Below are 57,671 nucleotides of genomic sequence, written 5' to 3' on the forward strand. Positions count from 1 at the left end.
TCTTATACTTGATCTTCATAGCAAACCTCCCCGTAAGCCATTAGCTTTTTTCTAAACTTATCTGAATACATACCCAGCTTTTGGATATCTGATTCAATTATATTTCTACTACTTGACATTATAGAGTAGTAGGTGTATGATATAACCAAAGACTACTCTATATTGTTTAGTAGTGGAGGTGATAGGATGGCTAGTCGCTCGCAGATGTTGAAGGGCTTGCTTGAAGGATGTATTCTCGAGATCATTTCACATGGTGAGACCTATGGCTATGAGATTACGGAAAATCTCAATAGGTCCGGGTTTGCAGATTTGAACGAAGGTAGCGTATATCCTGTACTGATAAGGCTTCAAAACAAAGATTTGGTGACAAGTAAGTCTAAAGAGTCCCCTTTGGGACCAAGAAGAAAATATTTTTATATCACTGACAAGGGATTAGGATTTCTAGACAGTTTCAAAAGAGAATGGCAGGAGATCTCTGGTGTTGTGACTACGATACTAAAAGGTGGTGCTTAAGATGATGAGAACTGGAAGATATAAACTATTCATGACTGTGGGACTGGCAGTCCTATTGATTGCTCAGGCGGTCGTTTTTATCGCAATCGGCCCTGAAATGACATCCGGGCTCTGGTTTCTGATGAGCGTGGTCATCATGCTCGCCATTCTTGCTGTCGGAATCGCTTTTGTAACGATAAAGAAAATCGAGCGTAGGATCGACAGCCTGCCCGATGGCTTTTCAAACGCTTTCATGGACGCAAATGAACTGATCGGTCTCAGTTCGATGACCAGAACCATGAAACAGGAAACCACTGCGATGATTCTTGAGATTTTCGAACATGCGGCTTTACAGAACCGTACGGTTGAAGAGGTTACAGGCGGCGACCTTGAATCCTTTATGGAAGATTTCATCACGGCAGCCGGCGGCGATCCCATACCCCTATACTGGTTTTCCTATAGCTCACTACTATTTGTCGGTTACCTTCTGATGATAAAAATCTACAAGGTCGTACGCGTAGGCAACTTCAGTATGGACCATTTTAAAACTGAAACTCTCGATGTCGGAATCACACTCACGTACGCTCTTATCGCCTATCTGTTTTTCCCATGGCTGATGATCGTGATGAAAAAGGCTGCAAGAGAGCAGTGGCAAGGTCTAAAAAGACTGTACATCCTGTTTCCATTCATCGTGCCGATTGGGCTGCTGAGCCTGTTGATCGGAGTGAACAACGAACCCCTAAGAAGTTTTCTGGATCAGCCTCTCGATGTCTTTGGCAGTCCATATGGTTTTGTCATGGGTATCCTTGTCTTCATGGCTTGCATCCTTCTCATGAACTATTCCCGAAGAAAGCAACTCAAATAGCAATAGCGCCTAATGTTTAGGCGCTATTTTCATGTTTGACCGCTATTCTATTTGACCATCTTGTAACCCACACCCCAGACAGTGTGGATGTATTCTGGATTTGAAGCATCGAACTCCAGCTTTTCTCTTATTTTTCGGATATGTACGGTGATTGTCGGAATATCATGGTCGGAATCGAGGCCCCAGACTTTCTGAAAGATTTCTTCTTTTGCAAAAACCTTATTTGGCGCACTTGCAAGCAAGGTAAGCAGATCATACTCCTTTGGAGTAAGTTCTATTGTTTCCCCGTTCATAAAGACCTGCCTGTGATCGAGGTTGATCAGAAGTCCTCTAATTTCAATACGATCATGATCATCCTCTTTCGAAATTCTTTTAAGCGTCTCGTATCTTTGGATATGCGCCTTGGTCCTTGCGACAAGCTCGGCAGGACTGAAGGGTTTTGTCACATAGTCGTCGATTCCAATCGAAAATCCTCGAATGGTATCCGACTCCTTCGACTTTGCCGTGACCATGATGATCGGTGTATCCTTGCTTTCACGTATTTTTTTTGCGATGGTGATTCCATCGATTTCCGGAAGCATCACATCCAGAATATACAGATCGAACTTTTCCGCAAGCGCGATCGTCAGACCCACTTTTCCATTAGGAGCGAGTGTCACTTCAAAACCAGCCATTTCCAGATAGTCGCGTTCAACCTCTCCAATTGTCTGATCATCTTCAATGATTAATATTTTCTTCACTCGTATCTCCTTCTATGGGTAACTCGATAGCTATCATGAAATACTTGCCATATTCACTCTCAGCCCAGATGCTTCCCTGATGCTTGAGTACGATCGATTGGGCGATGGCAAGCCCTAGTCCCGATCCGCCTTGGTTGGGATTTCTAGATTTGTCACCCCGTTTAAAGGATTTGAAAAGACTGCCGATCTCAGGTTCATCGCTTCCGAATCCGTTATCCCTAAACATCATTCTGACCCTGTCGCCTACCCTTTCAATCGAGACTGCGACATGGGTACGCTCCCTACCGGAGTACTTCACGCTATTTTTTATCACATTGACGACCACACGGTTGAAACGTTCCACATCCAGATTCACATAGATACGTTTCACCATCGGTCGCATGTACTCGATATCAAGCTGCTCCTTGCTGTAGTCGAAAGTGAGCTCCTCTAATATGTCCAGAAGATAATAGTCCAGATCGACTTTTGAGAACGCATATTGGTCGATCCCGATTTCTAGGTCGGAATACAAGCTGAGTTCATTGATCATATTGTCGATGGAGTGAACTTTCTTTAGGATGTTGTCGCCATATTTCGTTCTTTTCTCATCGGTATCAAGCAGGTTGTCCCTAATCGCTTCGGCATGCGCCCTAATCGAAGCAAGAGGGGTTTTCGTATCATGTGTGATCTGGGCGAGAAACTCTTTTCGCATCTCCTCGATCTTTATCTCATTTTCCTGATTCGCTTGAAGCGAACCTGCCATGTCGTTGATCGCCGAATTGATCAGCATGAAGATCGGCTCTTTCACCTCTTCACTCAATCTTGGTTTGAAATCATGGTCGCTATAGCTCCCGACAGTATCCAATATCTCATTGATCGGCTTTGTCATCCTTTTGATAAAAATAAAAGACATCACCGCATGAAGTATCAGAAGCGTGAAAATGATACGAATGAGATTCTCCCTGATAAAGGTCATCAGGGCGGCAGGCAGATCTGTATATTTCAAAAAGAAGTAGATCGATCCCTCTTCACCGTCCTCATAATAAAAATCAAGTTGCTTGTACATCACATAACCTGTTTTTTCAAGCAAAAGCTCATTGGTCAGGATATTCCTTTCCATAAAACCCGGTAGCGAATCCGCATTGATTCCTGCAAACTTCGTTTCGATGTCTTCCTGTATTTCTGCACTAAGCGGTAAAAAAGGTGCAAATTGATCACCTTTTCGTTCGACAAAAAACATGTAGAAGGGGTTTTTCTGTCTCATATAGGAAGAAAGGAGCTCGTTGAGCTGATCATGCTCCTGATAAATAGGAGAATCGAGACTCCAGATGTTGATGTCCCTTGCTATTTGCTCCGTCGTCATATACCCTCGCATCTGCCAGATATCGATATCTCCTGTAAATATTTTAAAAATCCCATCGCCATAATGAGCAAAAGTCACAAAAAACAGAACTACGATCGGAATGAATAGCGATAGTATCCATCCCAATAGTAGTTTGATTCCAAAATTGCTTTTAAGCGGTATCTTTCTTTCGTTTTTAACGCGCATGCTATCCCCTTTGAAGGACGCTAGTCGTTCACTATTACAGGCGCCCCGTCCATCACAAATTCTTTTCCAAATGTAATCAGTCGGTCATTTGTGTCAAGTTCTCCCCTTACCGCCATATCATCCCCACGGAGTGATACGACCTCAACAAGTACTTTTTTTGCAAAATCATCCTTTAGCACATAAACAAAGCTTTCGCCGTTCGCTTGTAAAAGCGCCTGACTTGGAATCCAGATTCCCTGTGGCTCGCTGCTTTTGATTATCCAGATGTCCGCAAACATTCCCGGCTTTATCAGCTTTGATGTGTTGTCTAAGGTGATCTCCACAGGGTATGTTCCATTGCTTGCCGAAAGTGAAACAGAAGATACTTGCCCTTTGATCAGTTCATCCAGCGTCGATACATAGACTTCAACCGACTGCCCCACATGAACTTGGTTGATATATTTTGATGCGACCTGTGTTTTGACTTCATAGTCTTCTGTCACATCGATGGTAAATCCATTTTGAGTCGTCGCAAACATCCCCTGCGCGACATTTTTATCGGTAATCACCCCAGAAACCGGTGCTGTCACCGTATAGTTGTCGCTGAGTGAATCATAGTTGTGTGAGACAGACTCATAAGACTGATAAGCGCTATTGTAGGACAACTTTGCGTTATCCATCTGACTCTTCACATTGTCAAGCTCGGTCTTTGAGGCTGCTCCGCTTTCAAATAGGGACTTGTACTTCACAAAATTCTCACTGGCCGTGTCAAAGCTTAGTCGTGCTTGTGTAAGGGCGTTGGAGGCTTGAGTCACTTTTGTGCTTTTATCCACTTCAAAATCGGTAGTTTCAATCGTAAAGAGTACTTGTCCTTTTTCGACGTATTCCCCTGTATTGAAGAAGACCTCCAGGACATCGCCACTGGTCATCGCATTGGCCTGATACTGCTGCTTCGATTTGATTTCGCCTATGGTGAAGATCGCATCGTAAACTTCATCGCTTACAACCTCTTGTGTCTTCACTGCAGTCGGCTGAAATTCATAGGACTGATTCACAGACGAGTCATCCTTTTTTACCATACACCCTGTCATCATCGACAGAGAGAGTGCCAGTACGCCGATTAATTTTATGACCTTCAATCTATTATAACCCATTGACAGTTACCTCCTGATTCTTTTTTGATTGTTTTTTCGATTCTCTCCTGACAGTCCGGTCCTCCATCATATAATACAGAAGTGGAATAATCAGCAGCGTCAGAACCGTGGATGCCAAGAGTCCGAAGACAATCGCATAACCGAGTTGTGAGAAATACGCATTGTAAAGGGCAAGTGGCAATACCCCACCCATCGTCGTAAGCGAAGTGGCGATTACCGGTAAGAATCTTACTCTTACAGCATCAAGCGTCGCCTCTTTCACAGATTTGCCTATGCTTCTTTGGTAATTTGCAAAGTCGACAAGTACGATGGCGTCATTGACTGCAATGCCAACAAGTGCGACAATTCCCATCATCGCGAACACTCCAAGGTTGTTTCCTGTAACGATCAGGCCGAAGATGATGCCTATGAGCGCGAAAGGTACGGACATCAAAATCACAAAAGGCTGCTGGAACGAATTGAACTGGATGACAAGCGCCATATAGACTAGAAAAATAGCCACTAGAAAACTCATCAGCATCGTTTCTGTTTGTTCATCCGTACTCTGCATCTGACCACCGGATGTCTGAACCATGCCTTCCGGAAGCGGAACCGCTTTGATGACCTCTTCAAAAGTCTTTCCTACTACAGTAGCATTATAGCCATTCTTCACGTTAGCAGAAACCGTAACCACCTTATCCCCGTCTTCGTGGTCGATTCTTGCCATTCCCTCAGAAAACTCCAAGGTCGCGACCTCTTCAAATGGTATCAGCTGACCCATAGGTGTCTGAAAATGGACTTTTTCAAAATCAGAAACCGATTCGATCGGTCTCTCGTCGAAGTAAAGCGTGATATCGTAAGCATCACCTGCTTCTTTGTAGGCACCAACGTTAACACCGCTGATTCTTTGCCTTAAGTCATTCGCCATGCTTCCAGGATTCAAACCGTAATAGGAAGCCCTGTTCTTATCTATCTCTATTGTGATTTCTTTCACGCCGTCCTGTGACGAGATTGTAGGATGATCGACGCCATCGATCTGTTCGAGCAGTTTTAAATACTCCGAACCGATCGCGTTGAGCTCATTGAGGTCGTCGCCTTTTATTCCAACAGATATATCAGATCCTGCGCCCATGGGTCCTAAATCAGAGACGGGTTTGACATCGAACTCTGCTCCAGGAATGGTTTTGACCAGTTCCCTAAGTTCATCTACAAGCACGTAACCTGAAATCTTGCGGCTGTCCGATTCGACAAAGTTCACTGTAATTTTCGCTTCGTTTTTCTTATTTCCTCCCACAACGATATCAAAGGATTCAAGGTCTTCCATCAAGTAGAGTTTCTGCTCGATGAACCCCGTCACTTCGTAGGTATCCTCAAGCAGATAGCCTTCGGGAGCTGTGATATCGATAGTGGCAGAATTCGGCTCCTCTGTCGGAAGCAGTTCAAGCTCGAGTATTCCCATTGGGATGGTTGCGATCGATACAGCAAGCACCACTAGTGCGACTGCGAATATCGACCATCTCTTTAGTTTGGATTCTAAGAACTGGGTAAGCCAAGCTAAATAGTTGTCGATATAGCCATGCTTCTTATCCACCGGCTTATGCTGGTTTCGGTTTCTAAGGACAATCTTAATGACCATGATTCCAGAAAACGCAATCGCAAGAGCGACAGCCCAGGGCGTGATTTTCCATTTGTCTAAAAAAGCGACAAAGGTCAGACCGAACACGAAGAGGATGGAGATCACATCTTTTAAAGGTGTGTGCCTGATGTCTGTCTTCTTATATTTCGAAAGCAGTCTGCTGCTCAAATTCGGTGTGATCGCAATCGATACGACAAAGGATGCCAGTATGGTGATGATCAGAGTTTTCGGCAGAATCGAAATGAATTGGGCCATCATTCCCTTTTGAAGAGCGAGAGGAACAAAGGCGCCGACCGTGGTGATGGTTGCTGCGAATACCGCCGGGGCGACCTGATTGGTTCCAACCTTTGACGCACTTACCCTATCAAGTCCCTCATCCCTCAACCTATCGATATTTTCCATTACTACAATCGCATTATCTACAAGCAGTCCTAGAGCGATGACAAAACCCACAAGGCTTGTCATATTTATCGTGATACCGACAAGGTTCATTGTCACCAGACTGATAAAGAGTGAAAGTGGAATCACAAGGGCGACGATAATCGATTCGTTTAGTCCGATAAAGATAAACAAAACTGCGATGACGACCAGTAAGCCGCCAAGTGCGCTGTTTAAGACCGTATCAAGGCTCTCAGCAACGTTTTCACTTTCATCGGAGGTGATGATCACACTCAAGTTTTTGGGATAGGACAAACCTTTTTCATCTTTCAACAGTGTTTTTATCGTATCGGATATTCCTATGATGTCAGCGCCGGTCTCTCTATATAGAGCCATTTTGATGACAGGCGTCGCCTTTTCTTCCTCGCTGAACTCCGTCGTATAGGTGTACGCCATCGAATTCTGCTTTTTATATCCGTCGCTTACAGTAGCTACGTCTTTTAAGAAGATGGTTCCGCTAGAACCGCTGACAATAACCAGGTTTTCAATTTCCTCGATTGTTTTAAACGCTTCATCCACCCTAAGCGAGTAGTTGACATGGTCAAGTCCCTTGTCACCAAGCGGTAACTGGATATTGGAACCTGCGAGCGCGCTTGAAATCGAGTTAGAGGTCAAGCCGTGTTCAAGCAAGGCGTTCTGATCGACAGAAACCTTGATTTCACGTTCCTTGCCGCCAGATATGTCAACATTCTTCACCCCGTCTATTGCTTCAAACTTTGCGGCGAGATCCTGGGCGTACTCATTGATTTCAACCAGATCGTACTCACCGGTCAAGGTCAGGTTCATGATAGGAATCTCTCCCGATTCCATCTGAATGACCATGGGGTCCATGACCCCGTCAGGAAACCTCAGTGCATTCACCGCGGTCTGCACATCCAGCTCCGCCTGTTTCATTTCGGTGTCCTCGTCGAATTCAAGTACCACCTGGGCATAACCCGCAACCGTTGTTGAGGTGATTCCGTCGAGGTTTTCTATTCCATCGACCGCGTTCTCCACTTCCTCGGTTACAAGTGTTTCGACATCCTGTACTGATGCGCCAGGGTAAGGAACCGTCACAAAGATATAATTGATTTCTATATCAGGAAACGATTCTTTAGGCATATCGTAGTAAGAGTAAAGTCCTGTTGCGACAATCAAAACGATCAGCAGATAGATCACGCGGTACCTATCGATCAGCCAACTGGACACTTTACCCAAGAAATTCTGTTTTAACTTCAACTCAGGTATATCTTTCATATTTTATCCTCCTAATGATCTTCTTCTATGAGTATAGGTGAAAGATGTTATTAGCCACCTAAGAAATTCTAAAGAATTTCTAAATTATCATCAATAAAAAACCGAGCCTTTCCGGCTCGGTTCAGATTGCATCTAGTCAATCAGTCCATTTTTCACTCGCTCGATCAGATCGAGGCATCTGGCCTTTACAAGGTCTCTGGTCTCCCTAAACCCCTCGATCGGTCCACCGGACGGGTCCTCAAGACCCCAGTCTTCGGCGAACTTGTTGGGCACAAAGGGGCAGACTACATTGCAGCCCATGGTGATCAGTAGGTCAAGCTCGCTTGGAATATCCGACAGTAGTTTCGGACGGTGACCGCTCATATCGATCCCCGCTTCTTCCATCACCTCTACGGCAAGTGGTTTTACTTCTTTGTAGTCCTCAGTGCCTGCTGAATAGACTTCGAAGATATCTGAACCTAAAGCCTTCATCCAGCCTTCGGCCATTTGGCTTCTGCATGAGTTGTGCACACAGACAAATGCGATTTTATATTTCATGATTTCTCTCCTTATCTACTAGTTCTGCGCGGTTTCAGGTAAAAACCAATGCGTCGTATTGTTTGCAAATCTCACTAAAAGCAGCATCACCGGCACTTCGACAAGCACGCCGACAATCGTTGCTAGAGCAACGGGACTATCCGCACCGAACAGAGCGATGGCAACAGCGACAGCCAGTTCGAAAAAGTTTGAGGCTCCAATCATCCCAGCAGGCGCTGCGATATTGTGAGGAAGCTTGAGCGCCTTGCTCGCGCCATATGCGATAGTGAAGATCAAGACCGTCTGAATGATCAGAGGTACAGATATCAAGACGATATGCATAGGGTTGTTGAGAATCACTTGCCCCTGGAAGGAGAAGATGATCACAAGTGTAAGCAGTAAGCCCGAAATGGTGACGCCGTTAAACTTAGGTAAGAATCCATTTTTAAAGTATTCCAGTCCGCGTTTTCTGATGACTCTGTTTCGAGTGTAGACGCCTGCTGTAAGTGGAATCACTACAAACAGCACTACAGATAGGATCAGTGTATCCCACGGAATCGCCACACCGCTTATTCCAAGCAGGAAAGCGACGATCGGAGTAAAGGCGACCAAGATGATCAGATCATTTGTAGCAACCTGCACGACCGTATAGGCAGGGTTTCCCTTGGTCAAGTGACTCCAGACAAATACCATCGCTGTACAAGGTGCGGCACCAAGAAGAACAGCGCCGGTCAGATAATCCCTTGCAAGATCTGCAGGAATGAACTGTTTGAAGATGACATAGAAAAACAACGACGCGATACCATACATCGTGAAGGGCTTTATCAGCCAGTTGGTGATCCATGTCACGTATAATCCCTTAGGGTTCTTACCAATATGCTTGACGCTTTTAAAATCGACTTTCATCATCATCGGATAAATCATCAGCCAAATCAGAAGTGCGATCGGTATCGACACATTGGCATATTCAAACTTACTTAAAAATTCAGGAACTTGAGGTATGAATTTACCGATCATCACTCCAAGCACCATGCAAAGCGCAACCCATACGGTCAGGTAGTGCTCAAAAAAACTGATTCCTTCAAGTTTTTGCTTACTCATTTAAAGACTCCTTATTCTACACATTCACAGGCGCCATATTCGCCGTCACTTTTTATCGTCAATTGGTTCAATATGCGTTTCGCATTCTCACAGCCGTCAAACGAAAGTGAATAATAGACCCACTTCATATCTTTTCTTGATTCTACGATTCCACTCTCTATCAGAATCTTCATATGATGCGAAAGCGTGGACTGGCTGATGGTCAAAACATCCAAGAGGTTACACGCGCACATTTCACGTTCTTGAAGTTTTTCGATAATCCTTAGTCTGCTTTCATCACAAAAAGCCTTGAACACAAGCGCGTTATATTTATAATCCATCCCTTATCCTTTCAGTCATATCGACATCTATCGATATAACTATATTCCATATGCTATTGCCTGTCAATATGAGTAGTGTTAAATTCACGTAAATAAAAAAACAGCTTCACATGAGTCTGTTCGGCTGTTTTCCATTGGCTATCATTTATACATGATTTTCTTTACTAGCTTAGAGCTTCTTTTATTGAAAGGTGGATACTTCATCTTTAAATCGAAATGTGTCGCACTCACAAGAATGGACTTCTTATGGGTGAACGCATCAAAGCTATGCCTTCCGTGATAATTGCCTACACCGCTCGTGCCTCTCCCACCAAAGGGTAAATGCTCATTTGTCAGATGCATGATCGTATCATTGACACACCCTCCGCCGAAGTGGACACGGTCAAGCAGTTCCTCTACAAATCGGTTATTCTTGCTGAAAACATACATGGCAAGAGGATCGGGATTACGTTTGACGATAGCGATAATATCATCTGTAGTGTCATAGGTAAGCACTGGCAGCACCGGTCCAAAAATCTCATCCTTCATGATGGGCTTATCAAGATCGCCTACTTCGATAAGGGTAAGGTCTATATGAAGCTCCTCCCTACTGTGACCGCCGCCATAAATGACCTTCCCGTCACTTAAATAGCCGACGACCCGTTCGTAATTCCTCTCGTTGATCATTTTTCCGAAGTCCCGGCTGTCTTGATGGGAGTGCCCGTAAAACTTATCGGCTACGGCTTTGAACTTGTCGTAAAATGCATCCTTGATGTCCCCGTGCACGATGACATAGTCAGGTGCCACACAGGTTTGCCCCGCGTTGACCCCTTTACCAAAGACGATCCTGTTGACAGCCAGATCCAGATTGCACTCCCTATCGATGACACACGGACTTTTACCACCTAGCTCGAGTATCACGGGGGTGAGATATTTTGCTGCTTTTTCCATAATGATTCGCCCTACCCCGGTGCTTCCTGTAAAGAAAATCTTATCAAAACGGTTGTCGAGTAGTTCTGTCGTCTCGCTCACAGCGCCCTGAACCACCTTGATGTACTCGGGATCAAAGAATTCACAGATCATGTCCTCTAGCACCTGAGCTGTATGAATAGAAATCTCAGACGGCTTCAGCAAAACGGTGTTTCCTCCTGCAATAGCACCTACAAGAGGCGAAATAGCAAGCTGAAAGGGATAGTTCCATGGTCCGATGATCAGCGTAGTCCCATATGGCTCGCTTATGGTGTACGACTTCGCCCCCACATTGATAAGGTTGGTTCGGACCCTTCTTTTTTTGCTCCACTTTTTCAGGTTTTTCCGGACACCGGCGATTTCAGATAAGGTGAATCCGATTTCTGTTGTGATAATTTCCTGTTCTGACTTTCCAAGGTCCCTATGAAGGGCTTCTGCGATTCTATCTTCGTAAGTATGAATCGCATTTCTAAGCTTATCCAGCTGTTCCATTCTAAACTGGACACTTCTCGTCACTCCTGTTTCGTAAAGCTGGCGCTGCGCTTCAAGTGCGTCGGCATATTTGTTGTTTTTCATCTCATTCTCCAATCCACTGATTGATACTCTTAAGCCAATTATATAATAAAAATAGGTTTCTCACTCTTCTTTAAATAAATATTCTCCTCATGTATCATGAAGAGCCCTAAATAGTTATAGAAGAAATTTACTTTTTATACTTCTGTCCCGCACAAATTATTACATTCATGTTATAATTAATATCCGATTCAACAGCAAAGACTACTGACAACTACTCAACCACATGTAAAATCAGTGAAGGAATAACATGAAAAACAACAGACTACACAACCTATTGCTAATTGCCACAACGATCTCCATCATACTTATCATCGCTATCGCCCCTCTGTTCAAAAGCGGCATGTCATTGCCTAATTACTACAATCAGCTGTTTGAAGAAGCAGTCGTTGTCGAAATCATCTCTGAAGACCTGAAGACGGATGCAGTCATTCATGGCTTGATCGTTGGACGGCAAGAAGCAGTTGTAAAGGTAACCACCGGCAAATACAAAGGTGGAATTTATGAAACCGTAAACATCCTCGACCAGGCACATAACGTACTTCTTCAAAACAAGCTTAAGGTCATTGTTGGAATCAGGGAAACGGATGAGGGCCCCAATGTATGGGTCTACAACCATAAACGAGTAAACTACCTCTACGCTCTTGCCGGCATTTTCTTCTTGTTACTACTCTACTTCGGGCGTAAAAAAGGCATTGATTCTATCGTTGCCCTATTGTTTACCGGGTCCGTATTCATCTTTATCCTTATTCCTCTTATTTTCAGAGGTTACAACACCGTTCTCTTGGCCATCATCTGCGCCATCGTTTCACTTGTTGTTTCCTTTTTACTGATAGGTGGTTTTGAAAAGAAAACCTTTGTGGCAATTTTAGGTACTTTTTGCGGAATCATCGTAGCAGGACTTATCTCGCTCATCTTCAGCAAGCTCACGCATATCACAGGGATCAATCTGGACAAAGGAACACAGCTTGTCTATGTCGCCCTTGATTATGGAATAAAGGTTAAAGGCATCATGTTCGCTTCAATTCTGATCGCCTCGCTAGGCGCTGTTATGGATGTCGCAATGTCGATTTCCTCAGCCATGTATGAACTTTATCTGATGAATACTAAAATAACCTTTAAGAGTTTGTTTACTACAGGAATGAATATCGGTAAAGACATCATGGGAACCATGGCAAACACCTTGATCCTTGCCTTTATGGGCGGCTCATTCAGCCTAATGCTGCTACTATACGGATACAACATGTCCTACACGCAGATATCCAATCTTCCCTTCATCGCCGTTGAAGTGGTCCAAGGACTGGCAGGAAGTATCGGCATCGTACTTACCGTTCCTTTCACAGCATTCATGGCGGCGCTGATCTATCTTAAGTCTGACAGGCGCCCCGTAAAGTCTTCAAGACATAAAACCAGATAGATCGTCACATATGTTTAAAAGTCATAAAAAATCACAGATTTTTTTTGAAATTTTCTTAATATATATGTAATTTCAACATATAAAAAATCATTAAATGAGTATATAATATTATACAGACATAAGAATTTATTTTTATGGTGGATTTACAATAATAATTGATACTTAGCTACATAATTGTGTATATATAGAAAGTGGCTAAGTAACAATAGTAATCTACATCAACCGCTTCGATGGAATTACTTCATTTGGTATCTAAGGAAATCGTTTACGAGATCCTTTTGATATATTGGCAATTACATAATTTAGGGAGGAACAGTTCATGAAGAACAGAAAACTGCTAAGTTTATTCCTAGCACTTGTGATGATTCTATCATCGCTATCCATCGGCGTATTCGCTGATTCGTATTTAGTTAAGAAAGGTGACGTACTTTGGAAGATAGCCGAACAGTACGGAACAGACTACAAGACGCTTGCTGAATACAACAACATCAAAGATCCTAATATGATCTATGAAGGCACGACACTTCAAATTCCTGAGACTTCCAAGAAGATCACTCTTCTTGGAACAGCTGACTTACACGGCAGAATCTACGCATACGAATATGCGATTGATTCTGTAGATGCGGATGCCGGTCTTGCTAAGATCCAAACGATCGTGAAAAGAGAGAGAGAACTAAATCCCGATGCGATCCTTATGGATGTAGGCGACACGATCCAAGACAACAGTGCTGAACTATTCAACGACCTTCCGGTTCATCCGATGGTTCAAGTCATGAACGAAATGGACTTTGACATCTGGGCTATAGGAAACCACGAGTTCAACTTTGAAAAGTCTCTACTAGACAGAAACATCGCCGCTTTTGAAGGCACAGCGATTTCTGCAAACATCTACAAGACTGGTACTAACGAAAGATTCATCGACGGTTACAAGATTCTAAATGTCGATGGCGTCAGAGTTGCTATCGTAGGTATGATTCCTCCATATGTACCAGTATGGGAAGCAAGTTCTCCAAGTCACTTCAGTGGTTTAGAATTTAAAAGTATCGCTGACGAGACTGCTAAGGTAGTTGCAGAACTTGAAGGTAAGTACGACGTATTGGTCGGCGCTTACCACTTAGGTCCAGATGACGATCATGGCTTTGAAGGTCTTAATGCGATTGCGGAAGCATTCCCTCAATTTGACGTTATGTTCGGCGGACACGCTCACTCAAGATACGTAACTGAAGTCAACGGTGTTACGCTTATCGAGCCAGGCGCTTACGGCTGGGCACTTGCAAAAGCGGATATCGAAGTAGTTCCAACTGCTGACGGATATGAAGTCAAGCAAGTTGTAGCACAAAATATCGAAACATACAAAGAAGTTGAAGATCAAGGTATCCTTGATAAGTTCGCATTTGTACACGAGCAATCAGTAGCTGACGCCAACACAGTTGTCGGTAAGGTTACTGCAGATTACATCGAAGACGTGGATTACATCACAGGTGATGCGGTTGTTACTACAATGCCGACAGCACAAATCATCGATACTCCACTAATCGACTTGATCAACGACGTGCAAATGTTCTACACTAAAGCTCAAATCAGTTCTGCTGCAGCGTTCAAGAACGACATGAACCTAGTTGCAGGCGACTTTAAGAAAAAAGACGTAGCAAACATCTACAAATATGCAAACACACTAGTCGGTGTCAACATCACTGGCGCAAACCTTAAAGGTTACATGGAATGGTCTGCTAGCTACTACAACACATACACTCCTGGTGATGTGACAGTAAGCTTTGATCAAAACATACGTGGTTACAACTACGATATGTTCTCTGGCGTAACATACGACATCGACATTTCAAAACCTGCTGGTTCTAGAATCACTAACCTAATGCTTGACGGTAAGGCGATTTCTGACACTATGGTTTACAAACTTGCAGTGAACAACTACAGATTCGGTACGCTTTTAAGTAACGGCTGGGTTGTAGATGCTGACAAATACTACGATTCATATGAAACTATGCAAGATGCAGGTCGTATCAGAGACCTGATCATCAAGTACATCGGCGAGGAAAAAGCAGGCGTTGCTACCCCATCGGTAGACAACAACTGGAAAATCATTGGTGCTGATCTTGAACACGCATTAAAATCACAAGTAATCGATATGCTTAAAGCTGGTACGATTTCTATCCCTAGATCAGAAGATGGAAGAACACCGAATGTTAAATCACTTAACATCATCGATCTTTTGAAAGACGGTACGATTTCAAGCACTGATTACAAGAACCTTACATTACTTCACACAAACGATATGCACGGATTCTTTATCGAAGGCAAATATGACGGTATGGGTGCTGCTAAAATGGCGACATTCATCAAAGGCATGAAGGCTGATAGCGCAAATACGTTATTGCTTGATGCTGGTGACGCGCTACAAGGTCACAACCTTGTCACTCTTTCTGACGGTGAAGAAGGTACAAAAGTACTTAACGCACTTGGTTACGATGCGATGACACTTGGTAACCACGAGTTCGACTACGGTTCGGCTCAAACAGTAAAACTTGGTGGAATGCTTAATTTCCCAATGCTTGCTGCTAACGTGAAGAAAACTGACGGTTCATTGCTTGTTGATGACTATAAGATCTTTTCAGTTGACGGCATCAAAGTTGGCGTATTCGGTTTAGGAACTCCTGAAACTGTTTACAAATCACATCCAGACAACACTGCCGGTATCACATTCGAAGATATCTACACTACAGCTACAGCGATGGTGACTACACTTAAAGCTGAAGGCGCACAAGTGATCGTTACACTTGCCCACATCGGCGATGAAGGCGAATTCACAACAGGCATGTTAGCTGAAAAAGTTGCCGGTATCGATGTAATCATCGACGGTCACTCGCACTCGACATATCCTGACGGTAAACTTGTCGGTACTACTTTAATCGTAGCTGCTGGTGAAAAGACTAAGAACGTCGGTGTTGTAGAACTTACAGTGAAATCGGGTATGGTCGATGCTAAAAAAGCGACTCTATTCACTAAGAGTGCATCAGCTGCTCTTACTGACGACGCTGCAATGACAGCAATCGTAGCTGACATCCAAGCTAAGAACGATGTAATCACTGAAGAAGTTGTTGCAACATCACCAGTACTTTTAGTTGGTGAAAAACAGTTTGTCAGAACTAGCGAAACAAACCTTGGTAACCTATTGACAGAAGCACTTCTTGACATCAGTAAAGCAGATGTTGCTTTCACTAACGGTGGCGGTATCAGATCTTCAATCGATGTTGGTCCTGTTACAAAAGGTGAAGTCTTGACAGTACTTCCTTACGGTAATACTGTAAGAGTCATCGAACTTACTGGCGCTGACATTTGGGCGGCTATCGAAAACGGCGTGGATGAATATCCTTCAGCTAAAGGTGCTTTCCCTCATATCGCTGGTATGACAGTTAAGTTTGACTCTACAAAAGCTGCTGGCAGCCGAGTTACAGAAATCATGGTTGCAGGTAATGCGATTGATTTAACTAAAACATACACAATGGCTACTAATGACTTCTTAGTTGCCGGTGGTGACGGATACTCAATGTTTAAAGGCAAAAAAGTTGTCGCTGAATTCGGCGCAATGGACGAAGTGCTAATTGACTACATGAACGCTATGGGCTTTGACAAAGCTGTCGAAGACAATAGAATCATGGACATCAACGACGTGGTTAGCTTCATCTTCAACTTCTTCGCTGCTTAATCAAAATTTAAAAGTCCCACAAACCTCTAATCTGAGGTTTGTGGGACTTTTTTTATAGATTTGCCTTTATGATCTCTATCACATCTTGTATCTTTCCGCTATCCACTCTATAGTTGCACCCTATCTCTTCGGGTACGAGGTCTGGTGAACAATTGGTATGCATGTAAACGCTGTCCATTCCTTGTATCACGGCCCCTTTGATATCGGTCCTATGGTCGTTCCCTATAAATAGACAGTCATCCGCATCAAGCCCTTCCCTATCGAGCATCGCCTTAAAAAACTTTGGCTCCGGTTTGCTTGCCAGATAATCCGAAGAGATATAGATACTGTCGAAATAGCCGATAATTCCTGTCGCCTTTAATTCGTCCTCGGTGAATGCCCGCTGCGCATTACTAAGGAGGATCACCTTACAGCTGGATTTTTTCAGCAGTTCTAAAAGGTCGATGGCATGTTCATAAGGTTTAACATAATCTAGTGAAAGCATTCTAAAGAGTGTGGCGGTTTCTTTTACTGTGCGCATATCCACTCTTATTTCTTTTTCAACAAACAAACGCTGAAAGACCTTTAAGATATCGATATCCGGATACTCGACATCCATAATCAACGTTTGCTCCTCTTTCACAAAACGCTTGTAATCCTGTTCAATTTCATCTTGTGTATAATCCGCACCTTTTGCCGAATAGAAATAGGCAAGTCTTCTCCACAGCGAATCCTTCTCTTCATCAGTCCTAATATCCAGTAACGTTCCATACAAATCAAATACCACTGCTTTATAATTAGACATCATTCATCCTTTCTTCTCTCAACATCATCAGTTTACCGCCATTTGGCTCACCTAGGGAGTTTTAGATCAATAATCAGTCGTCCCTACAAAAGGTTCTATGGATAATGACAATTATTTTCTTGATCGATGGAACTTTTATTTTGTTTGCGCGTCTTATATAATGCAACTACAATCATAACTACAATCAAGGAGAACTCAAAATGAAAAAAGTACTACTCATCATCATGTCCGCACTACTGGTTTTCGGCTTAGCCGGTTGCAACGAGGCAGCTACAGAACAGTCAAAATCGGTTGAAGGAACACTTGAAGAAATCATGACAAATGTCTATTCGGGAACTGGAATCGAGTTTCCCAAGTTCATGAATACTGCTGTCAACGCTGAAAATTCACTTTACTTTTTAGGTATCGAAAACGCAAGCTTCATCGAATCTCTTGCATCAGAACCGATGATGTCATCTATCGCGCATTCGGTTGTACTGACTAGAGTGGAAGAAGGTACAGATATCGAAGCCTTTAAAACACAAATCAAAGAGAATATCGATCCTCGTAAATGGATTTGTGTCGGCGTAGAACCTGAAAACGTCATTGTAGAGAATGTCGGCAACCTAGTGATCTTAATCTTAGATGACGAAAACGGTGCTGCGCTTTTTGCAAGTTTTGAAGCTTTAGCCAAGTAAGACGGCAAGTGTGTGACTAGCAGTAAGGGATACTCAACTGCTAGTCGACATTTTCAAATTGATTATCAACGAAAGGGCATGCCATGTTGTTTTCAAGCATCAGCTTTATCTATTACTTTTTACCCATTGTATTTGCCATCTATTTTTTGGTTCCTTATAAGTTCAAGAACTTTATATTACTGATCGCAAGCCTGCTCTTCTATTTCTTTGGCGAACCCAAGTATACCTTCCTTTTACTCCTATCCACCCTTGTGGATTATCTGCATAGTCTTGTCATCCATAAGCACAGAGGGACTAGAAAAGCTAAAGCCGCACTTATTTCATCCATTGCGATCAACTTATCCATTTTAGGATTCTTTAAATATTATGATTTTTTTATCGAAAACATCAATCATCTATTCCATCTGAATCTGCTTCCACTCGGACTTACTTTACCTATCGGAATCAGTTTTTTCACCTTTCAGACCATGAGCTACACCATCGATGTCTACCGTAACGAAGCCGAAATACAGCGCAGTCCATTAGGGCTGGCAACTTATATCTCACTGTTTCCTCAGCTTATCGCAGGACCGATTGTAAGGTATAAGACAGTTGCTAAAGAAATCAATCACCGTGTCCATAACTTCGACCTGTTCGCATATGGCGTAAAACGGTTTATCATAGGCCTTGCGAAAAAAGTACTTATCGCCAACCAGCTTGGTGAGTTGAGTGCTCTCAGCCACACAAGCGGTCAACCGAGCGTGATGTTTTACTGGCTTGGCGCAGTTGCCTTCTCTCTGCAGATCTACTTCGACTTTTCGGGATACAGCGATATGGCGATCGGTCTTGGCAGGATCTTTGGATTTCACTTTTTAGAGAACTTCAATTACCCCTACATTTCAAAAAGCATCACCGAATTTTGGAGCAGATGGCACATCTCCCTCGGTGCATGGTTTAAGGATTATGTCTACATTCCCTTGGGCGGTAACAGGGTCGGTAAGTTAAAATGGTATCGCAATATCCTTATCGTGTGGTTCGCGACAGGTTTTTGGCACGGAGCAAGTTGGAACTATGTCCTGTGGGGCATATACTTCGGTGCTCTGCTTGTTTTAGAAAAACTAGTGCTCTCAAAACGATTGATTAAATCCCCTGCTCTCGTGCAGCATGCTTATGTCCTGTTCATCATTGTCATCAGCTTTGTCATCTTCCAAAATGAAGACTTCTCTGTGATGACTATGAGACTAAAGGGAATGTTCGGACTACTTGATCTTCCACTTGCCAGTAGCGAGAGTGTCTACTACTTTAGAAGCTATGCTGTCGTCATAGCCATAAGTCTACTTGCCGCCACGCCGATTCCAAATCGCATTATTAAAAACCTTGAATTTAACAAATCAGCAAGACTTCTCTCGACTATCGTCGAACCGGTTTGTTATCTTCTACTCTTAATTGTCATAACAGGGTACTTGGTGGATGCATCATTCAATCCATTTTTGTATTTTAGGTTCTAACATGAAAAATAAACTGATAACCACAAGCTTCATCACCATGCTTATTTTAGTCTTTATCCTCAATGCGGTCTCCCCGGATCATGGACTATCCGTTTCCGAAAGACGTAAGTTAAAATACTTTTCAGATCTTGATCTATCAAAAGTGTTGTCTGGTGGATTTATTGAAGATTTTGAAAAGGTAGCGCTTGACCAATTCATCTTCAGGGATACCTATAGACGCGTCAAAGCCTTTGTCGCATTCAACCTGTTCAATAAGTCCGACAACAACGATATCGCTGTCATTGAAGATCAGATATTCAAGATGGAATATCCTCTGAATCAAAAGCAAGTACTGGCATTTAGTGAATACATCAACAAGGTATCTGCGTTGTATCTGACAGACAACGATGTGTATTATGCGATCATACCTGACAAGAACTACTTCCTTACGGATTCTGATAACTTGCTTAGGCTTGATTATGACTACCTGGAGCAACTTGTCATAAAAAACGTAAAGGGGATGACCTACATCAATCTCTTTGATGTACTCACCCTATCGGACTACTACCGTACAGATCCTCACTGGAAACAAGAGAACCTGCTACCTGTTCTCATACGCTTAAAAGAAGCAATGAAACTTGACACTGATTTTGAGGATATCAACTATGCAATTGAGGAATATTCAAGCTTCTATGGTGCGTATTATGGTCAAGCAGCCTTAAGTGCCAGCCCGGATCATTTAAAATACCTTACAAACACGATCATTCAACATGCGATTGTTAGGAATATGGAATCCGAAAACCAATCAGATGCAGATGTGTATGACACCCAAAAGCTTGTAGGATTAGATGCCTACGATGTATTCCTGTCCGGCGCATCGCCACTGATCACAATAGAAAGCAAAGTAGGCGACTCTGAAAAAGAACTGATCATCTTCAGGGATTCTTTCGCAAGTAGTCTTACCCCACTATTAATCGAAGAATACAAGAAGATCACCTTGATTGATACCAGATATGTCAGCCATAGCTCCATCGGCGATTACGTGGACTTTGAAGGCGCAGACGTGTTGTTTTTGTACAACACCTCCGTCATCAACCACAGCCAGATCCTAAAATAGAAAAACGGCACACTTTCAATGAAAGAGTGCCGTTTATTTATAGTTTATCACGTATCCGATCAGGTTAAGATTTCAGCGCCGTCTTCAGTGACCAGTATCGTATGCTCCCACTGTGCGGATAATCCGCCGTCAATCGTCGTGATGGTCCATCCGTCGCTCAGCTGCTTTGTCCTATAGCTTTTTTCATTGATCATCGGTTCAATCGTAAAGACCATGCCAGGAACCATGATCATGCCCTTGTCACGATCCTCATAGTGTATGATCTGAGGATCACAGTGCAGCTCAAGACCGATCCCGTGTCCGGTCAGGTCGCGAACGACCGTGTAGCCTAATCCGTTGGCATAAGGTTCGATGGTTCTTCCTATAATACTGACCGATTCAAAAGGTTTTACCTTTTCGATCGCAAGCTCCAAGCTCTTTTTCGCACATGCTACAATGGCTTTGGCTTCTTCTGACACTTCACCTATCAGATACATTCTACTCGCATCAGAAAAGTATCCGTCCAAGTTGATCGTCGTATCGACATTGATGATGTCGCCTTCTTTTAGTACCGTATCATCCGGCACTCCGTGACAGATCACATTATTTATCGATGTGCAGCAGCTGTGCTTATAGCCTTGGAATCCGATCGTAGCAGGTATCGCGCCGTGGAGCAGGGCATAGTCATAAACGATGTCGTCGATTTCTTTTGTCGTAATTCCCGCAACTACTTTCTCTTCTAATAAATCAAGGATCTCATGCGTTATTTTCGCACTTCTTCTAATCCCCTCCACTTCCTTAGGAGCTCTGATCATACCTCTTGTAGGAATCTGATAACCGTCATTTTTGAGTTTTTTCAGTCTTGTGTCGCTGGTTTCGTGACACTGCTTGTATTTTTTGCCGCTACCGCACCAGCAGCTGTCGTTTCTTGATATTTTTTTCATGAATCCACTCTATCCTTTTTCTGACATGTTCATTGCTGTGACTCCAGATTTGATGACCATTTTTCGGATGTTCTTCTGATACATTGCAGGACTTTTCAGCTGTTTCCCTAAAATATTCAGAGCAATCTTCCGGCACCGTCTTCTGTAGCGCTCACCGATATTTTCAAAGCCTTCACAAAGCTCCTCGGCAAGGTAAAGCGAACTCTTTAGTGCATAGCTGAATCCTTCTGCCGATGTGGGACTCGTAGCCCCTGCCGCCTCGCCGATAATGGCAAATCCATCGCCATTCCACTTCAAATCCTTAAGATGCATGGTCCTTTCAATAAACGCGCCTTCTGTTCTTACAGGCTCATCGAGCGGTAAATCCAGATACTTCGCGGTCTTAGATCTCAACAGCTCAAACTTTTCATGTGCGTTCTCACCTAGGGGCACCGCGGTGCCTAAGATCAGGGAGCTATCCTTTTGAATCGTCCATGAATAGTAATCCGTCACATCGCTGTCAAAAATTCCTGTATAATATGGCATGTCCTTCGTCATCGGATACCACTTTTGAATACTGATATATTTTTTTGGAGAGCGCTGCCCGCTAAGCAGGTTTTTTCTTAATAATGAGTTCGCTCCGTCTGCGACGACAAGGTAGTTGCCTTTAATTGTCTTTTGGGATGCATGTTCAACCTCAATCGACCAGAACAGGTCTGTCCGCTTCGCACCCTTTACAACAGCACCGCACACCTTTGTAACAGACTCTGGAATCAGATTGAAAAGATATCTGTCAAACTTCTCCCTATCCATATTGTAATAAAACCTCTGATAATGGCAATCCAGACCATTGTCGAAGTCGATCGTTCTCACACTGAAGAGTTGGGGATCCTCGAGTATCGACACCGGTATGGTTAAGCCAAGTTTGGCCAACATATGTTGAGCATCTGGAGACAAGAGACCACCACATGCTTTTCGTCTTTTTTCATCAACATGCTCATCTAATCTTCGTTTATCCACAAGGCATACCGAATAATCCGTCCTTGTCGATAAGAGCCTAGCAAGGTTGCTGCCGGCAGGCCCTGCGCCGACAATCACAATATCATATACCATACTTTTAAAAACCACTGCTTTCTCAATTTCACACTTTATTCTCAATCAGTATACTAAATTCCACTTAAAATGAAAAGTTCACAGCATCATAAAACCCGATCCTGAACTCTACCGGACCGGGTCATGATAACTCCTTATTTAATCCATTAAAGCATGGATGATGATTCGATGCGTAGATTTATAAATAGGTGTGCAGGTGATTAAGGTCAGCACTTTATGCTTGTCCGTCTGATTGGTAACATAAGTATCCTCAGGTTCTACAATCTTACTGACATATACCGTATAGACGAACTTGCCTTTTGGAGTATTAACAATGATCTTGTCCCCTTTGCCTAGTTCATCTAGTCGATTGAACAGTCTTCCAAAGTTATAGCCCCTGTGCCCAGCGATGACCACATTGCCGATTTCACCCGGGTAAGCAGTCCTCTTCATATGACCCGCAGACCATCTTAAGTCATCCACAGTCGTTCCATCAACAAGCGGCATTTCAAGATCGATGCTCGGGATAGTGATCGTACCCAAATAGACAAACTCATGCGGTCCGTCGGAGTCCTCATCCTCTGTAGCAAGTGGAAACTCTTCTTCGGTCGTCGGCTCAGTCACAGGTTCAGTGACAGGCTCAGTCGTAGGTTCAGATAGCGCATCATCCCCTACATTCAGACTCTGTTCTTCGATGAACATCTCGTAACCTTCCACCAACGAATCTTTAAGCACCGCATCCTGACCGCTTGCAGGCACCTCGTTCTCATCGATAGAGAGCCACTCATCCTGACGCTCATACACACTATTTAAGCTATAAAACGCACTTTGTAGGCTCTCATCCTGATTGATGACAGCCTGATTCAACATATTCGCTTGTACTACTTTTAACATTACAGTATCGATCAATGGGATTGAAAGTACGATCAAGCCAAGAATCATCAATATCGTTCCTAATTTTTTCATCGTATCACCTTCTACTTAATTAGTACCCAAACTTTATCGTTTCATTCTAAATTGTAGTTATGATTACAGAGTTGAAACATATCCAACTTACAGAATACGCTTGTCAAGTAACTCGTTGGCTATGAGCTCTTTTCCCCTAATAAAGTCAGTCACATAGTTTCTTATTCGACCGGCAGCTTCCTTTTCGCCGACGTGTCTTGACATCCACTTGTTATATTTCAGCAAATCGGGTAAATCGGTAAAGGTAAGATGATTGGATCCGCCAATCTTCAACCAGCTGCATTTCGCATCAGATGCTTTGATCATAGTATCAATCCTACGACCGTAGTCCTTTCCGATTTGGGCATGCGCATCCTCTACCTCATTAAACAACCATTCCTCGCTAAAATTCTGCTCCTGGCTTAGATGGAGCTGCTCTACATTTAAACCTTGACTGATTGCCGGTTCAAAAAGTGTTCCGTCAAGGTTGATAAATCGATTGGCTGTGAGTACTTTTTGAGCACTAAGATAATTCGCGGCAATTCCAGCCCCAAGAGAGTGGGCGACAAATAGGATTTCCTTATCCTCAAACAGCACTTTGTATTCCTGCACTATCCTCTGCATCACTTCGTCTAGCTCTTCGACAATCACTGGAATCACCTTCGCTTCAAGCTCTTTTAAAAAGGGCTCCATGGCTGTCGCATCACTTGGGTAGATTACTTCTTCTGTAGAAAAGTCGACATGGTAGGTGAGTCTTATCACATTGCAGTTCAACTTCAAAAGCTGTGCATGTAAAATGGAGTTGTCATCACCGAATCCACCTACTCCATGCAAATAGATCACCGTCTTGTCAGCTAATCCGGATTGCCTTAGGCTATCCACAGGATAGTATCCAATATCCAGCTTTTTTAAAGGTCTCAACAACCAGGGCGGCAAGGGAAACATGTCCTTAATCATGGCAATGTCATCAAGATAGACATACTTACCACTTTCATGTTTCATCTCCGACTTGACTGCGATATCGAATCCCTTTAAGTATTTATAGTGTAACAGTTCATATCTCTTATTCTCGATCTCACTGTTTTTGTTCTCTTCAAACGCCTGTATTCTAGTATTCAATAGTATACTCATAACTTCCTCCATCTTTAACGCTCACTGATCATTCCAGTCTCCTAACTATAAAAAAACCGTCGACATAAGTCAACGGTTTCTCTAGCATTATCTTGCTTCATTTAGATATTCATCAGTTTTTTTACTGAATTATGTACTTCCGATTCCACTTGATCTAAATTTCGAATCTGATCTGTGAGCTTCTCGTTGATCATCGATCCATAGGATGCCGATTCCTCAATGGTTTCAGCTAGTGCTTCCGTAGCCTTTTGAATTTCTGAGGTGTTGGTCACCTGATCCTGAACATGTGTTTTAACCATCACAATCGCCTTATCCACCTCACTGATATCCTTAAGGATTGTTTGGATATTAGTCGTTGCTTTCTCAACTTCCTGGCTGTTCATATTCGTTTTAGAAGCGGTTTCTCCTACTTTACTTACTACGCTCGCAATTTCATTTTGAATCATTTTCATGATACTTGAAATCTCTGTCGAAGCGCTTTGGGATTGAATCGCAAGCTTACCCACCTCGTCGGCGACAATGGCAAAACCTCTGCCGTGCTCTCCAGCCCTTGCCGCTTCGATGGATGCGTTAAGTGCCAAAAGGTTGGTTTGGTTGGATATGTCATTGATCAGATTGATCATCTCATAGGCTTTTCCTATTGAGGCGTTCAAGTTTTCAATTTGTGATTTTACACCTTCGATATCCTCTGTCAGACTGCTGATCGTATGGTTGATCGCCGAAATTGATTCAATACCGCTATTGGCTTCCTCAATGACGTTTTTACTGGCATTTGTCGCTTCTTCAACCATCGTATAGATGCTGTTTGAAGAGTTTGCGATTCCTTCAACCGTTGCTGAAACTTCTTGAGAAGTAGCTGATAACTCTTCGATACCACTAGTCAGTTGCTGTACTTCATCTGCAATGGTTTTAACACCGCCATTGGACTCGATAATCCTAGCGATTATCTTTTCAAGACCGTCTGAAATCTGTTGCTCCTTAACAAGGCTTTCGGCGATTCCTACTGCACCGATGCAGTTGCCCTTCTTATCTCTAATGGGGTATGTAATCGCTCTAAAGGGTATTCCATATACTTGTGCAGGAACAATTGCAGTAATTATTTTGTTTTGTTCAATTGTTGCTTTTAACGGATCATTTGCAGGAATCGGCATGCCGACTTCCAATTTTACATCAAGTTGATCTCCTGGCGCATATGCGATGAACTTTTCTCGGTCTGTCACCGATGCCATGATATCCTTTTGCATCACAGTCTTTAAATACGGTATAAAGTTCGTAAATACTGCATGATTGTTCTTTGTAAACATTACTTCCTCCAAAATTAGGTGACGACTGCGCAAGTGTGTGAACTATCTGAAAATAGAACCATGCGAATTGATTCCATTCATCAATTATATAGTTTTACTTAAAACTAATCAACAGAAGCTTACATAACTCACCTTTTTGAATGCTAACGATCCACCGTATTTACCGGTCTTCCCTCGATATAGGATTCGATATTCTCAACCACCGTATCCATGAGGCGTCCTCTGGCTTCGACGGGTGCCCAGGCGATATGGGGTGTGATAATCATATTAGGCGCCTTAAGGAGCGGATTGTCAGATTGGATTGGTTCAACCGATACCACATCCACTGCGGCGCCTGCCACATGACCGTATAAAAGAGCTTCATACAAATCCTGTTCATTGACCAGCGGGCCTCTAGAGGTATTGATGATATAGACGCCCTTTTTCATTTGAGCTATCGTATTCTTATTCACTAGATTTCTCGTACTCTCAAAAAGAGGCACATGTAAGGAAATTACATCTGAACGCTTAAAGACTTCGTCTAAGGGCACAAAGTGTAAGGCTTTCGATTCCAGACTTCGATCGGGGTTCAAGTCGTATGCAAGCACAGTCATACCGAACGCCTGAGCAATTTCGGCAGTTTTAGCGCCTATCTTTCCCATTCCGATGATTCCCATGCTTTTACCCGATAATTCGAACAGGGGCGTTTCCCAGTAGCAGAAGTCCTGATGGTTCGTCCATTTGCCCGCCCTGACCGTCTGGTCGTGTTTTTCCACACGGTGTGCAAGACCCAAGAGCAGAGCAAAAACGTACTGGGCTACAGCATCGGTTCCATACGTTGGAACATTGCAAACCACAACACCGTTTTCTCGAGCCGCCTTTACATCCACTACGTTATATCCAGTTGCCAAAACAGCAATCATCTTCATTTTAGGATGTCTCCTAATCAGCTCCTCATCAATCGGGGTCTTATTCGTAATCACGATCTCACAGTCTAAAATCCTTTCATCGATAAGGTCTGCTGGAGTCCTATCGTAGATTGTCAGCTCACCGAATTTTCTAATAGGATCCCAGCTCAAATCGCCAGGATTCAAGGTATATCCATCCAGTACAACTAGCTTCATCTTAAACATCCTCTCTCAAATTTTAAGTGTCTACCTATTTCAATCAACCTGCATGTCCGATCCACACTGCTGATCAGATTCACTTTGGAATCCCTAATCAGGTCCTCAAGCGTAGTCGGTTCAGTTACAGTCGATACAATCGCGCTAAATCCATACTCATAAAGCTCGTCAGCCTCTTTTGTCACACTACCACCGATTGCTATTACAGGAATATTCAACTTTTTCGCCCGCCTTGATACCCCTATGGCCACTTTCCCATGTTTGGTCTGATCGTCAATTCTACCTTCACCGGTGATCACCAAATCCACATCGCTGAGCAGATCGTCAAAATGCATCCTATCAAGGACCACATCGATGCCAGACTTTAACTCTGCGCCGAGTACCGCAAGAAAGGCCGCCCCTAGTCCACCGGCAGCTCCGCTACCTTCCCTACTGCAGGCATCAAATCCCGCATAGGCATTCAGCAGTCGACCTACTGCTGTCATCGCAGCATCTATTTCATGCAGCTTGCCGGTATCAAGACCTTTTTGCGGACCGTACACATAGGTCGCTCCGCTGACACCTGTCAAAGGATTTGCGACATCGCACATCACTACAAACTCCGTTTCACCAATCCGGGTGTCCATCCCCGTAAAATCTATTTTCGTGATCTGACTTAGATTTTTGGCACCTTTAAATCGCATCAGCCTATCCCCTTGATAGAACTTGGCTCCAAGTACCTCAAGCATGCCAAGACCGCAGTCATTGGTGGCCGAACCCCCGATTCCAATTGCGATTTTTCTAATACCCTTGTCAAGCGCATTTAGAATCAGTTCGCCCGTTCCCTTAGTAGTTGTCTTTAAGGGGTCCATTTCATTACGATTTAGATGACTGAGTCCCGATGCCGACGCCATCTCCATCGTCGCTGTATCCTCTATGATCACATAGTCGGCTTCAATTTTTCTTCCTAGTGGATCATTCACCGTGCAAGTCACACGCCTGCCGCCCATCGACTGCTCAAGCGCTTCTACAGTCCCTTCACCGCCGTCAGCCACAGAAACCGTCATGACATCATCACCTTTGAAATGACTGATCCAAACATCCCTGATCAGTTCTCCCACTTGATGGGAGCTCAAGCTCCCTTTAAAAGAATCCGGAGCAATCAAAACCCTCATACCAGACGCACCTCACCATTCATATTCTACAACATCCCTTTTCTCCAATTATGCGCTATTTCAAGTCTTATTTCCAGTATTACCAATGCAAAAGACCCTCACCACCGGTGAGGGCCAATCTTTAAAGTTATTTTAATCTAATTACAAATCCAAGTTACTCATTGACCTGTTCGACAGCCATCTCAGCTTCCTCAGCTTCCTCGTCAGTCTCAACAATCTTGCTGGTGTGGTTCAACTGAACGATTACGGTATTTTGAGGTGTGTGTATCTTGAATTTTTTGTCACTCGCAATTGGTAGGTCAGAAACGTGAATCGGCGCATCAAGTGTTAACTCCGATAAGTCGATCGTGACATTGTCAATCAGATCCTTTGGCATTGCTTCGATATGAATCGTGCTGGCCAATTGCTGAACCACAGTACTGGTGGTCTCTACTTTTTCCCTATGTACTAGTATCAGCGGTATTTCAACCGTAATGGCCTCGCCAGCGGTCAGCTGTTGAAATTCGACGTGTAACGTCTCGTTTTTTACAGGGCTTACTTCGATATGTTTGACAATGGCCAGCTTTTTCTCTGTGCCGAAGTCAAGTTCAAGAGAAGCGCCAAGCGGCCTATTTGGAAATTCTTTATCGAAAGCTAGTTTCGGAATTTGAATGTTTTGTGATGCTCTTTCTCTTGAATAGATAGTTGCAGGGATAAAACCTTCACGTCTTAGTCTCTTAGTGTCGCTTTTGCCAGAACCAGTTCTTTCTGAAGCTTTAAGGATATGTGTTTTCATAATTTCTCCTATCTAGTACAGCCTAAAATCGCTAGTGTATTTATACCCTTTAACTATTTCTGTAAACTAAAATTATGTTTTAAATAGTTGACTGATCGTATACAATGTGGCAAGTGCGAGTAAGACCACACAAGTGTAAAGTACCGCTATAGTAAACACATACGTCCCCGCATAGCCTGTTGCGCTCAAATGCTTTACCAAGATACCCGCATAAGCCCAAATTGCAACAAGTCCGTATTCAATACTCCTAATCCGTATCATCGTCACAGAACAGATGATCACCCCTACCAGTAAGATCGCAACCATCCAGATTTCATCCGATAGTCCAAAACCGTTCCATCCCACACTTACAAGATAAGTGACGACATTCGCGATTGCAGCAATTGTTATCCACCCGTAATAAACGGACATGGGTATATTAATCCACCAGTTTTCAGATTTTGAAAACTCATTATGCTTAATCTTAAGAGCGATCATGATCAGTAGGGCTAGGATTGTAAACATAAGTGCAAGCGAAAGTCCAATTTTCAAATAGTGCCAAGATAAGATCCAAAAGGTATTTGCCACATTCGAAAAGCTCAGTAACAGACAGATCTTATTCAGTTCAATACCATGTCTCGTATCATTGTAAGCTTTCGGGTAGGTCAAGGCTTTTACAACAAAGAGTCCCAGTAGCAAATAGATGACACCCCATATCAAAAATGTGTACCCTGCCGGTGCGAACAAGTTGGGATAAGCATCCGAAATCGCTCCTGTAGTCATCTGATTGATAGGTAGGATATTGGCAAGTGCGTTTGCAGCAACCATCATTAAAAATGTGATGCCGGTAATCAATTTTGTTGTTCTGTTCATGGCTCACCTCCGTATTTAATTACTACCCAAATTAAACAAAATCACCTATTGAATTTACAATTTCGCCCTTTTTATAAAATAAGCACTTCATCCTTCTTTCGATTCAATATTCTTTTAATCGTATCGACCGATGTCTTTTTTTCATCCATCGGCGGAAGCTTATCCAAAGCAAAATATGCGCGCTCAGTCGTTTCATTGTTTTCTTTAAAATCGACTACATCCAGGAGTTCACATGCCACGTAATGGCTGTAGATGGTATGCGGATACTTCTTGGGATCTGGAATTTTGTTCTGAATCGCTAAAATCCTCACAGCACGGACATTCATGAATGCCTCTTCCATAAATTCCTTTTCCACATTCTCAAAAAGTGTTCTTCCAATATCCGCCCAACCGCCAGGCAAGGACCATAATCCATTGTTCTCTTTCACCAGTAGAAGCTTACCTTCTTTAACAAGGATTCCTCTGATATCGACCTTCGGTGTCTGGTAACCGCTGTCGTTTGCGAAGACCCCCTTGATGAAGGACACATCCTCCTCAGTCAGTTTTGCCATCATTTCGACGGCGATGCTTCTCAAGCGCTCAAAACGCTCCAGTTCGAAAGGATCCTTACTATAGGTAAGCCCGATTTGAGCTATTTCTTGCAATTCGGTGATGTAACTAAACCAATCTTTCATCTAATTCTCCCTAATTTTAAGCCGTCTTTTAAATCGAAACACTTAGTTTGATGACTTGCCAGCTACTGAAGGTAGTTTGACCGTGAACTTCGTACTGATTCCCGGTTCACTGCTACAGCCAAGTTTACCATCATGCTGTTCAACAATTTCTTTTGCAATCGCTAGACCTAGGCCATGGCTTTGCGACTCCCGATTTCTTGATTGATCGATTCTGTAAAATCGGTCGAAAAGATGTGGGAGATGTTCTGCGGTAATTCCTTCTCCTGTATTTTCAATAGCAAGCTCACAGTTCATACCGGACTTTACAAAAGTCAGTTTAATTCTGCCGCCCGAGTCCGTGTAACGTATCGCATTATCCAGCAGTATTCTGACGGTTTCCGTTAGTTGCTCACGATTTCCATGGATCCATAAGCCTTTTTCACTCTCGTAGTCGAAGTTGAGTTGCTTTTCAAAAGCAAGGACCTCCATCGACAGGGCGATTGCTTCAATACATTCACTCATGTCAAAATCAGCTAGTCGACCGAGAGAGTTTTCACGATGGTCTATTTGGGCCAAGTAAAGCAGATCTTTAGTGAGTCTACCCATTTTTTCTGTTTCCGCTTTGATATTTTCTAGCCAGACCAATGAATGGGAGTCACCCTGTGGTGTGGTTCTAGCCTCAGAAACCAGTAAGTCCGTCGTCGTCTGAATGATTGCAATTGGTGTTTTTAGCTCATGTGAAGCATCGCTAACAAATTGCTTTTGCCTGTCAAATGCGTCTCTTATGGGTTTAGTCGCCGTGCTGGTCAGGTAATTGCTGATTAGCACAACCAGAACAACGCTGCCCAAAAATACGCCGAAAAAAACATAGACCATATTTTCAAGTAGGGTGACTTGCGCACTCACATCGATAAAAGTATAATCTAGCATTCCATTCACTTCTTTATAAATGAATGCCCACTTGTTTCCTTCATAAGAAAGTATCCCCTTTGTCGATTCCTGAGTCATGGCTAAGTCTTTTATGGCTTCAAAAAAAGCCATATCGGCATCAAAAAAAGCGTCACTTCTTATCAAATCACCCTTTGGAGAAGCGGTCAACTTAAAGACTGCCATCCTTTCAGGGTTAGGCTCGCTAAAAGGTGGTTCAGGCGGCTGTTCCCTTCCTTGATCATCCACTTTAGGTCTTGTTTCAGATATGCGGTGCAGCTCTTTTTCAATACCATCATAAATCAACTTATAGGTCAGCATGTAGGTGCTTGAAAATGTGATAAATACAAGTATTGTGAGGATGATAAGATTTGTCCAAAGTATTCTTAGCTTAAGCTGTCTAAACATCTTGATTTTCCTCCAAAACATATCCTACACCGCGCATGGTTCTTATCGTGACATTCGACTTCAGATAGATCAACTTCTTACGTAAAAAAGAAATATAGACCTCGACATGATTGTCTTGCGCCTGTGAATCGAACCCCCATAGTTTTTCAATCATTATTTCTTTTGAGGTGTAAATCCCTTTCCTAAGCATTAAAAATGCTAGCACATCACATTCTTTAGGTGATAATCGCACCTTTTTATCGAGTCTTGACATATCAAGCGTCGAAGTGTTTAACGACACATCTCCAAATGTCAGCTTGTTCAAATCCACAAGTTGATCTTTTCTTCTAAGAAGGGCCCGTATCCTTGCCAGAAGCTCATCTGTTGAAAATGGCTTTGGCAGGTAGTCGTCCGCACCTAGATCGAGCCCCGTCACCTTATCCGAGATGTCTCCTTTTGCAGTGAGAAGCAGGACAGGAGTATTTATCTTATTAAGTCTCAGTTCTTTTAACACACTAAGCCCATTCAGTTCAGGAAGCATGATATCAAGCAGTATCAGATCATAACTGTCCGTAAGTGCCTCGTCCAGTCCTAAAACTCCATCATGTTTAATTTCAACCTGATACTTCTCTCTCGTTAGTATGGCACTGACAGCTGTGGCCAGATTGATTTCGTCTTCTATCAATAGGATTCTCATAAGCGCCCTCACTTTCTAAAATTGCTACTTTGAGTATAGCATATCAACCTTTAGTGAAACTTAAAAGATATATCATTCCTTTAAGGTTCAATTAAGGTTTAAGGATTACACTAGAATCAATCAAATAATCAAAAGGAGATGAACGGCATGAGTGATGTTTTTAATCGCTACGAAAAAAAATACAAATTGACAAAAAAACAGTACCTTCGCGTGATAGATGAACTGCAAATCATGATGATCAATGAGGCTACCATGGAATCACTACAACCGAACCGTTACACAGTAAAGAATATTTACTACGATACCGATGACTATCAGCTGATCAAGCATTCGCTTTCAAAACCCTATTACAAAGAAAAATTAAGACTCAGAGGCTATGATGCCATTGATTCAGATAGTCTGGTCTATCTTGAACTCAAAAAAAAATGCGCCGGCTTTGTAAACAAACGCCGTACCAGCATCTCGCTCAGCGACGCCCAAGCATTCATCCGTACCGGCATAGCACCTCAACACCAAGCCTATCATAACAAGCAAGTAATGAAGGAGATAGAATATTTTCTAACCCGGTATCAGGTAAAACCAAAGGCATTGATCAAGTATGACCGTATCGCATATGAGTCAGATGGACTTAGGATAACTTTTGACACAAACCTCACCGGCACGCATAACACACTGAGGCTTGACACAAAGCCTACGGATGCTCAACCTATCGAGGAATCGATCCATCTAATGGAAGTCAAGTGCTCAGGTGCCATGCCGCTATGGCTGAGCAGGCTGTTTTCAAAAGCGAAGCTATCACCAACCGGATTCTCAAAGTACGGTACCTATTTTTTACAAAGTTCATCCATCAAAAGAACAACAAAAGGAGTTGCATAAGCATGTTGAATACACTTTTATCCACCACACAAACGATGCCTGTGGGTATCACTCAGCTGATTTTCAGTCTATTGATAGCGCTACTGCTCGGCATGATGATCAGCATCACACATACAAAATCCCACCCGACATCAAAATTCTTGGACAATTTTTCAGTCACTCTGATCATGTTACCCGCGGTAGTGGCAATGATCATCCTTTTAATCGGCAGTGATATTGCAAGAGCCTTCTCCCTAGCAGGAGCCTTTTCAATCATCCGGTTCAGAAGCGCGCCAGGAAACCCCAAGGATATCACCTTCGTACTGCTCAGTATGGCCACTGGTCTGGCCGTAGGAACAGAAATGGCCCTCTATGCGGTGATTTTCGATACGCTTCTCTGTGCGGTACTTTTGGCCATAAGTTTCACAAAAACGGTTATCAAGAATCAAGAACACCAGAAGCTGATGATCAGCATCCCGGAAGATATGGAGTATCATCACAATTTCTCTGATATTCTGAGTAACTATACTGCGATGAATCAGCTGGTGGGAGTTAAAACAGCGGCGTTGGGTAGCTTGTATCAGCTAAATTACATGGTCATACTAAAGGACGCTTCAAAAGCGAAAGAAATGATCGACGAATTACGAGTCCGTAACGGCAACCTAAATATATCCTTATCCACAATTCAGACTGACAATGACTCTTTTTACTAGAAAGGAAGGTGCTTAGACATGAAAAAGAACAGAATACTCTTAATGATGTTAGTGATCACAACACTGTTTACATCCGCTTGCCAGACGAGTGCGGCGACTTCACCATTAGGCGTTAGCCCAGCGTTTTCCAGCACTGATGAACAAGTCGAATACGCCTCCTTCTTTGACAGTGCCACCATCCATCAGGTCTCAGTCACAATAGATACGCTTGATTATCAAGCCATTTTGGCAGACCCTGAAGCCGAAGAATTTTATCCTGCCACTATCACCCTAGACGGCGTAGAAGTGGATGATGTCGGTTTTAGAACAAAGGGCAATTCCACCCTCAGGTCTGTCGCCAATTCGACTTCGGACAGGTATAGCTTTAAAATCAACGCGTCTGAATATGTCGACAAACAAAAGGTTGCCGGTTTAGACGAGTTTGTACTCAACAACATGTACGCAGACGCCTCCTACCTACGGGAGTACCTCAGTTATGAACTGATGTCATCCTTGGGCATGGACGTTCCTATGGCTAGTTTTGTCAATGTGAGTATCAACAACGAACACGTGGGCTTCTATCTACTTGTCGAATCTGTTGATGACAGTTTTATAAAGCGTGTGTTCGGTGACAATGACGGCAACCTCTATCGTCAGGACCAAGGCAGCAGCTTGGCGGTTGACGAGACAGAAACCTATCCGAGTTCAAGTCAAAAAAATGGAGACGATCAAACCAAAGCGGATCTTCATCTTCTTACCACCACATTACAGGCAATCGAAAGTGGTGATAAGGGCGCTATCGAAGACGTTCTAGATGTTGAAAGCGCTCTCTATTATATGGCTACAAACTTCATGCTCTCAAACTACGACAGTTATAACAGCAGAATGCAGCAAAATTACTACTTGTACAACCATCAGGGAGTATTCTATGTCATCCCATGGGATTTCAACATGTCTTTTGGCGGTTTTCCAGAACAAGTGAATGGAGAATTGAATGTAGATATGCCGATTTCAGGAACTAATCTATCCGATTTTCCTCTCATTGAAAAGTTACTCTCCATCGAGGAATATAAGACACGCTATTATGAAATTCTAAAAGAGTATGCACAGGAGCTTGAAGGCATCGAAGAGCATATCACAGAGCTTGCGGACTGGATACGACCTTATGTGAAAGAAGATCCAACAAAATTCACCACAATCGAGGACTTTGAAGCTGCGATTATCTATCAAGAAAACGAAGTCGTTCAAGTCAGGCCTCAAGGCAATCGCGAACCTAAAAATAGGGATACTCCGCCGACCCCACCGCAAGATGGACAGGCTCCGATGGACAATCAGCCCGGCTTATCTGGAAAAGGTCCTAATCAACCTAGGGGCGATATGAGCATGGGGTCTGGAAGAAGTCTGATCAATGTGATCCGTGAAACGATAGATGCGGTAAAGGAGCAAGTAGTGAATTAAATCCTTCCTTACAGCGATGAGAGATTTCCAAATTTGAAAGGAGGTTTATGTGAATATCAATGCCAGTCAACTAAATCTATACAGAGTTCAGATGAATACCAGTCTAGCCTCAACTTTTCAAAGGCAAGAAAATGCTACTGTTTCCAAAGACAGTAGCACCGATGATCAATTCAGTATCAGTTCACAGGGGCATGCTAAAAGTATGGCCATGCGACATATCAGGCGTGAGAATCCCGAGCAGATGAAAGCAGCTATGGATGCTTTCACCTCTGCCTATGAAGACTTGGATATCGGGTCCTTGGATGTGGAGTCGATGAGTGATGAGGAAATCGCAACCGTGCTTCAAAGTTTTGAAAACGCACTTGGTGATTCAAAGCCAGACCAGATGAGACCCTCTGCTGAGATGACCTCTGAAGAAAGAACTCAGGCGCTTAAAGGACTTCAACGTTTCAGCTCTGATTCTCAAAAGCCAATGGCTAAACCCGGTGGCTATGGCAATATTGGAGGTGGAAGACCACCTATGCGGCCAATGGGGACCGCGCCTAATCCGGTAACCGATTCGCAAATAAGCGATACTTCAGAGAATTCCTCGGACCTACTACAAACCTTACTGGATGCGATTGAAGCAGCCGATGAGCAAAATTCAATCAGTTACCGTTCGAGCAATTACTCATTGTCAGGCATGCAAAACATACTTAGTCAAATTTCAGCAAATCAAAGTTAGTCATTAAATGGAAATCTCTCTTCAGCTGCCTTATAGGCAGCTTTTCTTTATTTATTCCACCTCATGAAGCTCATGAATTATTCCAATTTAGGTCCCACAAAATGTTTGATAGCTCCCACCTCCAGTCGGAGGAAGCTTGGCAAAATCAAGTGACTGCACATCATATGCATAAGGTGAGCTTAGTACATTTAATAGAGCTTTAAATTCTGACAGGTCTCCGCCGGTTGCCGCCTTCAAAGCACTCTCTACAAGGTGGTTTCTTGGAATGACAAAAGGATTGTAACTTTTCATTAGCTCGAAGCTCTCTCTTTTTGTGCACGCCAAACGCTCTAAGGTAGTTTTCCAGCTGTCCTGCCAGTCCATAAAGTCTTTACTTAGTAAAAAACTGTCATTTAGCAGTACTGAAGAATCGATGGAGCCATTTTCGTCCATCTGTAGGGTCAGAAACACAAATGTATTGGTGTAATCGGCTTTGTGCTTCTCCATTAGTTGCAAGAGCTCCAATACGATTGGGGCATCTTCAAGACTGGCTCCAACGAGCCCAAGCTTTCTGAGCAGACCACTCAGCCATGCTTCCTGAAAGTGCTTACTGAACCCTTCAACGGCTTTTGTGGCAAGCTTTACCGCCTCTTGCATGTCATCCGACAGCAGCGGCAATAGGCTTTCTGCAAACCGTGATAGATTCCATACACCTATGCCTGGCTGCTTGGAATATGCATAACGTCCATTAGCGTCGATAGAACTGAACACCGTATCCGGGTGATAGGTATCCATAAAGGCACATGGTCCATAATCGATTGTTTCACCGCTCAGAGTCATGTTATCCGTGTTCATCACACCGTGGATAAAACCGACGAGCTGCCATTTTGAAATCAACTCCGCCTGACGTCTGACCACTTCATTTAATAACTCAAGATACGGATTATTCGCATCCTTTACAGAGGGATAATGGCGATCGATCGTGTAGTCGGCAAGTGCTTTTAGCACATCCACTCCTTGACTAGTAGCATACTGAAACGTCCCCACACGCAAGTGGCTTGCAGCTATACGGGTGAGTACCGCACCATCAAGGGGCTTTTCACGAAATATCTTCTCACCGGTCCCCACTACGGCAAGACTCCTTGTAGTGGGGATTCCAAGGGCATACATCGCTTCGCTGATCAAGTATTCCCTTAACATTGGACCAACCGCCGCGCGCCCGTCTCCGCGCCTAGAGTAAGGAGTAGGACCGGATCCCTTAAGCTGAACATCGACAACCTCTCCTTTTGGTGTTATCTGCTCTCCTATCAGAATCGCACGACCATCCCCAAGCATGTTCAAGTAACCGAACTGATGCCCTGCATAGGCTTGAGATAAAGGTGCTGCGGTCTCAGGCACTATATTGCCAGAAAATAGCTGAGCAAGCTCCTCACTTGTAACGGTAGCAACTTGAAGCCCCAACGCTTCTTCAAGTTGCGTGTTCAAAATTAAGACTTTTGGCGCTTTTACCGAAGCAGGCTTCATTGGTGTATATAAGGAATCAGGCAGGTCTTGAAACGTATTCTGAAGGTTCCATCCTATCGTGTTTGTTTTATCATAAGTATTCATTGAACACATCCTTTCTTGTCTATCTCTATCATACACCCATTGATAATCATTATCACTGTATTTTTCACCTGCACCTACATTCAATCCAACTTAAGAAAGATGAGTTTTGATTTTTACTAATAAAAATTCAGATGCGTCTAACTTTATCATCAGACTAGTCGTATACTTAGTAGAGAGGTGAATCCATGGAAGAAAAAAAACTGAAGCAACTGATTAAAAAGAGTGTCAATGGACATCAAAAGGCATTTGAAAAGATCATGTACTTACATGGCAATCAAGTGCTGGGTTACTTAATGAAATTGTGTGCTAACAAGGAGTTTGCCGAGGATGTCTACCAGGAAGTTTGGATCAAGGTGTATCGAAAACTAAATACATACGATCAGACGAAAGCCTTTGAACCTTGGTTGTTCACAATTGCCAGAAACACCGCCTTCGACTTTTTAAAGAAGCACAAGAATGATCCTATTCCAACAATAGATGAAATCCTACTTCAGGATGTTCGAAGCAGCACACCTCATGAAAGTCCAATGATCGAAACCGAGAGTCAGATTCATACAGCGCTCGAGCAATTGAGTGAGATGAATAGACAAATTGTCGTGCTCAGGTATATGAGCGACCTTAGTTATGATCAAATCGCGAAGAAACTCGACTGTGATGTCTCTACCATCAAGTGGCGGCTTTACGAGTCAAAGAAGCAACTTAAGAAATTTCTCGAGCAAAAGGAGGATGTTTCATGAACTGTAAGCAAGTGCAAGAAAAGATAAGGCAGCAAAACCAAACTTTTGACGACTCAATTATCGACCACCTCTCCACCTGCACCAATTGTCAAGCGTGGCTCGATAAAAAGCTATTGGAAGAAGCTGACGTCGATGATGAACTGACTCGAATCTTTACATCTGTTGAGGTGGGGATTGATTTGCATTCCAAGATTTCGGACCGGATTTTCAAGAAAAGCAAAAGCAATAAAAGTAAACTGTTGCTGGTTGCCACTATCGCAGCGCTAATCTGTGTTCCATTCGCATATGGCATCATTAAGGAGCTTCCACTTTTCAGTAAGGCGCAGGAGCAATACGTTTCAGATGAAACGGCAGAGTTCTTGAAGGAGTTAGGTGTTCCCGTTGTGGAATCCTATTTTGAAAATGAAGCGTATAAACTATATGTAAAAGATATCTATGCAAACTACAAAGGCGTCCATCTGAAAATTGCTATACTTGATTCTCAAAATGTAAGTCCAGAAGATTATCATGTTGAACTGATCTCCAAGGGGTTTTTAGGTATGCCTTCGATAACCTTCTATGATTTGGATCAGAACCAATCGTGGTTCACATTGACAGTCGACCTGCCTGAAGACTACCAGACCGTCCACATGTATCCAATGGAAATTCGTTTGGTAAAAGGTAAAGTAGACCTTGAAGCAATCAGACCTGACAAGCTATCAAATGTGGTACTAAGCCATATGCTACAGGTCGATTTATCACATCTATCAAAGACTGAGGACTTAACATTGAATATTGATCATACGCTCGATTCCGAATCTTTCAGTGTGTACCTGAATGAATTGACAGTGACTTCGACGGGATTCTATTTCAACTATGAGCTTAAGAACAAGATCGCTACAACATACAGTGAACTACAATTCTCGCTATCAGATGATTTGGGCAAGCTTTATCATCCCACGGGCTGCCGCGAATCACAGGATCAGTACAAGGTATTCTATGATAAAGAAATCATCCATCCAGACGCACGTGAGCTCTACCTTGATGTATCTGGCGTTAAATATGCCCCTATTACGAAAGTGGCTGAAATGACAATCTATCCTATTGAATTCGACTATAAGGGAAACAGCTTTACGTTTAAAAAAGCCGATAAGTCCACTCCACTGGTTTACGAACTGATAGCATCCAAAGCCCTACCATCAGATGCTTTTCCAAATCTGGTCGCCATGAAAGGAATCCATTCACAGTTTTTCACCATAAAAGATTATACCGGGGATTCCTTTCTAATCACCGATACACTCATTGCTAACGCCTTAGAAGGTGATTCAGCGGCAACTATCGATATTGAGGTGTTGGCGGATATTCTTGCCACCTATGTCAGAAGCAATTATCAAGTTAGTCTCGATAATGATAACCTTGTGATGAAGCTGATAGATAAACGAAATCATCCGGAGTTAACAGAAGTATCTATAGACATTGTACCGGAAATAATTGATAAGATAATTTATGAATCAACGTCTGCCCTAACTCAACCATTTGATCTCGTTATAAAAGATCAACCGCTTCTTGATTGTTTTAAAGGAGAGGTTTTGATACTTCCACTAAAATGAATATGGTTGTCGAATCGCTTAAGCTCATTGATTCTTTCCTTTTCAATACAATTCCATAAAAAGATAAAAACCGCTGGGTAGCAATCGCCCAGCGGTTTTTATCCATCTTTTTTCATTTACTTAAAAGAATCCTTCCGATCACTTCACATCCTAGATGATAAGTTTGTCCATCGCCAATTCTAGCTACGATATAGCCTTCTTGTCCGTAACTGCTAATAAAGACTTCTCTTTCATCTTCAAGTTCAATGGTCATGGTATACCCTGTAATCATTTCAATATGGGCTGTATCCATAATAAAGCTTTCATTAAATGCAGTTTCTATTCCCTTGATTTCATCCTCGGTAAATTTTCTATCAATCACGTTGCCTTCGATATCCCTTAAGGTTATCGAAACGATTCCGTCAATTGACTTTTCTAATTGCATGGCCTTGGCTGCATCTTCACTTAGTTTTGGACTTGTAGCATTCAGTGAACTTTCCCCACCTGTTATGCTAGGAATAGGAACATCGTTTTTCGCGCATCCAACTAGTGAAATCAATACTACCAAAACGAGTAGAACCAAACTTGGTATTTGAACTCCATAATTTTTCATCGTCACTTCTCCTTCTGAATCAAATCGAATTTTCTACTTAGTTAGACGAATGTCATTAGAAAAAGTTCCCTTAAGTACCGATAATCGACCTTCTTTTTGTTTTGAATCATTGTAATCCTAAACTCATAATCCATCTTAATGCCCGATTATAAAAACAACCATGTGAAAAACCACATGGTTGCTTACTTGATTGAATTGCACACTAAGCAATATCACTATCCTCAGTTACTATATCGAACACATCGATCATTTCCTCGAAATGATCGCGTTGCTTTATTTCTCTTTGCTTCAGATATGACTTCCTTACACTGTCAAGCAGCATGAAGCTCATGAGTACGAGTATGATCGCAAACGGCAGGCCTGTACTGATTACCGCTGTTTGTAGCGCCGACAAGGCTTGCGTCCCACCGATCAGCAGCAGCACCGCAGCGATGAAGCCTTCCATACCCGCCCAGAAAACGCGCTGCGATACAGGCGAATTTAGTTTTCCGCCAGATACGATATTGTCAACGACCAAGGATCCTGAATCACTTGAAGTGACAAAGAAGGAGATGACGAGCGCGGTACCTAAAACAGATAATCCCGTTCTGATAAAGCCTTCAAGTACAGGGATATTCAAATACTGAATCATTTCAAACAGGGCGACAGGCAGATTGTTCTGTACTGTCGCGAACAACTGACCGTTGAACATTTGATTGAGGTAAATGGCCGTTCCACCAAAAACAGATAGCCAGATAAACGATAACAGCGAGGGTACAATCAGTACTGCAAGGACAAACTCACGTATGGTACGACCCTTTGACACACGGGCGATAAACATTCCAACAAATGGCGACCATGAAATCCACCACGCCAGATAGAACACGGACCAGCTTGCCTGCCAGGTGTCCTCACTTGTCGAGATGAAGAACGCCGACTGTACGAAGTTATTCAGGTATAACCCTAAGCTGTTGCTGAATGTCTTTAGGATAAAGGCTGTAGGGCCGAGGATAAAGACAATCAACATGAATACGAAAGCCATTTTGATGTTCAGTTCAGATAGAAACTTGACACCCTTGTCGATTCCTGAAACGACACTCAAGGTTGCGATACCAGTAATTCCTGCAATGAGAAGAACCTGCGTGAACACGCTGATTTCTACCCCGAACAGGTAGTTCATTCCACTGTTGATCTGCTGGACACCTAGCCCTAGCGATGTCGCCAGTCCGAATAGGCAAGCCACAACCGCCAAAATATCGATCAAGTCACCCCAGAACCCGAAAATCTTATCTTTTAAAAGCGGATAAAACACGGATCTTAGCGATAATGGCAATCCTTTGTTATAGGCAAAGAACGCAAGCGCTAGTGAGATCAAGGCATAGATGCCCCATGGGTGGAAACCCCAGTGGAAAAACGTTGTCGCAAGCGACTGTGTCGCAGCATTGGCATTATCAAAGATCGGCGGTGTGAACTCGCTATGGTAAAGCGGCTCACCCACCGCCCAAAACATAAGTCCGATTCCCATTCCCGCAGAAATCAGCATGGAGTACCAAGAAAAATTACTGAACTCAGGCTTCGCCTTCACTCCACCGATACGAACTTTTCCAAGTTTTGAAAACGCGATAAACAAAGATACCCCGATAAAGAAATTGCTTGCTAAAATGAATAGCCAGTCGAAATTTTCTACAATCGCGGTTTTAACATTCACGAACACAGCATTCGCCTGTTCCAAGTTAAACAAGGCATAGGCTGAGAACAGCAGCACAATAAGTCCAGCCCCAACCGAAACCACTGGGTTCATGTCCATACCCCATTTTTTAAAGTTTCGACTGTATAGCTTCTCTTCCATAATTTTTTGCATTTTGTCCGGCATAACTACAAACTCCTTTCTTAAACTCACGTGCTTTGATAGTCCTTTAAAAATAAAAAAGACACTCCAACCCTTTTTTCAAAGAGTTAGAGTGCCTAAGTTTCGCCATAAAGACTCACATTATACCACCATTTAATAGTATAGCGCATTTCCGTCACGAACCTGCGCAGACCCCAGTTCTAAAATCATTTTTCGATCGTAATTTCATTTATCAAGTAGAAAATTTATATCAATCTGTCAAAAAACATACCAATACTTATAATCCAAATTACTGACACAATCTATTTCATGGGGATATTTAGTTAAAAGTAATACCTAAAAATATTATCAGTTATCGGCGTGATTGTCAAATGAACCATAACACACTACATCATTTTATGACTAAGAAAGTCAGTTTTTCCTTATTTCCAACAAAATCAGATTGATCCTATTCTTTTACAAGGTACATCGCTGAGTCTGCTACAGGCTTATATCCTATCTTCATGTAAATTCCGTTTGATGTAGGGTTTGATAGGTCGGTGTAGAGGGTGCAGTAGTCATACAGGCTAAGAGCATACTCGCTCAAATCAGCCACTAAAGTTGTCGCATACCCCTTACCACGCTGATTCTCAGGTGTGAACACAAGACTGATTATCACACTTTTATGTGTGGATTTTCCGAGTGCGGCCATCGTAACGGCTTCACCTTCCACTTCCCATATAAACATTCTTTTATCCTCGATACCTTTTATCCGATTTTTACGACTCCTATCTTCGTTGAAGGTGCCGCCATCCATTTCGGCGAATAGTCGGCTCCAGTCCATGATCAGATCCAGGTCTTCAAGTGTTGCCGGTCTCATCACGCCTTTGGCTCTTTTTATATCAGACACCTGATCCAAACGGTAGATGCGCTGGGACATCGCAAGTTCGATTGAATGATCTACCAATGCATTGAGGTGCTCAACAAAAATATCCACATAAGGGCGAGAACCGATCACACCGGGATAGACTAAGTTCTTATTAGCCACAAACTCTGCAGCTTCTCTCAGGTATGCCTCCTCATTCGTCACAAGCACAAGGTGAAGTCCATAAATCACAAGTGCCAAAGTTACCTTGCCGTCGACTTCGCCGCAGGCAAAGAAGCAGTTGCTAAAATCATCATCAGCTTGCGCGCCTTTTAAGATGCCGATAGTCAGCACATTGGTGACTTCGTCCTTGTATAATAATTCTTCCACCACCGGATAGAACTGCATTGGGGTTTTATATGTTGTAAATTTCATGTTGACCTCCTGTTGACCTTTGTATAAGAATCTCCAGTTCTTATATTATGAACTTATCATTTTACTCATTATAATTGAACCACCGCCAAAATGTGATATTTAAGATAACTGTAATATAAAAATTTTGCCCTAATACGCTACACTTCTGAAAAAAGCCTGTTTATTGCAAACCAGCGATTAGAAAAAGTATCGCATTGGTTGATTTTGTCTCGTAAAGTCAACTTCAAATCCATTGTTTATTGTGTATAATGCCGTATAATAAAAATCAAAGGAGCATATAATGAACCAAGAACCGTTCATTATTAAGAAGAATAATGTTTAATGATCTCAATATTGCCAGTGTGATCGCTGATCACAGAAGGGCAAAGGGCGTTACACAAGAGCAATTAGCCGAATACATAGGTGTGTCAAAAGCATCCGTTTCTAAATGGGAAAAGGGGCACAGTTATCCAGATATCACCTTTTTACCACAGCTCGCTTCCTACTTCGACATCAGCATCGATGATTTGATGGGCTACACTCCACAGCTGACAAAAGAGTCGATTAAGGCTCTATACAATAAGCTCTGTACCGACTTTGCCAATAAGTCCTTTGAAGAAGTTTGGCCACAGTGTCAGGACATCATTAAGAAATACTACTCCTGTTATCCCCTACTGATGCAGATGGCTGTTCTCCTGTGCAATCACTTCATGCTAGCAATGGATCAAAGCACGCAGTCGGAGGTGCTTCAGCAAGCCATTGACTTATGTAAAAGGATCGAGCTGGAAAGCGGTGACATACGCCTATCCAAAGAAGCCGTCTCACTCGCTGCCACATGTTACCTGTTGAAGGGCGAACCCCAAAACACCTTGAGCCTCTTAGGTGAAACGATCAGACCGCTGTTACAAGACGATGCGGCAATCGCGCAAGCCTACATCATGTTAGGACAAGCAAAGGAAGCCGACAAGGTGATACAAATTAGCATTTATCAGCACATGTTGATTCTGATAAGCAGCTGCACCACCTTGCTTCACATCAATGATGAAAAGTTTGAAGAAATCCTAAACCGTATTATGATACTTGCAACAGCGTTCCAACTGGATTACCTGCACCCGAACAGCATGCTTATCGTTTACTTGACGGCCGCACAAGCCTATTGCACCAAAGGCAGGTACGCAGACGCGCTTTCTTATCTAGAAAAGTACAAGGATGTTTGTATCACACATTTCTTCCCCTTTTCTTTGCGAGGTGATGAGTTTTTTGACGAAATTGAAGATTGGTTCGCTGAGTTCGCACTTGGAGAAGGTCCACCAAGAAGCGAAGCTGTCATTAAGCAAAGTATGATTGACAGCCTGAAGCTAAATCCGATTTTTGACGTTTTAAAAGACGATCCACACTACATTAAACTACTTAAAAGTCTTGCTACACATTTAGGAGGAAATCCACATGATTAAGATATTAAAAAGTAAAGACTTCACAACTAGTCTCCTGTTCGCACTAGCAGGTCTCATAGCAAGTGCGTTTGCTGCCATATACCAGCTGCAAATGCTTTCGCCTGAGATGCAAGCACAAGTCATCGCACAACTTGGTTCTGTAACAGCGATGATTCCGATCGCAGCACTGCAAGGCCTGGTATTGACGTTCATGACCGCACTGATCGGCATCAAGGTTGCAAAAAAAGTCAACCTTACACTAAACTTCACATTCGATAAGAATCGTGCACTGCTATCTGCAGCGGTTGGATTGGCGGTCGCCCTTGTCATTACGCTTTCTGACCGTTTTATCTTTGCAGCAGTCTTACCGGCACAAATCACTCAATATGCCTTCTCACCGATCTATTTTATAACCGGGCTCTTATACGGTGGTATCATTGAAGAAGTTTTGCTTAGACTCTTTGTCATGTCGCTGCTGGTACTGATCCTTTGGAAAGTCTTTTCTAAAAAAAGCGACAGCCAGAACATCCCTAAGTGGGTCTACATTAGTGCAATCACCCTTGCCGCCGCCATCTTTGCAGCAGGACATTTACCGGTCACATTTCAAACCATCGGTACTTCGGTTCCTATCATTATCAGGTGTTTTCTTCTAAACGGCATTGGTGGCATAGGATTTGGCTATCTTTACTGGAGGCATGGCTTGTCCTATGCGATACTTGCCCACGCCATGACTCATGTGTTCATGCAAGCAGTGTTCATGCCGATACTCTTCTGAGGACTTGAAATTATAAAAAATGCGATGAGCCGATCAGGGAATACCCACATTGGCTCATCGCAATGGTTCTTTTATGCGTCGTGTTCGTTAACCAGTGTTGATTAGTAGCTTACTGCATTTTAAATACTACTCCAATCGAAACATGATCTTAGTGATCAGATCTTTGGGTTCTACCTCGCCAGGATCGTTCATCTATAACTCATATGCGCTACCTGTGCTGTTTTGCCGATTATCTGTCATCCACTGCATCATCTCAGTATAACCGTCTTGCAAAACCGCCTTCGAAACCATTAAGCAGGCATACGAACACATTTCAACCAACATCAGCTCAATCGGTCATGCCGTAGACGCTGTCAACCACGATAAGGAACGTATCGTGTCAAGTATCGAAAACATATCAGCCGTATCAGAAGAAACCGCAGCCGCGGCAGAAGAAGTAACCGCTTCGATGACTCAACAAACCGTAGCCATTGAGGAAGTCGCCAAATCAGCACAAGACCTGAACGAAATCGCCATTCACCTAAGTGACGAGATTAAAAAGTTTAAGGTCTAAGCATCACTCTTCTCTAACTAGCACAAAGCCCCACACAAATAAGTTTTGTGTGGGGCTTTTAATTCATTCCGCGTAGCTCTTCGTTTTTTTCTTCACGATACTCATGTAAGGGACTCAACTGTGGCCATCTGAATATGAACAAAGGCTCCATCCAGTTTTTTATCCGCATTGATTGGCTTCAACAACGTATTTGTAAAGGCGTGCATGGTTTCACCCTTTGCGACCACAGCGCCTGTTTCAACCGACTCGACAACATACTTGAAATGAAGCTTCAATCGGCTTAAGAAAGCGATCGAAGTCTTGACACAAATCGTCTTACCGTACTCAGCAGGTGTTATGAACTGGCAGTTCATATCATATAGCGGAAGCCAGACACCTTTTGCTTCAATCTCATGGTAAGGAACACCAATGTCCATGAAGAACTGTGTCCGTCCTGCCTCAAACCAAACGGGATAATTGGAATGGTGCACAATCCCCATTTTATCTGTCTCCGCATATCTAACAGGAAAATACAGCAGGCTGACTCCCCCTGTTAAGACATGCGTCTTTGAAGGGTTAGTGCCCACCACAGTTTCCATGATTTGCGTGTTCCTCGCATACTGATCCGGTAGATACCAACTCGCCTTTTACGTAAGCATCCACAACGGTTTGAGCAGCACCGTATGCCCCCAGCACGACAGCGATTCCGTTTTCATTGAACAAATCAATGGCACCGCCACCCATACCGCCAGAAATAATGACATTGACACCTAATCCCTTTATAAAGCTTGGTAAAAAGCCTGCTCTATGTCCTGGAGTATCATGTGCTACTACATTTAACACCGTATTTTGCTCCATATCGACGTCAAAAATATGAAACTGCTGACAATGGCCGAAGTGACCGGACACATTACCCGCTTCTGTCGCTACTGCGATTTTCTTTATTACCTGACTCATTAATCATACCTCCAAGTTGTTAGCGACTCCGTCAAACCAGTCGCCTGTGTAGAGTTCGATCATTCCTTTGTCACAAAGAGTAGCTATGCCTTTATCAATTGGAAGTTTTGCCAAGATCGACAATCCAAATTCCTCTGCAATCGCCTCAATATGCGCATCACCGAAAATTCGATGCTCATGGTCACATTCACTGCATTTGAAATAAGACATGTTCTCGACTAAGCCGAGAATCGGTATATTCATCATGTTGGCCATATTCACTGCCTTTGAAACAATCATGGAAACCAGTTCTTGAGGTGATGTTACAATAATTATTCCATCCACCTTCAAGGATTGGAAAACAGTCAATGGTACATCGCCTGTTCCTGGAGGTAGATCGATATGCCTACTCTACTGCTTTACTATTGGCTGTCTTCCATCAAGTCAAATGGTCATATTTCGCACAACTTATCAGATGCCGGATGCTTCCTACAGGCGTTTAGCTGACAACCATTCAAATAGGCTGACGCGCTTTCCTTCGATTATTTGTACACACTCATCATTTAAGGCATAAATCCACGAGAAATGCCCATGATACTCATATGCATTACCTAGCTCGTCCTTATAGGTATCACTTGTATCAATAACACGATCAAATAAGCTGTAATGAATATCCTTAGCACCTCTAGCCTTTAAACGCGCAAATAGGGCATTCGAAAAGTGGTCCAACAAAGAGGTGTCGCTTTCATTTTGGTTGCCAATATAACCGTCAAGTACTACAAAGGCACTGTCGATATACTTTTTATCGATGACCACAACTGGGTCATTTTTTGCATGCGTAATCCACATCGGCACTTTTTCAAGTACATCAAGTCTCTGATCCGTTAACCAATCAACATGGTAGGCCTCTGCAATTGGAAACGCCGCTGCAAAATAGTTGGGATGGTTGACAAGCATCTGTATTGTCATATAACCACCGTTTGAACAGCCACCCAAATAAATCCTACTAGTGTCGATATTCTCATTATCCATTACATAATCATCAATCAAATGCATCAAAGCTTCTGTGTAATATGATTTTCCATCACTATTTGGAACATGAATATTGTAGTTCGACTCACCATCAAGATCCATCCATATGGTCGGTGTTTGAGGCACCAGTACATAAGCCCCACCAACACCAAACTTCGATTGCACAAGCGGTGCGGCGAGATTTGTAACGCGATTGCCAAGCACGGCGATTTTAGTGTCTTGTCCACCTTCTCCAGCACCGTGTAACCATACAATAAGGGGCAATTTCTCGTCCGTCCTATTTTTTGGTGCAAAAGAGGCGTATGTTAGTTTTCTTCCTTCATATGCGTATTTCTGATTGTGTTCAAAGTCGTCGCAAATAAGATTATAGTTTCTAAGTTTATCCTGCTGTTCCGTATTCATGAGTACACAAGGTGCACCAGTCATATCTTCAATAAAGTGATCGGACTTTAATGAAATCTGGTAATGCACATCAACGAATCGATTTACATTATCACGATCACTATAAATAAGCGGTGAGTTTTCAATACGATCAGGACCCACTTTCAAACAAATCGTGAAAAAGTGCCCCGCCTTGTCTTCATCGCCTTTCTCATCAGAAACATAAACACAAGTCACTTCACACTCATGACCAAATGTCATGTCAACTTGACCACTGTCTACTTGATGATCACCTACATGACGAAATGAACGAATATCAAAATTGTTCGTTTTCATGTCTTTAATATTCAATCTATGCCTATCATCCATCTGAACCACGAGTTTTGTAATCGCAGGTCCCCAATCAAAACCTTCTGTAACCGTATTATACTTTATTTTCATGTTGACCATCTATCATTCACCTCATCACGTTCTTGATTTGCTGGCTCATCTTTAATAGTTGCATTAGCTTCTTAGTTAGAATTATATCATATCTAATTTTACGTAATTCAAATTCTAGCAAACAAAAAAACTACGATAAATTTTGACCCCTAAAAGTTAGACGTTAGTCTAACTCTTAGGGGTCGGTTAATGATCAGTCCTTTAGTTTTAGTTGGATTTGCTGCCGACTGCATTCAGGTTTCCTAAGGCATCGCCGGAATCAAATATCGTTACTGTAGCTTTAAAACTTCCGTCGCTGTTGAACACAATGCTGAAAATCTGTTTGTCGCCTTCGTCATCGATATTTGTGACTGCAATGGTGTTTTCTGAAGCGTTGTACTTATTGAATCGATATGTCATTCCGTTGCCGTCAAGCAAAGGATCTGCAATATAGGTTTTGATGACTAGAGTATTTGCTTCTACCGTCATCTCGATAGAACTGTTACCATCGTTCAAATCAAAGGTCATACCGGCAATAACGCTTTTGTTGTAGTGACCTTTGTATGATCCAAAATAAGTATCTGACAATGAAGCACCTTGGTTGCTCTGTGTCGTGGTAGGCTGTGATTCAGTTGTCTGTGGTGTATCTTGTGTGGTAGTTTCTGTGGTAGTTTCTGTGGTGGTTTCTGTCGTATTTTCAGTGATAGCTTCTGTCGTATTTTCTGTCGTGTCTTCTCTTGATCCATTCTCTGAAGATTGTTCTGTTGCTATTGCAGTACTGTCCTCTGTAGCAGGCTGGTCGGTGGAATCTATGCTATCGGTTGAATCATCAAGGGATTCCGAAGCTAAAAATTCTGGTATCGTTTTATCTACTAGTGTTGGAATCTCGCTATAGAGCATTCCCTTGACATAATTTTCAGTAAAGTCTGTCATGTTGTTGCTAAAAACGTTTTGTAGTAATGAATCATTTTGCAAGGCGTTTTTATTAAAATCTCCGAGTTTACCGTTCAGAGAAGTTCTTAACTTACTTGTTTTTTCTGCTACTGATTTAAATAGCGAACTGGTCTTATCTTTCACTTTAATTAATGATTTGCTTACCTTAAGTGCTGTATTTTTTATGACACCTGTGGCTTTGTTTGCGGTGGTTATCGCAAGGTTTATTTTAGGTGCCATCGTACTCGAGCTGGAGCTGATTGCTTTTACAATCGCCTTTCCTTTTGACATGGTACTTTGACCTAAACCTTTAACAAGGCCAGTGAGTTTACTTGTCCCTTTGCTGATTGCCTTTGCAATGGACTTACTTCCTCCGACCGTGGTAAGCGCTACATCGACAGTTGCAAGGGCAATCTCACCTGCTGTTGCCTTAGGATCCATTATTTTTATCAAACTTTTGGCGCTTCCGGTAAAACAACCTACAGCAAACTTAGAACTCGCCTTAATTGTTTTTGCAAATGAATTGTCTTTTCCAAGGGCTTTTTCTGCTAATATGCCGATAGAGTCTTCGGCTAGTTCAATCATTCCTATGGCATCTTTTGTAGTTTGTGAACCTGCTGTGCCTGCTTTAATACGCTCCATTTCCAGTCGGTTTACACGTTCTTTTTCTTTTTTTATAACTTCTTTATCCACGCCGTAGTCACTTGCAAAATAGTCGAAGGTGGTCTTATATACCGTATTGCTCGCTTTTTCCAACAATACACCTGGCATTTTTCGTACTGCGGTAAATAGGGTATTAAAAAAGCCTTTTGGTTCAGCCGGTTTTTTTGCATGATCGGCCTTCAATGTTTCGGTCGCCTTTTTAAGGGCAACTTTTCCTTTGGCATCGGTAAAGGATGTCTTGTCAGCATACACATAAAGTGGGCTTGATATCATTTGAACTACATCGCTGATTACACTCGAATCAGCCACTAGATCCGCCTCGGTCAGGTGATACTCGTCCATGATGGTATCCGCAGCAGTACTTGCGATTTGAATAGTTAACAGATTAGCATCTTTTAAAAAGTCGATTGTATCTTCTGTGAGCCCTTCTTTTTCGGTCATTTCATTGAGTAGAGGCTGCATTGTATCGGCTAGTTCGCGATGATAAAACAACTGCGATAGGGTGGCATAGGTATCTGCTAGGTCAAGGTTGCTGAGTTTATCATAGGTTTTAGAGATGGATTCAAAGATACTGTTGATGTTCGTATCATAAAGTTCCGTAAATTCAATGTCCATCATCAGTAGATCGAATTCAAACGACATGACAAAGTCATCTTGATAGGATGCCTGGTATTCATCGTAAAGTATAAGCGCATCCTGTATGGTTTTGGACAGCTGAGTGACAACAAGATCTGCAAGTTCTATTCGCTTTTGTACGATAAGATAATCTTGCCACGCCTGGTCATAAGCTGATTCAACATCTTCTTCCAGCGATTCGATTTGAGCACTTAATATACCTATGTAAAGCATCGTATTGCTATATTCATCGATCAAACTTTCTGTATATTGTGTAAGTTCAGAATGCTCATCGGCTAATTTCTCATATAAGGCGACGGTCGAATTTGCTAATGTGTCAAGTTGTGATATAAGCAATTCGACATCACTTTGCATGACAGTCGACGTAAAGAGGATCTCACTGATGACGTATTCCCTTTCAAAAAAATAGTCTTGATCAATAAATTGAGACTTAAAGGCTTCGGATGTATAGAAGGGACTCGCTGACAAATAATCGTCTAGGCTTTCATGTTCGAATATCAACTCGATGTCGGCTTGTGTCAGCGTTTCAAAAGCAAACGTATCCGATGTGAAATCAGGAATATCAATGATAGGGGTAGGTGTTGAAGTGGAATCGTCTGTAGATGACTCATCCAATTTTTCATTTGGTTGGCATCCTGAAAGTGCCAGTGACAACACTAGGATAATTGCCAGCGCCAATGATAGATATCTCTTCATGAAATCCTCCTTTTTGATAGGCAGTATTAATCCTCTTATTCCCTATATGGGTAGCTTTAATCAAATTAATAAAAAAGCTAAAAGAGATTGCTCTTTTAGCTTCTTTCATTTCATTTGATTATTATACTTTTATGCTTATTCACCCTAGTTAGGGTTAATTCTACCTGTTCTTATCAGATTCTATTGTTTTTTTACTCAAATAGCTTCTAGAGAACATCAAAGGATACTTCGGTGACAGACACCAGGATTTTGCATAAACCCTAGCGTCCATTCAGGCTCGTCGGTGTGAAATCAATCAGCAGATACATGGCGCAATTCTATTCGATTAATCCTTCGACAAGGAAGTTGTTCCACCACCGTTACACTTTGATACATACATGGCATTGTCAGCTGTTTTTATCAGTTCACTTGGAGTGGTAATCAGATCATTCACTGTTGAAACCCCGATACTCAATGACGGGTTCCAAAACTCAAATTCCTGTGCATCATCACTGCTACAGTACGCATTAAGTTTCTTGCCTACGATAAAGGCTCCATCGGCTTCTGTATTTGGGCAAATAACGATGAACTCGTCTCCTCCTAATCGACAGGCAATATCGGTTTTTCTGACAGTCGAACTTAATAAATCAGCAATCCATTGCAGAACCTTGTCACCATTCTCATGTCCATAATTGTCATTCACAGATTTGAACTTATCAACATCGATAAAAAGAATAGAAAATGGAACCCGGTAGCGCGCCCAGTTGTTCAAGAGTTTTTCAATTTCAGCCATGACATATCTTCTATTGGGCAACCCTGTCAATACATCATGATAAAGCAACTGACTTAATTTTTCATTTGCTTCAGATAGCTCGGCGGTTCTTTGTTTGACCTTTTCTTCAAGTTGCACATTCTTTAGTTCTATTTCCTTATTCTTTCTAGAGACCAGTAGATATAAGACTTTAAGTGCTTTAAGTAAAGGTTCGGTTGAGGTTTCGGTAATTTGCTCTTCCATCTCATATGCTTCTGCCGGTGTCATTCCATCATCAGCGATATATGTAAGTTGTCGAGTTAAACTTTTATCAGTATTTAGTATATGATAGGCAAGCCACCTAATTAAGTATTCGACAATAGCTTTCAATTTTTTTGGATTAATCTGCTTGTCTGTGATTTCAAATTGGTTTGTCACTTCATGGACAAAATCCTTATGAAATTGCAAGTGTTCTTCACGATGACGATGATCAATTGAGTATTTTTCCATCAATGCTTTTTCAGTTGAAAAATGTTCGTCAATATAAGCAGAAAGTTTGCTGCTTGTCTTCTCTATCGTTTCAGTTTTGATCAACTTGTTATTGATACTTATCTCAAGTAAATCATTAATCATTTCAACTAAAGCGAAATGTTGAGAATCGATTATCTCATTCCCAGTATTAAAATCGTTATCCCATTTGAAAAAGTTCTGTGGCATGGATATGCCCTCCTATCGATGACAGTAATAGTTGATAATGATAGTTTATTTTAACATTTAATTGCCGAAGTTTATATAATCCAAACCCTGCATCAACATAATTTTGATGGATATTTATGGACTACCGTTGGTTTTTAAGGACTCTTTGACATGATCCGCCAATCTATGAAATGAAAGTCGATGTGAAAGAACTTAACCATTGTCAAACGAAGCCATTCACTTTTCAATCTTCTTTTTCCATTATCCTATAACTACCAACTTGAAATACGTTATAGGGGACACTCCTAATGCAAAAAACACCCGATAGGAATTAATCTATCTGGTGTTTTGCCCTTTACTTAAATGAATACTGCCACAGCTTGCATTAGATAGTCTAAGTTGGAATCAAACTTTTCTTTTCTAGAGCGGTTATATGGTTATCCATGTAGGGATAACGTTCAAGTATTCTGTATTGCCCTATTCTACTGTTCAAGTATCTTATGTTGAAAGTTATTTATCTGCTTTCTGACGTTGATGTCGTAGAACGCAGTAAAACCGATTTTGTATTGAAGTACTACTTTGACAAGGCTCAAATATTGAATTTCTTCTATAGACCCTGCATTTGAATGATGAGCAAAAAAGTCAAAGCCCACTTTCGTGAACTTTGTCAACAGACTCACTAGATAAACTAGTTTTTCTATGCACCTTGAACAGTGCGCTTATTTTGAATTAAGTCATCAAGCTCCGTTAACCAAGGATTATGAATTGTCGGCACGTCAGTGAGCAAATGTTTTGTGTATTCTGCGGTTGGATTTTCAATGATACTTCTGGCATCACCTTGCTCCACGATTCGCCCCTCTTCCATAATGAAAATTTCATCAGAAACATAGTATGAAAGACCGATATCATGGGTGATAAAAATGATAGTCATATCATTGTCGTCACGAAGTTTCATTAACATATCAAGAATCGTCGACCTGGAACAAGCATCAATCATCGACGTCGGTTCATCGGCAATTAGAACTTTGGGATGAATCAAAAAGATTCTGGCGATCATCAGACGCTGCATTTGACCACCTGATAATTCGAAGGGATGCTTGTTCCAAAGTTCCTTTAAGTCCAGATTGACATAGCCACACGCTTCTTCAAGTTTTTTATACTCTTCTTCCTTTTTGAGTTTGATACCTTTCATTTTCAAGCAGTTGATGAGCAAATCCTGCACCTTATAAAATTGATTGAAGGATGAAAACGGATCTTGAAAAACCGCCTGCACATGTGTCCAGTAGTTCACTCTATCCTTATGCTTTTTCAAGTTTATTTTTTTACCGAAAAAGCTCAATTCACCTTCTGATTGACTGAGTAAACCAAGTAACATCCTTGCAGTCGTTGTTTTTCCACTACCGCTTTCACCAACGATGGAATATACTTTGCCATGCATGATTTTAAAATTCGCCTTATCCACCGCAATCGTTTTATCTTTACCATGCCCAAATACACGAGTAAGATTTTTCGCCTCAAATACAATGTTTTCCATGTAATTCACCTCAAACTATCAAACATCTATGTTCACGATGTTCAACAGTCTTGATTTCCGGGTTAGTTTCTTTACAAAAACTTTGTCTTTCTTTACATCTGTCATAAAACCTACAGCCAGTCAACTTTTGCTTCAAGTTGGGTGGTGCACCAGGAATCGCATATAGCTTATGTTCTTTCATATCGAGTTCGGGAACAATAATCGAGCCCATCAGTGCCTTAGCGTATGGATGTAGCGCATCAAAGACCACATCTTCACTGCTTCCCCGTTCTACAATCTGACCTGCATACATGATTGCGATCTTATCTGCAACATGATAAAGGAGTGGCAGTTCGTGGGTGATAAAGACAATGGATTCAACATACCCTTCGATCAACAGTCTTTTAATCAGTAGAATCACTTTCTTTTGACTTGTGACATCAAGGGCGGAAGTCGGTTCATCGGCAACTAAGACTTTGGGATTAAGTATAGTGGAAATCGCGATAACAGTACGTTGCTTCATACCGCCAGAGAGCTCATTGGGATAAGCGTTCAATACTTTAGGATCCAGTCCCAAAGCCTTAAAGCGTTCGGTCGCCAGTTCCATCATTTCAACTTTGGACATTTCCGGTTTGTGCTCTTTAAGTACATCCATCAAGAAAGACTTGATTTTCAATGTGGGATTTAAGGTATTCATCGCAGCCTGTGGAATATAGGCTATCTTCTTACCTAAGACTTCTTTTCGAAAAGTCTCTGGATCGATGGCAACGGCGTCTACCCCATCAATAATCAATTCGCCCGAAGTGTAATGCAAGGGCTTAAAAAAACAACCCATGAGGCAATTGGCCAGTGTTGATTTTCCACATCCCGATTCACCGGCGATACCTAAAACTTTTCCCTTTAAAAGATTTAGGCTGACACCATCCACCGCGTAAATATCTTCACCGAATCGTGTATGATAACGTGCGTGCAAATTTTTCACTTGTAATGTAAATTCACTCATGATTAACTCCTTAACTTAGGATTGAAGATCTCATCCATACCAAGCTGCATTAAATAAAGGGAGAATGTCGTAAATGCAACTAAAAGAGCTGCTGGCACAAAGGTCCACCAAGCACCTAGGCCGGGCGCTTCAGCTAAAATAGCCCAGTTTAGCAAAATACCAAGAGAAACCGTATTAAGAGGTCCAAGTCCAAGCATCGAAACACTAGCTTCGTTTAGAATGCCCGTTGTGATTTGAATGATAAATGCCATAACAACATAGGACATGATATAAGGCAGCACTTCTTGAACGATTATTCTAGAAGTTGAAAAGCCCGAGAGCTTAGCGATATTGATATGATCTCTTTCTCTAAGAGAAACAGCCTGCGCCCTAACCGCTCTTGCAGTCCATGGCCAGGTGGTTAAACCGATTATGCTCGCAGTAAGAACAATCGACCTTGTTTCTAGACTTACTGAAATCAAAATCAAAATGATAAAGGATGGAATTACAATAAACAAGTTGGATACGGCCATAAGAATTTCATCGATTAATCCACCCTTATACCCTGCAAAAAGACCTATTACAAGACCTACACTGGTTGCAATCGCACCTGCCATAACACCGACAATAAGTGAGGTTCTGGTTCCATGTGCAAGGGCGAGCAACTCATCTCGTCCAAAATTATCCGTCCCCAATAAAAATTCACGACTTGGTGGTTCTAGCGGTCCACCAACCATTTCAATCGGGTCTCCGTGGTTAAGCAGCGGATAACCGATCGTAAACAGCAAAACCAACACAAAAATAAAGGCACCGATTTTAAACTTGTTCGAATTAAGAAGGATATTGAATGTCTGCATGTTAGCTTTCCTCCATTTGGTTTGCCTTGATACGAGGATCCAAGAAGCCATATAGAATATCTACAATAAAGTTTGCCGCAAGCACCGTTATCGTAATTAACAGGGTACACGCCGAAATCATAGGATAGTCAAGCCCACGAATCGCCTTAAACATTTGAAGCCCAAGTCCAGGATAATTGAATACGATTTCAGTAATCAAGGCCCCTGCGATCATCGTTCCAAGTGAAATCGCCAAACCTGTAATTTGCGGGAGCGCTGCATTCTTGAAGACGTACCTGACAATTTTCGATTCTCTAATACCTAACATCTTAGAATATTTCACATAATCGGAACTTAACTCATAAAGAGCCATTTCACGCATACCAATTCCTTGTCCGCCTAACATGACAATGGCAATCGACAAAAATGGCAAGAAGTGATGTTTTAATAAGGACATGTAAAACAGCCATGATCCGTCAGGAATCATCGTCCGGTCATAAGGTCCACCCACAGGGAACCATCCACCAACAACCGCTAGCCCATAC

General features: G+C 42.4%; 51 protein-coding genes and 1 pseudogene (2 of these 52 cut by a window edge). 16 read left to right on the forward strand and 36 right to left on the reverse strand.

The features are described from left to right. Window positions 1-19: the start of a methyl-accepting chemotaxis protein gene (locus tag DWB64_RS10670; protein WP_129488220.1), read on the reverse strand. Its footprint begins 2,036 nt before the window's first position; only the first 19 of its 2,055 coding nucleotides appear in the window; it begins with the start codon at window positions 17-19; the stop codon falls past the left edge of the window. A 167-nt stretch (window positions 20-186) separates the two neighbouring features. Here DWB64_RS10670 and DWB64_RS10675 point away from each other — a divergent pair, with 167 nt between their 5' ends. Together DWB64_RS10675 and DWB64_RS10680 are read left to right on the forward strand one after the other, a co-directional pair. Beyond that, entirely contained in the window at window positions 187-513 is a 327-nt protein-coding gene (locus DWB64_RS10675) for a PadR family transcriptional regulator (RefSeq protein ID WP_129488221.1), read from the forward strand. A gap of 1 nt (window position 514) precedes the next feature. Further along, a complete protein-coding gene (locus tag DWB64_RS10680; RefSeq protein ID WP_129488222.1) occupies window positions 515-1,357 on the forward strand; it encodes a DUF1048 domain-containing protein in 843 nt (280 codons plus the stop codon). A gap of 47 nt (window positions 1,358-1,404) precedes the next feature. Here DWB64_RS10680 and DWB64_RS10685 read toward each other — a convergent pair whose 3' ends face one another. The 8 genes from DWB64_RS10685 to DWB64_RS10720 all read right to left on the reverse strand — a co-directional run bounded on the left by DWB64_RS10685 (window position 1,405) and on the right by DWB64_RS10720 (window position 11,508). Further along, on the reverse strand, window positions 1,405-2,097 hold the full coding sequence (locus DWB64_RS10685) for a response regulator transcription factor (protein ID WP_129488223.1): 693 nt from the start codon (window positions 2,095-2,097) through the stop codon (window positions 1,405-1,407). Further along, on the reverse strand, window positions 2,075-3,625 hold the full coding sequence (locus DWB64_RS10690) for a cell wall metabolism sensor histidine kinase WalK (RefSeq protein WP_129488224.1): 1,551 nt from the start codon (window positions 3,623-3,625) through the stop codon (window positions 2,075-2,077). The genes DWB64_RS10685 and DWB64_RS10690 overlap by 23 nt, the downstream gene beginning before the upstream one ends. Before the next feature lie 20 nt (window positions 3,626-3,645). Continuing rightward, the gene (locus tag DWB64_RS10695; RefSeq protein WP_129488225.1) at window positions 3,646-4,758 is read right to left on the reverse strand and encodes an efflux RND transporter periplasmic adaptor subunit; all 1,113 of its coding nucleotides are present in this window, start codon (window positions 4,756-4,758) and stop codon (window positions 3,646-3,648) included. Beyond that, window positions 4,748-8,047 (reverse strand): efflux RND transporter permease subunit, encoded by a 3,300-nt coding sequence (locus DWB64_RS10700; protein ID WP_129488226.1) that lies wholly within the window; start codon window positions 8,045-8,047, stop codon window positions 4,748-4,750. Before DWB64_RS10700 ends, DWB64_RS10695 begins: the two co-directional genes overlap by 11 nt. 132 nt (window positions 8,048-8,179) lie before the next feature. Next, on the reverse strand, window positions 8,180-8,584 hold the full coding sequence (locus tag DWB64_RS10705) for an arsenate reductase ArsC (RefSeq protein WP_129488227.1): 405 nt from the start codon (window positions 8,582-8,584) through the stop codon (window positions 8,180-8,182). A gap of 18 nt (window positions 8,585-8,602) precedes the next feature. Beyond that, window positions 8,603-9,664 (reverse strand): ACR3 family arsenite efflux transporter, encoded by a 1,062-nt coding sequence (gene arsB, locus DWB64_RS10710; protein WP_129488228.1) that lies wholly within the window; start codon window positions 9,662-9,664, stop codon window positions 8,603-8,605. Window positions 9,665-9,675: 11 nt separating this feature from the next. Continuing rightward, complete coding sequence (locus DWB64_RS10715; RefSeq protein WP_129488229.1) at window positions 9,676-9,984, reverse strand: helix-turn-helix transcriptional regulator; 309 nt, start codon at window positions 9,982-9,984, stop codon at window positions 9,676-9,678. A 141-nt stretch (window positions 9,985-10,125) separates the two neighbouring features. Continuing rightward, entirely contained in the window at window positions 10,126-11,508 is a 1,383-nt protein-coding gene (locus tag DWB64_RS10720) for an aldehyde dehydrogenase (RefSeq protein WP_129488230.1), read from the reverse strand. A 247-nt stretch (window positions 11,509-11,755) separates the two neighbouring features. Here DWB64_RS10720 and DWB64_RS10725 point away from each other — a divergent pair, with 247 nt between their 5' ends. Then, window positions 11,756-12,922, forward strand: a complete 1,167-nt coding sequence (locus DWB64_RS10725; protein WP_129488231.1) for a YibE/F family protein — start codon at window positions 11,756-11,758, stop codon at window positions 12,920-12,922. 319 nt (window positions 12,923-13,241) lie between these two features. Beyond that, complete coding sequence (locus DWB64_RS10730; RefSeq protein ID WP_129488232.1) at window positions 13,242-16,646, forward strand: 5'-nucleotidase C-terminal domain-containing protein; 3,405 nt, start codon at window positions 13,242-13,244, stop codon at window positions 16,644-16,646. Between the two features lie 52 nt (window positions 16,647-16,698). On the opposite strand, the gene DWB64_RS10735 is transcribed toward DWB64_RS10730, so the two are convergent. Next, a complete protein-coding gene (locus DWB64_RS10735) occupies window positions 16,699-17,430 on the reverse strand; it encodes an HAD family hydrolase (protein WP_164980356.1) in 732 nt (243 codons plus the stop codon). A 200-nt stretch (window positions 17,431-17,630) separates the two neighbouring features. Here DWB64_RS10735 and DWB64_RS10740 point away from each other — a divergent pair, with 200 nt between their 5' ends. The 3 genes from DWB64_RS10740 (at window position 17,631) to DWB64_RS10750 (ending at window position 20,690) form a co-directional block, all read left to right on the forward strand. Further along, window positions 17,631-18,107 (forward strand): hypothetical protein, encoded by a 477-nt coding sequence (locus tag DWB64_RS10740; RefSeq protein ID WP_129488234.1) that lies wholly within the window; start codon window positions 17,631-17,633, stop codon window positions 18,105-18,107. Window positions 18,108-18,190: 83 nt separating this feature from the next. Beyond that, window positions 18,191-19,594: an MBOAT family protein gene (locus DWB64_RS10745; protein WP_129488235.1), complete on the forward strand. Its 1,404-nt coding sequence runs from the start codon at window positions 18,191-18,193 to the stop codon at window positions 19,592-19,594. Window position 19,595: 1 nt separating this feature from the next. Beyond that, entirely contained in the window at window positions 19,596-20,690 is a 1,095-nt protein-coding gene (locus DWB64_RS10750) for a hypothetical protein (RefSeq protein WP_164980357.1), read from the forward strand. Between the two features lie 59 nt (window positions 20,691-20,749). Here DWB64_RS10750 and map read toward each other — a convergent pair whose 3' ends face one another. The 12 genes from map to DWB64_RS10810 form a co-directional block, all read right to left on the reverse strand. Beyond that, complete coding sequence (gene map, locus DWB64_RS10755; protein WP_129488237.1) at window positions 20,750-21,613, reverse strand: type I methionyl aminopeptidase; 864 nt, start codon at window positions 21,611-21,613, stop codon at window positions 20,750-20,752. A 9-nt stretch (window positions 21,614-21,622) separates the two neighbouring features. Beyond that, entirely contained in the window at window positions 21,623-22,720 is a 1,098-nt protein-coding gene (locus DWB64_RS10760; protein ID WP_129488238.1) for an FAD-binding protein, read from the reverse strand. Between the two features lie 123 nt (window positions 22,721-22,843). Next, on the reverse strand, window positions 22,844-23,650 hold the full coding sequence (locus tag DWB64_RS10765; RefSeq protein WP_129488239.1) for a class D sortase: 807 nt from the start codon (window positions 23,648-23,650) through the stop codon (window positions 22,844-22,846). A gap of 87 nt (window positions 23,651-23,737) precedes the next feature. Continuing rightward, the gene (locus tag DWB64_RS10770) at window positions 23,738-24,760 is read right to left on the reverse strand and encodes a hypothetical protein (RefSeq protein WP_129488240.1); all 1,023 of its coding nucleotides are present in this window, start codon (window positions 24,758-24,760) and stop codon (window positions 23,738-23,740) included. A 101-nt stretch (window positions 24,761-24,861) separates the two neighbouring features. Further along, window positions 24,862-26,064, reverse strand: a complete 1,203-nt coding sequence (locus DWB64_RS10775) for a methyl-accepting chemotaxis protein (RefSeq protein ID WP_129488241.1) — start codon at window positions 26,062-26,064, stop codon at window positions 24,862-24,864. A gap of 143 nt (window positions 26,065-26,207) precedes the next feature. Further along, window positions 26,208-27,167, reverse strand: a complete 960-nt coding sequence (locus DWB64_RS10780) for a D-2-hydroxyacid dehydrogenase (RefSeq protein ID WP_129488242.1) — start codon at window positions 27,165-27,167, stop codon at window positions 26,208-26,210. After that, on the reverse strand, window positions 27,164-28,321 hold the full coding sequence (locus DWB64_RS10785; protein ID WP_129488243.1) for a glycerate kinase: 1,158 nt from the start codon (window positions 28,319-28,321) through the stop codon (window positions 27,164-27,166). Before DWB64_RS10785 ends, DWB64_RS10780 begins: the two co-directional genes overlap by 4 nt. Window positions 28,322-28,475: 154 nt before the next feature. Next, window positions 28,476-29,096: a 50S ribosomal protein L25 gene (locus DWB64_RS10790; protein ID WP_129488244.1), complete on the reverse strand. Its 621-nt coding sequence runs from the start codon at window positions 29,094-29,096 to the stop codon at window positions 28,476-28,478. Window positions 29,097-29,168: 72 nt separating this feature from the next. Further along, a complete protein-coding gene (locus DWB64_RS10795; RefSeq protein WP_129488245.1) occupies window positions 29,169-29,948 on the reverse strand; it encodes a tryptophan-rich sensory protein in 780 nt (259 codons plus the stop codon). A 71-nt stretch (window positions 29,949-30,019) separates the two neighbouring features. Further along, window positions 30,020-30,622, reverse strand: coding sequence for an NUDIX hydrolase N-terminal domain-containing protein (locus tag DWB64_RS10800; RefSeq protein ID WP_129488246.1), 603 nt, complete (start codon window positions 30,620-30,622; stop codon window positions 30,020-30,022). A 42-nt stretch (window positions 30,623-30,664) separates the two neighbouring features. Continuing rightward, a complete protein-coding gene (locus DWB64_RS10805; RefSeq protein ID WP_164980358.1) occupies window positions 30,665-31,936 on the reverse strand; it encodes a cell wall metabolism sensor histidine kinase WalK in 1,272 nt (423 codons plus the stop codon). Next, entirely contained in the window at window positions 31,929-32,612 is a 684-nt protein-coding gene (locus DWB64_RS10810) for a response regulator transcription factor (protein WP_129488248.1), read from the reverse strand. The genes DWB64_RS10805 and DWB64_RS10810 overlap by 8 nt, the downstream gene beginning before the upstream one ends. A gap of 147 nt (window positions 32,613-32,759) precedes the next feature. Here DWB64_RS10810 and DWB64_RS10815 point away from each other — a divergent pair, with 147 nt between their 5' ends. From DWB64_RS10815 to DWB64_RS10830, 4 genes are read left to right on the forward strand one after another with little or no spacing between them, the layout of a single operon-like run. After that, on the forward strand, window positions 32,760-33,488 hold the full coding sequence (locus DWB64_RS10815) for a polyphosphate polymerase domain-containing protein (RefSeq protein ID WP_164980359.1): 729 nt from the start codon (window positions 32,760-32,762) through the stop codon (window positions 33,486-33,488). Window positions 33,489-33,490: 2 nt separating this feature from the next. Beyond that, on the forward strand, window positions 33,491-34,180 hold the full coding sequence (locus DWB64_RS10820) for a DUF4956 domain-containing protein (protein ID WP_164980360.1): 690 nt from the start codon (window positions 33,491-33,493) through the stop codon (window positions 34,178-34,180). An 18-nt stretch (window positions 34,181-34,198) separates the two neighbouring features. Next, complete coding sequence (locus DWB64_RS10825; protein ID WP_129488251.1) at window positions 34,199-35,617, forward strand: CotH kinase family protein; 1,419 nt, start codon at window positions 34,199-34,201, stop codon at window positions 35,615-35,617. 49 nt (window positions 35,618-35,666) lie between these two features. Further along, window positions 35,667-36,341, forward strand: coding sequence for a hypothetical protein (locus DWB64_RS10830; protein WP_129488252.1), 675 nt, complete (start codon window positions 35,667-35,669; stop codon window positions 36,339-36,341). Window positions 36,342-36,428: 87 nt separating this feature from the next. Here DWB64_RS10830 and DWB64_RS10835 read toward each other — a convergent pair whose 3' ends face one another. Beyond that, window positions 36,429-37,928: a YdiU family protein gene (locus tag DWB64_RS10835; protein ID WP_129488253.1), complete on the reverse strand. Its 1,500-nt coding sequence runs from the start codon at window positions 37,926-37,928 to the stop codon at window positions 36,429-36,431. Between the two features lie 185 nt (window positions 37,929-38,113). Between DWB64_RS10835 and DWB64_RS10840 the strand changes: the two genes are divergently transcribed. After that, the gene (locus DWB64_RS10840) at window positions 38,114-38,665 is read left to right on the forward strand and encodes an RNA polymerase sigma factor (RefSeq protein ID WP_129488254.1); all 552 of its coding nucleotides are present in this window, start codon (window positions 38,114-38,116) and stop codon (window positions 38,663-38,665) included. Further along, the gene (locus DWB64_RS10845) at window positions 38,662-40,254 is read left to right on the forward strand and encodes a hypothetical protein (RefSeq protein ID WP_129488255.1); all 1,593 of its coding nucleotides are present in this window, start codon (window positions 38,662-38,664) and stop codon (window positions 40,252-40,254) included. Before DWB64_RS10840 ends, DWB64_RS10845 begins: the two co-directional genes overlap by 4 nt. 112 nt (window positions 40,255-40,366) lie before the next feature. Here DWB64_RS10845 and DWB64_RS10850 read toward each other — a convergent pair whose 3' ends face one another. The 3 genes from DWB64_RS10850 to DWB64_RS10860 form a co-directional block, all read right to left on the reverse strand. Continuing rightward, entirely contained in the window at window positions 40,367-40,846 is a 480-nt protein-coding gene (locus DWB64_RS10850) for a hypothetical protein (protein WP_129488256.1), read from the reverse strand. A gap of 202 nt (window positions 40,847-41,048) precedes the next feature. Beyond that, window positions 41,049-42,698 (reverse strand): BCCT family transporter, encoded by a 1,650-nt coding sequence (locus tag DWB64_RS10855; RefSeq protein WP_129488257.1) that lies wholly within the window; start codon window positions 42,696-42,698, stop codon window positions 41,049-41,051. A gap of 424 nt (window positions 42,699-43,122) precedes the next feature. Continuing rightward, window positions 43,123-43,953 carry a GNAT family N-acetyltransferase gene (locus DWB64_RS10860; RefSeq protein ID WP_129488258.1) on the reverse strand — a complete coding sequence of 277 codons (831 nt, stop codon included), beginning with the start codon at window positions 43,951-43,953 and terminating at the stop codon, window positions 43,123-43,125. 314 nt (window positions 43,954-44,267) lie between these two features. Between DWB64_RS10860 and DWB64_RS10865 the strand changes: the two genes are divergently transcribed. From DWB64_RS10865 to DWB64_RS19265, 3 genes are all read left to right on the forward strand, one after another. Beyond that, complete coding sequence (locus tag DWB64_RS10865; RefSeq protein ID WP_129488259.1) at window positions 44,268-45,386, forward strand: helix-turn-helix domain-containing protein; 1,119 nt, start codon at window positions 44,268-44,270, stop codon at window positions 45,384-45,386. After that, on the forward strand, window positions 45,379-46,140 hold the full coding sequence (locus DWB64_RS10870) for a CPBP family intramembrane glutamic endopeptidase (RefSeq protein ID WP_129488260.1): 762 nt from the start codon (window positions 45,379-45,381) through the stop codon (window positions 46,138-46,140). The genes DWB64_RS10865 and DWB64_RS10870 overlap by 8 nt, the downstream gene beginning before the upstream one ends. A 376-nt stretch (window positions 46,141-46,516) precedes the next feature. Beyond that, window positions 46,517-46,693: a hypothetical protein gene (locus DWB64_RS19265; RefSeq protein WP_164980361.1), complete on the forward strand. Its 177-nt coding sequence runs from the start codon at window positions 46,517-46,519 to the stop codon at window positions 46,691-46,693. 101 nt (window positions 46,694-46,794) lie between these two features. On the opposite strand, the gene DWB64_RS10875 is transcribed toward DWB64_RS19265, so the two are convergent. The 10 genes and pseudogenes from DWB64_RS10875 to DWB64_RS19370 all read right to left on the reverse strand — a co-directional run. Then, on the reverse strand, window positions 46,795-47,271 hold the full coding sequence (locus DWB64_RS10875) for a thioesterase family protein (protein ID WP_129488261.1): 477 nt from the start codon (window positions 47,269-47,271) through the stop codon (window positions 46,795-46,797). Next, window positions 47,249-47,629: a NifB/NifX family molybdenum-iron cluster-binding protein gene (locus tag DWB64_RS10880; protein WP_207713458.1), complete on the reverse strand. Its 381-nt coding sequence runs from the start codon at window positions 47,627-47,629 to the stop codon at window positions 47,249-47,251. Before DWB64_RS10880 ends, DWB64_RS10875 begins: the two co-directional genes overlap by 23 nt. 3 nt (window positions 47,630-47,632) lie before the next feature. After that, window positions 47,633-48,010, reverse strand: a pseudogene (locus DWB64_RS10885) (P-loop NTPase); the annotation flags it as partial. A gap of 87 nt (window positions 48,011-48,097) precedes the next feature. Then, on the reverse strand, window positions 48,098-49,462 hold the full coding sequence (locus tag DWB64_RS10890) for a prolyl oligopeptidase family serine peptidase (protein ID WP_164980362.1): 1,365 nt from the start codon (window positions 49,460-49,462) through the stop codon (window positions 48,098-48,100). A gap of 207 nt (window positions 49,463-49,669) precedes the next feature. Then, window positions 49,670-52,369, reverse strand: a complete 2,700-nt coding sequence (locus DWB64_RS10895; protein WP_129488264.1) for a hypothetical protein — start codon at window positions 52,367-52,369, stop codon at window positions 49,670-49,672. A 325-nt stretch (window positions 52,370-52,694) separates the two neighbouring features. Continuing rightward, window positions 52,695-53,816 carry a GGDEF domain-containing protein gene (locus tag DWB64_RS10900; protein WP_129488265.1) on the reverse strand — a complete coding sequence of 374 codons (1,122 nt, stop codon included), beginning with the start codon at window positions 53,814-53,816 and terminating at the stop codon, window positions 52,695-52,697. A gap of 676 nt (window positions 53,817-54,492) precedes the next feature. Next, entirely contained in the window at window positions 54,493-55,329 is an 837-nt protein-coding gene (locus DWB64_RS10905) for an ABC transporter ATP-binding protein (protein ID WP_129488266.1), read from the reverse strand. Window positions 55,330-55,339: 10 nt separating this feature from the next. Then, entirely contained in the window at window positions 55,340-56,311 is a 972-nt protein-coding gene (locus DWB64_RS10910; protein ID WP_129488267.1) for an ABC transporter ATP-binding protein, read from the reverse strand. 2 nt (window positions 56,312-56,313) lie between these two features. After that, window positions 56,314-57,147: an ABC transporter permease gene (locus DWB64_RS10915; protein ID WP_129488268.1), complete on the reverse strand. Its 834-nt coding sequence runs from the start codon at window positions 57,145-57,147 to the stop codon at window positions 56,314-56,316. Between the two features lies 1 nt (window position 57,148). Further along, a protein-coding gene (locus DWB64_RS19370) for an ABC transporter permease (protein WP_206736667.1) crosses the window boundary here: on the reverse strand, window positions 57,149-57,671 show its 3' portion. The gene runs 122 nt beyond the window's last position; only the last 523 of its 645 coding nucleotides appear in the window; its start codon lies beyond the right edge, outside the window; its stop codon occupies window positions 57,149-57,151.

The sequence above is a fragment of the Fusibacter sp. A1 genome (assembly GCF_004125825.1).
Classification (GTDB): Bacteria; Bacillota; Clostridia; order Peptostreptococcales; family Acidaminobacteraceae; genus QQWI01.

Excerpts from the sequence above, each read along its gene's own strand:
- DWB64_RS10765 (WP_129488239.1), bottom strand. The coding sequence starts at position 23,650 with ATGAAAAAATTAGGAACGATATTGATGATTCTTGGCTTGATCGTACTT.
- DWB64_RS10790 (WP_129488244.1), bottom strand. The coding sequence starts at position 29,096 with ATGAAAACACATATCCTTAAAGCTTCAGAAAGAACTGGTTCTGGCAAA.
- DWB64_RS10810 (WP_129488248.1), bottom strand. The coding sequence starts at position 32,612 with ATGAGAATCCTATTGATAGAAGACGAAATCAATCTGGCCACAGCTGTC.
- DWB64_RS10895 (WP_129488264.1), bottom strand. The coding sequence starts at position 52,369 with ATGAAGAGATATCTATCATTGGCGCTGGCAATTATCCTAGTGTTGTCA.
- DWB64_RS10860 (WP_129488258.1), bottom strand. The coding sequence starts at position 43,953 with ATGAAATTTACAACATATAAAACCCCAATGCAGTTCTATCCGGTGGTG.
- DWB64_RS10725 (WP_129488231.1), top strand. The coding sequence starts at position 11,756 with ATGAAAAACAACAGACTACACAACCTATTGCTAATTGCCACAACGATC.
- DWB64_RS10855 (WP_129488257.1), bottom strand. The coding sequence starts at position 42,698 with ATGCCGGACAAAATGCAAAAAATTATGGAAGAGAAGCTATACAGTCGA.
- DWB64_RS10820 (WP_164980360.1), top strand. The coding sequence starts at position 33,491 with ATGTTGAATACACTTTTATCCACCACACAAACGATGCCTGTGGGTATC.
- DWB64_RS10840 (WP_129488254.1), top strand. The coding sequence starts at position 38,114 with ATGGAAGAAAAAAAACTGAAGCAACTGATTAAAAAGAGTGTCAATGGA.
- DWB64_RS10905 (WP_129488266.1), bottom strand. The coding sequence starts at position 55,329 with ATGGAAAACATTGTATTTGAGGCGAAAAATCTTACTCGTGTATTTGGG.
- DWB64_RS10805 (WP_164980358.1), bottom strand. The coding sequence starts at position 31,936 with ATGTTTAGACAGCTTAAGCTAAGAATACTTTGGACAAATCTTATCATC.
- DWB64_RS10740 (WP_129488234.1), top strand. The coding sequence starts at position 17,631 with ATGAAAAAAGTACTACTCATCATCATGTCCGCACTACTGGTTTTCGGC.
- DWB64_RS10695 (WP_129488225.1), bottom strand. The coding sequence starts at position 4,758 with ATGGGTTATAATAGATTGAAGGTCATAAAATTAATCGGCGTACTGGCA.
- DWB64_RS10845 (WP_129488255.1), top strand. The coding sequence starts at position 38,662 with ATGAACTGTAAGCAAGTGCAAGAAAAGATAAGGCAGCAAAACCAAACT.
- DWB64_RS10675 (WP_129488221.1), top strand. The coding sequence starts at position 187 with ATGGCTAGTCGCTCGCAGATGTTGAAGGGCTTGCTTGAAGGATGTATT.
- DWB64_RS10890 (WP_164980362.1), bottom strand. The coding sequence starts at position 49,462 with ATGAAAATAAAGTATAATACGGTTACAGAAGGTTTTGATTGGGGACCT.
- DWB64_RS10865 (WP_129488259.1), top strand. The coding sequence starts at position 44,268 with ATGTTTAATGATCTCAATATTGCCAGTGTGATCGCTGATCACAGAAGG.
- DWB64_RS10910 (WP_129488267.1), bottom strand. The coding sequence starts at position 56,311 with ATGAGTGAATTTACATTACAAGTGAAAAATTTGCACGCACGTTATCAT.
- DWB64_RS10915 (WP_129488268.1), bottom strand. The coding sequence starts at position 57,147 with ATGCAGACATTCAATATCCTTCTTAATTCGAACAAGTTTAAAATCGGT.
- DWB64_RS10900 (WP_129488265.1), bottom strand. The coding sequence starts at position 53,816 with ATGCCACAGAACTTTTTCAAATGGGATAACGATTTTAATACTGGGAAT.
- DWB64_RS10770 (WP_129488240.1), bottom strand. The coding sequence starts at position 24,760 with ATGAGTATACTATTGAATACTAGAATACAGGCGTTTGAAGAGAACAAA.
- map (WP_129488237.1), bottom strand. The coding sequence starts at position 21,613 with ATGAAAAAAATATCAAGAAACGACAGCTGCTGGTGCGGTAGCGGCAAA.
- DWB64_RS10780 (WP_129488242.1), bottom strand. The coding sequence starts at position 27,167 with ATGAAGCTAGTTGTACTGGATGGATATACCTTGAATCCTGGCGATTTG.
- DWB64_RS10785 (WP_129488243.1), bottom strand. The coding sequence starts at position 28,321 with ATGAGGGTTTTGATTGCTCCGGATTCTTTTAAAGGGAGCTTGAGCTCC.
- DWB64_RS10835 (WP_129488253.1), bottom strand. The coding sequence starts at position 37,928 with ATGAATACTTATGATAAAACAAACACGATAGGATGGAACCTTCAGAAT.
- DWB64_RS10700 (WP_129488226.1), bottom strand. The coding sequence starts at position 8,047 with ATGAAAGATATACCTGAGTTGAAGTTAAAACAGAATTTCTTGGGTAAA.
- DWB64_RS10870 (WP_129488260.1), top strand. The coding sequence starts at position 45,379 with ATGATTAAGATATTAAAAAGTAAAGACTTCACAACTAGTCTCCTGTTC.
- DWB64_RS10690 (WP_129488224.1), bottom strand. The coding sequence starts at position 3,625 with ATGCGCGTTAAAAACGAAAGAAAGATACCGCTTAAAAGCAATTTTGGA.
- DWB64_RS10730 (WP_129488232.1), top strand. The coding sequence starts at position 13,242 with ATGAAGAACAGAAAACTGCTAAGTTTATTCCTAGCACTTGTGATGATT.
- DWB64_RS10850 (WP_129488256.1), bottom strand. The coding sequence starts at position 40,846 with ATGAAAAATTATGGAGTTCAAATACCAAGTTTGGTTCTACTCGTTTTG.
- DWB64_RS10825 (WP_129488251.1), top strand. The coding sequence starts at position 34,199 with ATGAAAAAGAACAGAATACTCTTAATGATGTTAGTGATCACAACACTG.
- DWB64_RS10815 (WP_164980359.1), top strand. The coding sequence starts at position 32,760 with ATGAGTGATGTTTTTAATCGCTACGAAAAAAAATACAAATTGACAAAA.
- DWB64_RS10800 (WP_129488246.1), bottom strand. The coding sequence starts at position 30,622 with ATGAAAGATTGGTTTAGTTACATCACCGAATTGCAAGAAATAGCTCAA.
- DWB64_RS10775 (WP_129488241.1), bottom strand. The coding sequence starts at position 26,064 with ATGTTTACAAAGAACAATCATGCAGTATTTACGAACTTTATACCGTAT.
- arsB (WP_129488228.1), bottom strand. The coding sequence starts at position 9,664 with ATGAGTAAGCAAAAACTTGAAGGAATCAGTTTTTTTGAGCACTACCTG.
- DWB64_RS10720 (WP_129488230.1), bottom strand. The coding sequence starts at position 11,508 with ATGAAAAACAACAAATATGCCGACGCACTTGAAGCGCAGCGCCAGCTT.
- DWB64_RS10745 (WP_129488235.1), top strand. The coding sequence starts at position 18,191 with ATGTTGTTTTCAAGCATCAGCTTTATCTATTACTTTTTACCCATTGTA.
- DWB64_RS10880 (WP_207713458.1), bottom strand. The coding sequence starts at position 47,629 with ATGAGTCAGGTAATAAAGAAAATCGCAGTAGCGACAGAAGCGGGTAAT.
- DWB64_RS10680 (WP_129488222.1), top strand. The coding sequence starts at position 515 with ATGATGAGAACTGGAAGATATAAACTATTCATGACTGTGGGACTGGCA.
- DWB64_RS10795 (WP_129488245.1), bottom strand. The coding sequence starts at position 29,948 with ATGAACAGAACAACAAAATTGATTACCGGCATCACATTTTTAATGATG.
- DWB64_RS10705 (WP_129488227.1), bottom strand. The coding sequence starts at position 8,584 with ATGAAATATAAAATCGCATTTGTCTGTGTGCACAACTCATGCAGAAGC.
- DWB64_RS10735 (WP_164980356.1), bottom strand. The coding sequence starts at position 17,430 with ATGTCTAATTATAAAGCAGTGGTATTTGATTTGTATGGAACGTTACTG.
- DWB64_RS10750 (WP_164980357.1), top strand. The coding sequence starts at position 19,596 with ATGAAAAATAAACTGATAACCACAAGCTTCATCACCATGCTTATTTTA.
- DWB64_RS10875 (WP_129488261.1), bottom strand. The coding sequence starts at position 47,271 with ATGGAAACTGTGGTGGGCACTAACCCTTCAAAGACGCATGTCTTAACA.
- DWB64_RS10715 (WP_129488229.1), bottom strand. The coding sequence starts at position 9,984 with ATGGATTATAAATATAACGCGCTTGTGTTCAAGGCTTTTTGTGATGAA.